Origin of the sequence: Rhodococcus sp. 05-2255-1e (genome assembly GCF_002259025.1) — a bacterium.
GTDB classification, from domain to species: Bacteria; Actinomycetota; Actinomycetes; order Mycobacteriales; family Mycobacteriaceae; genus Rhodococcoides; species Rhodococcoides fascians.
This window is the reverse complement of the sequence record NZ_NOZE01000016.1, coordinates 1-41,637: the sequence shown is the minus strand read 5'-3', so window position 1 is coordinate 41,637 and position 41,637 is coordinate 1. Positions and strand designations below refer to the sequence as shown.

General features: G+C 62.3%; 40 protein-coding genes, 1 tRNA gene and 1 pseudogene. 29 read left to right on the top strand and 13 right to left on the bottom strand.

Annotated elements, in window-relative coordinates; translation table 11 throughout:
• A pseudogene (locus CH262_RS28430) lies at positions 1-121 on the top strand (iron uptake system protein EfeO); the annotation flags it as partial.
• Positions 122-213: 92 nt separating this feature from the next.
• Here the strand turns inward: CH262_RS28430 and efeU are convergent.
• Positions 214-1,095 (bottom strand): iron uptake transporter permease EfeU, encoded by an 882-nt coding sequence (gene efeU, locus CH262_RS13955; protein ID WP_032373011.1) that lies wholly within the window; start codon positions 1,093-1,095, stop codon positions 214-216.
• 189 nt (positions 1,096-1,284) lie between these two features.
• Between efeU and CH262_RS13950 the strand changes: the two genes are divergently transcribed.
• The 7 genes from CH262_RS13950 to CH262_RS13920 all read left to right on the top strand — a co-directional run bounded on the left by CH262_RS13950 (position 1,285) and on the right by CH262_RS13920 (position 7,260).
• Positions 1,285-1,995, top strand: a complete 711-nt coding sequence (locus CH262_RS13950; RefSeq protein WP_045842124.1) for a lytic transglycosylase domain-containing protein — start codon at positions 1,285-1,287, stop codon at positions 1,993-1,995.
• Positions 1,996-2,083: 88 nt separating this feature from the next.
• Positions 2,084-3,370: a phosphopyruvate hydratase gene (gene eno / locus CH262_RS13945; protein WP_027496113.1), complete on the top strand. Its 1,287-nt coding sequence runs from the start codon at positions 2,084-2,086 to the stop codon at positions 3,368-3,370.
• Between the two features lie 259 nt (positions 3,371-3,629).
• The gene (locus tag CH262_RS13940; RefSeq protein ID WP_027496114.1) at positions 3,630-4,118 is read left to right on the top strand and encodes an FtsB family cell division protein; all 489 of its coding nucleotides are present in this window, start codon (positions 3,630-3,632) and stop codon (positions 4,116-4,118) included.
• On the top strand, positions 4,115-4,645 hold the full coding sequence (locus CH262_RS13935) for a DUF501 domain-containing protein (RefSeq protein WP_094717850.1): 531 nt from the start codon (positions 4,115-4,117) through the stop codon (positions 4,643-4,645). Before CH262_RS13940 ends, CH262_RS13935 begins: the two co-directional genes overlap by 4 nt.
• Entirely contained in the window at positions 4,642-5,586 is a 945-nt protein-coding gene (locus CH262_RS13930; protein WP_094717849.1) for a Ppx/GppA phosphatase family protein, read from the top strand. Before CH262_RS13935 ends, CH262_RS13930 begins: the two co-directional genes overlap by 4 nt.
• Before the next feature lie 116 nt (positions 5,587-5,702).
• Entirely contained in the window at positions 5,703-7,139 is a 1,437-nt protein-coding gene (locus CH262_RS13925; protein ID WP_094717848.1) for a short-chain fatty acid transporter, read from the top strand.
• A gap of 44 nt (positions 7,140-7,183) precedes the next feature.
• A tRNA-Leu gene (locus CH262_RS13920) sits at positions 7,184-7,260 on the top strand.
• A gap of 724 nt (positions 7,261-7,984) precedes the next feature.
• Here the strand turns inward: CH262_RS13920 and CH262_RS13915 are convergent.
• On the bottom strand, positions 7,985-9,202 hold the full coding sequence (locus CH262_RS13915; RefSeq protein ID WP_094717847.1) for a glycosyltransferase family 87 protein: 1,218 nt from the start codon (positions 9,200-9,202) through the stop codon (positions 7,985-7,987).
• 253 nt (positions 9,203-9,455) lie between these two features.
• On the opposite strand from CH262_RS13915, the gene CH262_RS13910 reads away from it, so the two are divergent.
• The 3 genes from CH262_RS13910 (at position 9,456) to CH262_RS13900 (ending at position 12,976) form a co-directional block, all read left to right on the top strand.
• The gene (locus CH262_RS13910) at positions 9,456-9,839 is read left to right on the top strand and encodes a MerR family transcriptional regulator (protein ID WP_094717852.1); all 384 of its coding nucleotides are present in this window, start codon (positions 9,456-9,458) and stop codon (positions 9,837-9,839) included.
• A gap of 358 nt (positions 9,840-10,197) precedes the next feature.
• Positions 10,198-11,709 (top strand): SulP family inorganic anion transporter, encoded by a 1,512-nt coding sequence (locus tag CH262_RS13905; RefSeq protein WP_094717846.1) that lies wholly within the window; start codon positions 10,198-10,200, stop codon positions 11,707-11,709.
• 76 nt (positions 11,710-11,785) lie between these two features.
• On the top strand, positions 11,786-12,976 hold the full coding sequence (locus CH262_RS13900) for an MFS transporter (RefSeq protein ID WP_094717845.1): 1,191 nt from the start codon (positions 11,786-11,788) through the stop codon (positions 12,974-12,976).
• Between the two features lie 14 nt (positions 12,977-12,990).
• Here the strand turns inward: CH262_RS13900 and CH262_RS13895 are convergent, their stop codons facing one another.
• The gene (locus CH262_RS13895) at positions 12,991-14,355 is read right to left on the bottom strand and encodes an MFS transporter (protein WP_094717844.1); all 1,365 of its coding nucleotides are present in this window, start codon (positions 14,353-14,355) and stop codon (positions 12,991-12,993) included.
• Between the two features lie 62 nt (positions 14,356-14,417).
• On the opposite strand from CH262_RS13895, the gene CH262_RS13890 reads away from it, so the two are divergent.
• The 4 genes from CH262_RS13890 to CH262_RS13875 all read left to right on the top strand — a co-directional run bounded on the left by CH262_RS13890 (position 14,418) and on the right by CH262_RS13875 (position 17,764).
• On the top strand, positions 14,418-14,975 hold the full coding sequence (locus tag CH262_RS13890) for a TetR/AcrR family transcriptional regulator (protein ID WP_094717843.1): 558 nt from the start codon (positions 14,418-14,420) through the stop codon (positions 14,973-14,975).
• A 189-nt stretch (positions 14,976-15,164) separates the two neighbouring features.
• The gene (locus tag CH262_RS13885; protein WP_094717842.1) at positions 15,165-15,422 is read left to right on the top strand and encodes a hypothetical protein; all 258 of its coding nucleotides are present in this window, start codon (positions 15,165-15,167) and stop codon (positions 15,420-15,422) included.
• A gap of 570 nt (positions 15,423-15,992) precedes the next feature.
• Positions 15,993-16,655: a hypothetical protein gene (locus CH262_RS13880; protein WP_094717841.1), complete on the top strand. Its 663-nt coding sequence runs from the start codon at positions 15,993-15,995 to the stop codon at positions 16,653-16,655.
• Complete coding sequence (locus CH262_RS13875) at positions 16,655-17,764, top strand: helix-turn-helix domain-containing protein (RefSeq protein WP_094717840.1); 1,110 nt, start codon at positions 16,655-16,657, stop codon at positions 17,762-17,764. Before CH262_RS13880 ends, CH262_RS13875 begins: the two co-directional genes overlap by 1 nt.
• Positions 17,765-17,924: 160 nt before the next feature.
• Here the strand turns inward: CH262_RS13875 and CH262_RS27585 are convergent, their stop codons facing one another.
• Positions 17,925-18,275, bottom strand: coding sequence for a hypothetical protein (locus tag CH262_RS27585; RefSeq protein ID WP_179274998.1), 351 nt, complete (start codon positions 18,273-18,275; stop codon positions 17,925-17,927).
• A gap of 950 nt (positions 18,276-19,225) precedes the next feature.
• Positions 19,226-19,378 carry a hypothetical protein gene (locus tag CH262_RS27580; protein ID WP_179275001.1) on the bottom strand — a complete coding sequence of 51 codons (153 nt, stop codon included), beginning with the start codon at positions 19,376-19,378 and terminating at the stop codon, positions 19,226-19,228.
• Positions 19,379-20,124: 746 nt separating this feature from the next.
• Between CH262_RS27580 and CH262_RS13860 the strand changes: the two genes are divergently transcribed.
• The gene (locus CH262_RS13860; RefSeq protein ID WP_179275000.1) at positions 20,125-21,579 is read left to right on the top strand and encodes a peptide MFS transporter; all 1,455 of its coding nucleotides are present in this window, start codon (positions 20,125-20,127) and stop codon (positions 21,577-21,579) included.
• A 70-nt stretch (positions 21,580-21,649) separates the two neighbouring features.
• Here the strand turns inward: CH262_RS13860 and CH262_RS13855 are convergent, their stop codons facing one another.
• The 4 genes from CH262_RS13855 to CH262_RS13840 form a co-directional block, all read right to left on the bottom strand.
• Positions 21,650-22,312, bottom strand: coding sequence for a TetR/AcrR family transcriptional regulator (locus CH262_RS13855; RefSeq protein ID WP_143547114.1), 663 nt, complete (start codon positions 22,310-22,312; stop codon positions 21,650-21,652).
• Positions 22,313-22,488: 176 nt separating this feature from the next.
• Positions 22,489-22,848 carry a cupin domain-containing protein gene (locus CH262_RS13850; RefSeq protein WP_094717836.1) on the bottom strand — a complete coding sequence of 120 codons (360 nt, stop codon included), beginning with the start codon at positions 22,846-22,848 and terminating at the stop codon, positions 22,489-22,491.
• 85 nt (positions 22,849-22,933) lie between these two features.
• The gene (locus CH262_RS13845; protein WP_094717835.1) at positions 22,934-23,596 is read right to left on the bottom strand and encodes a TetR/AcrR family transcriptional regulator; all 663 of its coding nucleotides are present in this window, start codon (positions 23,594-23,596) and stop codon (positions 22,934-22,936) included.
• Between the two features lie 52 nt (positions 23,597-23,648).
• Positions 23,649-24,911, bottom strand: a complete 1,263-nt coding sequence (locus tag CH262_RS13840) for an aspartate aminotransferase family protein (RefSeq protein WP_256988799.1) — start codon at positions 24,909-24,911, stop codon at positions 23,649-23,651.
• A 398-nt stretch (positions 24,912-25,309) separates the two neighbouring features.
• On the opposite strand from CH262_RS13840, the gene CH262_RS13835 reads away from it, so the two are divergent.
• From CH262_RS13835 to CH262_RS13800, 8 genes are all read left to right on the top strand, one after another.
• Positions 25,310-25,822 (top strand): flavin reductase family protein, encoded by a 513-nt coding sequence (locus tag CH262_RS13835; RefSeq protein ID WP_032385649.1) that lies wholly within the window; start codon positions 25,310-25,312, stop codon positions 25,820-25,822.
• Positions 25,822-26,595: a 3,4-dihydroxy-2-butanone-4-phosphate synthase gene (locus CH262_RS13830; RefSeq protein WP_094717834.1), complete on the top strand. Its 774-nt coding sequence runs from the start codon at positions 25,822-25,824 to the stop codon at positions 26,593-26,595. Before CH262_RS13835 ends, CH262_RS13830 begins: the two co-directional genes overlap by 1 nt.
• 58 nt (positions 26,596-26,653) lie before the next feature.
• Positions 26,654-27,496, top strand: a complete 843-nt coding sequence (locus tag CH262_RS13825) for a mycofactocin-coupled SDR family oxidoreductase (RefSeq protein WP_032385648.1) — start codon at positions 26,654-26,656, stop codon at positions 27,494-27,496.
• Positions 27,471-28,373 carry an alpha/beta fold hydrolase gene (locus tag CH262_RS13820; RefSeq protein WP_080731847.1) on the top strand — a complete coding sequence of 301 codons (903 nt, stop codon included), beginning with the start codon at positions 27,471-27,473 and terminating at the stop codon, positions 28,371-28,373. Before CH262_RS13825 ends, CH262_RS13820 begins: the two co-directional genes overlap by 26 nt.
• A gap of 42 nt (positions 28,374-28,415) precedes the next feature.
• Positions 28,416-29,981: a flavin-containing monooxygenase gene (locus tag CH262_RS13815; RefSeq protein WP_094717833.1), complete on the top strand. Its 1,566-nt coding sequence runs from the start codon at positions 28,416-28,418 to the stop codon at positions 29,979-29,981.
• A 7-nt stretch (positions 29,982-29,988) separates the two neighbouring features.
• Complete coding sequence (locus CH262_RS13810; protein WP_032385647.1) at positions 29,989-31,089, top strand: alcohol dehydrogenase catalytic domain-containing protein; 1,101 nt, start codon at positions 29,989-29,991, stop codon at positions 31,087-31,089.
• A 70-nt stretch (positions 31,090-31,159) separates the two neighbouring features.
• The gene (locus CH262_RS13805; RefSeq protein WP_094717832.1) at positions 31,160-32,800 is read left to right on the top strand and encodes an AMP-binding protein; all 1,641 of its coding nucleotides are present in this window, start codon (positions 31,160-31,162) and stop codon (positions 32,798-32,800) included.
• Positions 32,769-33,914: an acyl-CoA dehydrogenase family protein gene (locus CH262_RS13800; protein ID WP_032385646.1), complete on the top strand. Its 1,146-nt coding sequence runs from the start codon at positions 32,769-32,771 to the stop codon at positions 33,912-33,914. Before CH262_RS13805 ends, CH262_RS13800 begins: the two co-directional genes overlap by 32 nt.
• Positions 33,915-33,970: 56 nt before the next feature.
• On the opposite strand, the gene CH262_RS13795 is transcribed toward CH262_RS13800, so the two are convergent.
• Entirely contained in the window at positions 33,971-35,062 is a 1,092-nt protein-coding gene (locus CH262_RS13795) for an LLM class flavin-dependent oxidoreductase (protein WP_094717831.1), read from the bottom strand.
• Between the two features lie 358 nt (positions 35,063-35,420).
• Between CH262_RS13795 and CH262_RS13790 the strand changes: the two genes are divergently transcribed.
• Positions 35,421-36,059, top strand: a complete 639-nt coding sequence (locus tag CH262_RS13790) for a TetR/AcrR family transcriptional regulator (RefSeq protein ID WP_032385645.1) — start codon at positions 35,421-35,423, stop codon at positions 36,057-36,059.
• 40 nt (positions 36,060-36,099) lie between these two features.
• Here the strand turns inward: CH262_RS13790 and CH262_RS13785 are convergent, their stop codons facing one another.
• Positions 36,100-36,876: an acyl-CoA thioesterase gene (locus tag CH262_RS13785; protein WP_256988796.1), complete on the bottom strand. Its 777-nt coding sequence runs from the start codon at positions 36,874-36,876 to the stop codon at positions 36,100-36,102.
• Between the two features lie 56 nt (positions 36,877-36,932).
• Positions 36,933-37,700, bottom strand: a complete 768-nt coding sequence (locus CH262_RS13780) for an SDR family NAD(P)-dependent oxidoreductase (protein WP_032385644.1) — start codon at positions 37,698-37,700, stop codon at positions 36,933-36,935.
• Positions 37,701-37,925: 225 nt separating this feature from the next.
• Between CH262_RS13780 and CH262_RS13775 the strand changes: the two genes are divergently transcribed.
• Positions 37,926-38,771 carry an alpha/beta fold hydrolase gene (locus CH262_RS13775; RefSeq protein WP_179274999.1) on the top strand — a complete coding sequence of 282 codons (846 nt, stop codon included), beginning with the start codon at positions 37,926-37,928 and terminating at the stop codon, positions 38,769-38,771.
• Positions 38,772-38,806: 35 nt separating this feature from the next.
• On the top strand, positions 38,807-40,321 hold the full coding sequence (locus CH262_RS13770) for a flavin-containing monooxygenase (protein WP_094717828.1): 1,515 nt from the start codon (positions 38,807-38,809) through the stop codon (positions 40,319-40,321).
• Positions 40,322-40,333: 12 nt separating this feature from the next.
• Here CH262_RS13770 and mftR read toward each other — a convergent pair whose 3' ends face one another.
• Positions 40,334-40,939, bottom strand: a complete 606-nt coding sequence (gene mftR / locus CH262_RS13765) for a mycofactocin system transcriptional regulator (RefSeq protein ID WP_032385641.1) — start codon at positions 40,937-40,939, stop codon at positions 40,334-40,336.
• Between the two features lie 107 nt (positions 40,940-41,046).
• On the opposite strand from mftR, the gene mftA reads away from it, so the two are divergent.
• Both mftA and mftB read left to right on the top strand, forming a co-directional pair.
• Positions 41,047-41,160, top strand: a complete 114-nt coding sequence (gene mftA, locus CH262_RS13760; protein ID WP_069973092.1) for a mycofactocin precursor MftA — start codon at positions 41,047-41,049, stop codon at positions 41,158-41,160.
• Between the two features lie 2 nt (positions 41,161-41,162).
• A complete protein-coding gene (gene mftB / locus CH262_RS13755; protein ID WP_032385640.1) occupies positions 41,163-41,447 on the top strand; it encodes a mycofactocin biosynthesis chaperone MftB in 285 nt (94 codons plus the stop codon).
• Positions 41,448-41,637: the final 190 nt, after the last annotated feature.

The window sequence follows — 41,637 nt, the reverse complement described above, 5'->3', positions numbered from 1 at the left end:
GTCCTGCGACGTCGGTGCATCCGAGGGCACCACCGGAAACTCCACGTTCCAGATCACCAACAACGGCAGCAAGGTCACCGAGTTCTACGTCTACGGCGATATCGCCCGACGCGGCCTCGGTCGAGGACTTCTCGGTGCATCCGGCCAGGGCCATCGGTAGAACCGCGACCGCGGCCAGAGCGTAGGTGGTACGACGCATGGTGGTGGTGCCTTTCAGGAGTTCTGAAGTACAGGCTCGGGAGCCGCGGGAACGCGGACCGGGCGGAGGAAGAGGAACAACACGACGACGATGTACAGCACCCATGCGATCGCTTGGAAGACAGTGGGTTCGGGGCGGAAGTTGAAGATGCCGGCGAGCACGGTGCCGTACCAGCTCGAGGCATCGAAGTGTGCGGTGATGTCGAAGGCGACAGCGCTGCCACCGGGTAGGACTCCGCCGATCTGCAGGGCGCGGATGCCGTAGGCCAGGATTCCGGCGGCGACCACGATGAGGAAGATGCCGGTGTACTTGAAGAACACGGCAAAGTTGATGCGCACCGCGCCGAAGTACAGAAACACCGTCAGTACTGCGGCGACGACGATGCCCAGTAGAAGTCCGAGCAGTGGCCACAGGCTGCCGTTGGTGTTCTCGGCGTACCCGACCATGAGCAATGCCGTCTCGACGCCCTCACGGCCGACGGCGAAGAACGAGAGCGTCAGCACTGCAGCAGGCCCGACGGTGAGTGCTTTCTCCATGTTCGCCCGCAGCTCGCCGGAGATGTTCTTGGCGGCGGTACGCATCCACAGGACCATGGCCGTGACGATGACGACGGCGACCAGCGAGGCCGCTCCCGCGATGATCTCGGCCGTCAGCCCGGTGACGGTGGACGTGCCGTAGTGGATCACGAAGAAGATTGCCGCCACCATCGCGACGGCCAGGCCGACTCCCAGCCACACCCACTTGAGGGCGTCGCGTCGGTTCGCTTTGACGAGGAACGCCACGAGAATCATCACCACGATGCCGGTCTCGAGACCCTCGCGAAGACCGATCAGACCGCTGCCGAACATCTGGGTGGCGATCGACGGCGCAGATCCTGCGGCAGCCAGTACGGACACGGATGGTGCTCCTGTTGTGCGTCGAACATTGGTACGCCTTGCCTCGCGAAGGGTAGGCGACCCTCATGCGTGAAGGTTGACAGAAACATACACCCTGCAACCTGGTCCTTATGCACGTTGTACTGGGGTTTTATCGGTCTTTAGCTTTCTATTACCTTCCGTGTGCAGGATGGTGAGGTGATCTCACGAATCTGCGTGCTCGCCACCGCATCGGTACTCCTTGCGCTCACCGCATGTGGCAGCAGCGAGCCGAAGCGTGAGATTCCCGAGGGCATTCCGCCCGGCCCGGGCACGGAGGTGCCGATCATCGACTTCAATGCCCCCGGCCGAACGGCCGATCTGCTCATTGCCTGGGCAGAGCCGCAGACCGATGCGCTCGGTATCTCGGTGACCGCACTCGCGTCGTACGGGCACGCTGCCGCGATCATGGCCGAGACCGACGCGGACTGCGGCATCGCCTGGACGACACTGGCCGGGATCGGGTACATCGAGAGTCGGCACGGCACCTACCAGGGATCTTCCGTGCAGCCCGACGGACTCGTCGCACCGCCGATTCGTGGAATCCCACTCGACGGCGGCCCGGGCGTCGCCGAGATCCCGGACACCGACGGCGGATCGATGGACGGCGATGCAGAGTTCGATCGTGCGATGGGACCCATGCAGTTCATCCCCGAGACGTGGAAGAAATGGGGTGTCGACGCCAACGGCGACGGCATCGCAGATCCGGACAACATCGACGACGCCGCTCTGACGGCTGCGCGTTATCTCTGCGCGCGCGGCGGTGATCTGCGAACGGCGCAGGGGTGGGAGAGCGCGTTGATGGCGTACAACCTCTCGGGCCAGTATCTGCGTGACGTGCGAGATCGAGCGGCCGCGTACTCGGTAGGCACCAGGCCGTAGAAACTCCGTGCATCGCGGGCACCATGCAACAGCGGCTAGTCTTGCACCCGGCACAGTCCGCCGGTCCCCGTTACTAGGAGAAGCATTCGTGGCCATCATTGAGCAGGTCGGAGCTCGCGAGATCCTCGATTCCCGTGGCAACCCCACGGTTGAGGTCGAGGTCGCATTGGACGACGGGACGTTGACCCGTGCAGCCGTTCCCTCCGGCGCATCCACCGGTGAGCACGAGGCCGTCGAGCTTCGTGACGGCGGAGACCGCTACGGCGGCAAGGGCGTCGAGAAGGCCGTCAACGCGGTGCTCGACGAGATTGCGCCCGCGGTCATCGGCCTCGACGCCATCGAGCAGCGCACCGTCGACCAGGCCCTCCTGGACCTCGACGGCACTCCCGACAAGTCCCGCCTCGGCGCGAACTCCCTGCTGGGTGTCTCGCTCGCCGTCGCCAAGGCTGCTGCGGAGTCCACCGGACTCGAGCTCTTCCGCTACCTCGGTGGCCCGAACGCCCACATCCTGCCGGTGCCGATGATGAACATCATCAACGGTGGCGCGCACGCAGACAGTGGCGTCGACGTCCAGGAATTCATGATCGCGCCGATCGGTGCGGCCACGTTCAAGGAGTCGCTGCGCTGGGGTGCCGAGGTCTACCACGCACTCAAGGCAGTACTCAAGGCCAAGGGCCTGTCCACCGGCCTCGGCGACGAGGGCGGCTTCGCTCCCGATCTCGCCGGAACCAAGGCAGCTCTCGACCTGATCCTCGAGGCCATCGGCAAGACCGGTCTCAAGCCCGGCCAGGATGTCGCGCTCGCCCTCGACGTGGCGGCCACCGAGTTCTACACCGCGGGCACCGGCTACGCCTTCGAGCGTGAGACCAAGTCCGCCGAGCAGATGTCGGCCTTCTACGGCGAGCTCGTCGACGCTTACCCGCTGGTCTCTATCGAGGATCCGCTCGACGAGAACGACTGGGACGGCTGGGTCGCACTCACCGAATCGATCGGTGACAAGGTTCAGCTCGTCGGCGACGACCTGTTCGTCACCAACCCCGAGCGTCTCGAAGACGGCATCGTCAAGGGTGCGGCCAACGCACTGCTGGTCAAGGTCAACCAGATCGGCACGCTGACCGAGACCCTCGATGCAGTGGATCTGGCGCACCGCAACGGCTACAAGACGATGATGAGCCACCGTTCCGGCGAAACCGAGGACACCACCATCGCTGACCTGGCAGTTGCCGTCGGCAGCGGGCAGATCAAGACCGGTGCCCCCGCCCGAAGCGAGCGCGTCGCCAAGTACAACCAGTTGCTGCGAATCGAAGAAGCTCTGGGTGACGCGGCGCGTTACGCGGGCGAGCTGGCTTTCCCCCGGTTCAATTACGAGGGCTGAGTCAACCGATACGTATGCACGAAGTGGAGAGTGAATGATGGCACGACGCGGGAGGTCCGGGACCAGTCCAGGTGGACGGGATCCCCGACCCCGCGGCCGTCCTTCCTCTCCGAATCGCTCGAAGCCGACCGGGGGTGCGTCTCGCGACGAGACCGCCTCCGGCCGGCCGGCCACTCCACCGGAGCCGTCCGATCAGGCGCGCGACGCCGTGGTGGGTGGCAAAGCCGCTCCGAGGCGCGTCGGTGTTCGTAGACCCAAGATGCCCGAGCGCACGTTCTTCGGGCTGTCCACCGGACGCGCAGTCATTCTCGGTGTCGTGGTGTGCGCGTTGGCGTTGACGCTGGCCGTGCCGCTCAGGACCTACTTCTCGCAGCGCGGTGAGCTCGAGTCCGTGTTGGCCGAGCGTCAGACCCTGCAGGACGAGGTCGACGCGCTCGAGACCCAGAAGTCTCAACTCAACGAACCGTCCCGCATCGCTGCCGATGCTCGCGAGCGGCTGCGGTTCGTCATGCCGGGGGAGACGCCGTATCAGGTGCAGCTCCCCGGCGACTACTCGCCGAGCTCCAAGGATCTCGAGGTGGACAACACCCCGACCGGGCCGTGGTACACCGACCTATGGAACACCGCGGTGCAGCCGCAGGGATCGGACGAGCCGTCGGAGCCCACGTCCGCACCCATGCCCGTCGTACAGCCAGAACCCGCTCCGGCCCCGCCGGTGCCAGAACCAGAAGGGGGACCCGTCGGGTGAATTCCTCGGCAGTCTCGCAGGAAGATCTCGATGCGGTCGCATCGCAGCTCGGACGTGAACCGCGTGGCGTACTCGAAATCGCGTATCGATCTCCGGACGGCAGGCCGGGTGTGGTGAAAACTGCCCCGAAGCTTCCCGACGGCACTCCGTTTCCCACCCTGTACTACTTGACCGACCCGCGATTGACGGCGGAAGCAAGTCGGCAGGAATCGGCCGGAGTCATGCGTGAGATGACCGAACGCTTGGGGACCGACCCGGAATTGGCTGCCGCCTATTTGCGTGCACACGAGTCGTACCTGGCTGAGCGCAACGAGATCGAATCTCTCGGAACGGATTTCACCGGCGGCGGCATGCCCGACCGCGTCAAGTGCCTGCACGTGTTGATCGCGCATTCGTTGGCCAAGGGGCCAGGAGTCAATCCGCTCGGCGACGAGTCGGTGGCATTGGCAGCCGAGAACTCGTTGCGCGGCAAAGCTATTCCGGCTAATTGGCCGACCATCGAAGAACTACGTGCGGAGAAATCATGACCAGGGTTGCAGCAATCGATTGCGGCACCAACTCCATCCGCCTGCTCGTCGCAGACAACAACGGTAAGACCCTTGCTGACGTCGCTCGTGAGATGCGGGTCGTGCGCTTGGGGCAAGGCGTCGACGCGACCGGAGCCTTCGTGCCCGAGGCCATCGAGCGCACCCGTGTTGCGTTGGTGGAGTACGCGGAGATCATCCGTAAGACCGGGGCCACCGCGGTGCGCATGGTCGCCACCTCCGCCACCCGTGATGCGTCGAATCGGGAGGATTTCTTCTCGATGGTGCGTGAGGTACTCGGCAAGGTCATTCCCGGTGCCGAGGCCGAGGTGATCACCGGAGACGAAGAAGCACGGTTGTCCTTTGCCGGTGCGGTCGGTGAACTCGATTCTGCCGCAGGGCCTTTCCTGGTCGTCGATCTGGGTGGCGGTTCCACCGAGCTCGTACTGGGCGACGCGAAAGGCGTGAAAGCGGCGTTCTCGGCGAACATCGGTTGCGTGCGTCTGACCGAACGATTCCTGCATTCGGACCCTCCCACCGCAGACGAGATCAACGGTGCGCGTGAGTACGCCCGCGAGAAGTTGGCGGAGGCATTCGAGGACGTCTCGATCGGCGACGCGTCGAGCTGGGTGGGTGTGGCCGGCACGATGACGACCATCGCGGCCATCGCCAAGGAACTACCCGAGTACGACGCCGACGCAGTGCACTTGTCTCGTGTGCCCTTCTCGGAGTTGTTCGAGGTATGCGAGGACCTGATCGGCATGACTCACACGCAGCGAAGTGCGTTGGGGCCCATGCACCCCGGACGGGTCGACGTCATCGGCGGCGGAGCGATCGTGTGCAGCGTGCTGGCCGAAGAATTCGAGCGACGCGGGGCTGTCAGCTCGTTGACGGTCAGTGAGCACGACATCCTCGACGGCATCGCGATGTCGATCAAGATCTGATCTGCAATTCTGCAGACCCGTTCTGCGGCGATGTAGGTTGCATCGCTTCGTGTTTCGGTGAAGCCTGATAGGCGCTGTGGCTCACGTCACTGCTACCGACGAGGCTAGGACCACCGATGACGACACCCGCCCAGCAGGCCCCGGCCGAGAAAGGTCTGGCGCGCGTAGCGCAAGCGCTCGCCAAGGGAACCGAGAAATGGTTTCCCGACGCGTACATCTTCGCCCTCGTCGGCGTGGTGGTCGTTGCTGTTGCTGCCTTCGCCAACGGGTCGTCTCCGCAGAATGTGGTCGACGCATTCGGAAACGGTTTCTGGGACCTGACGGCCTTCACTCTGCAGATGGCAATGGTCGTTCTCACCGGCTACGTGGTGGCAACCTCTCCGCCGGTCGCCAGGTTGATCACCCGATTGGCGCAGGTGCCCAAGAGTTCCAGTAGCGCAGTCAGTTTCGTGGCGCTGCTGTCCTGCTCGGTGTCCTTCCTCAACTGGGGCCTGAGCCTGGTGTTCGCCGGTCTACTGGCCCGAGCCATCGCGCGCCGTGACGATCTGCGCACCGACTATCGGGCCCTGGGTGCTGCCGCGTTCATGGGCCTCGGCGCGGTCTGGGCGCTCGGCATGTCGTCCTCTGCTGCTCAGCTGCAAGCGACGGCCAGTTCGCTTCCGGCGACACTGCTTTCGGTCACCGGTGTACTCGACTTCGGCACCACCATCTTCACGTGGCAGTCGTTGCTGATGTGCGTCATCATCATCGTGTTGACGGTCGTCATCGCACACGTGTCTGCTCCGAAGGGTGCCGCGATCAAGACTGCCGCCGACATGGAGGTCGATCTGGACGACACCGTCGCGGAGCCGGCACCGCGCACCAGGCCGGGTGAGTGGCTCGAGTACAGCCGCATCCTTCCGCTCTTCGCCGGCGCAATGACGCTGGGATGGCTTGTTTCCCAGCTATTGACGCTGCCGGTGCTGTCAGTGGTCAGCAGTCTCAACGGCTATCTCTTGGTGTTCCTGATGCTCGGTCTCGTGCTGCACGGCACCCCGCGGCGGTTCCTCGATTCGGTCAGCAAGGCGGTCCCCGCCACTGCGGGGATCCTCGTGCAGTTCCCGCTGTACGCCGCAATGGCGGCCATGTTGACCAAAGCGGAGGGTAGAGGAGGCGTGACGATCTCCGAGCACCTCGCGAATTTCTTCACCGACATCGGTAGCGGCGGTGGATTCGCCGTGGTCATCGCGGTCTATACCGTCGTACTCGGGCTCTTCGTTCCGTCCGGCGGCGGCAAGTGGCTCGTCGAAGCGCCGTACGTCATGCAGTCTGCCACCGATGTGCAGATGAACCTCGGCTGGACCGTCCAGATCTACAACGTGGCCGAGGCGCTGCCGAACCTGATCAACCCGTTCTTCATGCTGCCCCTGCTGGCGGTTCTGGGCCTGCGAGCGCGAGATCTGATCGGATTCACGTTCCTGCAGTTCATCTTCCACTTCCCGGTGGTCCTGCTGCTCGTTTGGCTGCTCGGCATGACCTTCGACTTCGTGCCGCCGGTCATCCCGGCCCAGTAGCAGCCCGATATGATCGTCACCGCTGGAGCGCGACTCCAGCGGTGGCCCCTATAGCCCAATTGGCAGAGGCAGCGGACTTAAAATCCGTCAAGTGTCGGTTCGAGTCCGACTGGGGGCACCAGAGTCCATATGGATCCGAAATCTTAGGATAGGTCACGAGTTTCGGCGAGTGTCGTGTACTTCGGTGAACTTCAATGGTTTTGAATGGACAAGTGGCGCAGCGGATTTAAAATCCACTGACCGACCTGAGCTTGCTCGATCGCTACTCGGCTGGTTTGTGCAGCTCAGGGCAGGTCCTAGCGTTGAAATTCGACCGACTTCTGAAGTTCACTGACACGAGGCTGACACATCTCGGTACGAGCTGCGTCGCATCGTGAGCGTCGATACGTAAATGATGGGCGCAACAATGGATTGCGATGCCTGTGAGGATGCGAGCGATGGCCTCTTGGCTGAGCGGATGGCTGCACGGTCAAAGAACGGCAACTTCGGCACAACCGCCTCAATACCTTGTGTGCGGTGCACTCGCTCGCTCGAAGAATCAGGGTGGGGACAGTGGTTTTACAGTCACCGTACTGGCCGGCCCTTGGGACGCCTTGCGCGAAGAAGCGAACGATCACAACGCCACAATGATCGTTATCGGAGCGCCGCACCGCGGCTTCTTCACCCCGCGTCGACGAGGCGCTGGGCGACGGTGTCGTGGCGCAGCTGATTCCCCACGCCGAACGCTCAATCTTCACCGTCCGTTTCGGCGAGACAATCCCTATGCCGAAGGATTTGTCACCCGACCTGTTGGACCCTGGTGAGCGGTGGCGAAATCGGGCTGGGATCGCGTCAGCGTTCGCCTTTCAGGCGGCGACGACGGCTTTGGCTGCGGTCGGCACCGGGTCGGGGTGCCTGTTGCGTGCGGCGACGACTGCTGCAGCTAGTAGGACGAGCGCAGTGAGGAACTGTGCGTTGCCGGCGATATGCCGTAGTGCGAGCTCGAATGGTCCTGTTGTCGAGTCGATTCCGTCGAGGAGCTGGTGCGGAGCGATTACGAACACGGCGATGGACCCGACGAGCAACGGGCGCCAACTCCGATACTGCGGAGCTATGGCGAGGGGTATGAGCAGCACGCTGTAGACCCAATGGTGGGTCACAGCGAAGGGAGCGGCCAGCAGCGAGGCGAGTGCGACAACCGCCAGCGCGAGCATCGGTTCGCGGGATCGGGTGAACCTGCGTGCCGACCAGGCGGCAGCGCCGACGATGGCCACGGCGGCGAGCGCCCACACTGCGTCCTTGACCAGGCCATCGACTCCCAGTCGAGCAAGCACCCCGGTGAAGGCTTGGTTACGAACGAAACCGTGGCCACCGCCGCGTTCGGTGGCGAAGAACTCGGTGAGCCAGAAGTGCACCGAGGCTCCGGAAAGAAGCCAAATACCGACCGCAGCAACAGCAATCACCGTGGCGACGGCGCGAGCGATCGAGGCGTAGTCCCGTCGAACGAGAAAGAACAACCCGAACGCTGCCGGCGTGATCTTGATCGACGCCGCGACCGCTGTCGCGACGCCGCGAACTCGACGCGGCAGCACAGCGGCGCAGTCGGCGACCACGAGCGCCATCAGAATGATGTTGATCTGCCCGAACCCGAAGTTCGATCGGACGGGTTCGAGGAACAACGCGACACCGAGGGCAGCGAACGCCGCCACCGCAGGCCGCGAGACATCGAGCTTGCGTAGCACCGCAGCGAGGACCCACCACACGAGCACCACATTGACCGCCGACCACAGCAATTGCAGAGTCGTCATCTCCAGCAACGTCATCGGCGCGAACAGCACTGCGGCTATCGGCGCGTAGATGAAGCGCAGGCCGGACCGAGTGGGGAAGTCTTCGGAATACAGCGGGAACCCATTGACGTACGCGGCCCCCGCATCCTGAAAGACGGCCAGATCGATCTGGTGGTCGTTCAGAGCCTGACCGATCAGAACGGTGACGGCCACACCCGTCAGTGCCAACCCGAGTGCGAGCACCGCCGCGAGCGTGACTCGCTCACGGCGGGTGGAAGGTTCAGCGGACACACGCATGCAAGTTCTCTCCTGACAGAGCGGGGGATCGAGGCTCGATGGGGGCGATGCCGTGTCGGGTATCGGGAACGGACCACCTCCACACTCATATCTACACTAACGTAACAGTAGAGTAGTCGAGGGTCGGTCCACCACTCGTGAGCGGAGGCCGGTCACACGACTAAAGTGGCCACGCGCGCTTTTGTGCGAATCGATCGACGTCGGCGTGAGAACTCAACGGAGGGTGCGTATGTCGCGTGACGAACGAACCACCATGCAAATCGGCGAGGTCGCTCGACGAGCAGAGCTATCGGTTCGCACCGTCCGACACTACGAAGACGTCGGCCTGCTCATGCCCTCCGCGCGAACGACAGGCGGCTTCAGGCTCTACACCGAGAGCGACGTCGACCGCCTGCTCGTGATCCGCCGAATGAAGCCACTGGGCTTCACGCTCTCGGAGATGAAAGAACTACTCGACTCCCTGGACGTACTCGACGACCGGGGAGCCTCGACAACCCAGCGCGCAGCGGCCGCAGAGTTCGTCGAGCAGTGTCACGCAAAAGTCGAAGACAGCGTGCGTCGAGCTCGCCGACATCTGCGATACGCCGAAGAACTCACCGACTTGCTCGACAACCCTCACGGCATCGCGCAAGAGTAAACCCGACCGAGGTCGATAACGTTCAGTCGCAAAGGCTTCGGGGTGCGTACGCATCCTGCCGCACCGACTGGTTCGTCACCTCCACCTCGCTTGCACGCGGCGCACAGCCCGCCCGATTTGCATTGACCCTACCATTGCGTAAGAGTAGAGATCGCTGACATCGTGACAGACAGCGCGCGAACAACGCACGCGTCGCCACGACACGCGGATGCCCATCGGGTTCCGCGCACCTACCTTCCCCGGACGCAGCGATGCGTCCACCCGCTACCGCTGGCGACGCCTGCTCATGCCGACGAGTCCGTGGTGAGAACAACCGGAAACGGAGACAAATGTGTCACCAGCAGAACCCGTCTCGACGATGCCGAACGAGGTGTCCGAAAGCGAACACACCGTCATGAACGCCCTGAAATCACCGCGTCGACTGAAAACCGAAGTCCTGGCCGGCCTCGTCGTCGCCCTGGCTCTGATTCCCGAAGCCATCGCGTTCTCCATCATCGCCGGCGTCGACCCGCGAGTGGGTCTGTTCGCGTCCTTCACCATGGCCGTCTCCATCGCCTTCCTCGGCGGACGCCCCGCGATGATCTCCGCCGCCACCGGCGCGATTGCACTGGTCATCGCCCCGGTCGCGAAGCAATACGGCCTCGACTACTTCATCGCCACCGTCATCCTCGCCGGCCTCTTGCAGGTGGTCTTCGGCGTCCTCGGTGTCGCGAAACTGATGCGCTTCATCCCGCGCAGCGTCATGGTCGGCTTCGTCAACGCACTGGCAATCCTCATCTTCACCTCCCAGTTCCCGTCGCTCATTGGGGTGCCGTGGCTGGTCTACCCGCTGGTGGCGGTCGGCCTGCTGATCATGTTCCTGCTTCCCAAGATCACCTCCGTCGTTCCCGCACCCCTGGTGGCGATCGTGCTGTTGACCGTCGCCACGGTCGTATTCGCACTCAATGTCCCGAACGTCAGCGGCGAAGGCGAGCTGCCGTCGAGCCTGCCCGCACTGCTGATCCCGGACGTGCCACTGAACTTCGAGACGCTGAGCATCATCGCGCCCTACGCGATCGCCATGGCCATCGTCGGTTTGCTCGAGTCCCTGCTCACCGCGAAGCTCGTCGACGACGTCACCGACACGCACTCGAACAAGACCCGCGAGAGCTGGGGACAAGGCGCGGCCAACGTCATCACCGGCTTCTTCGGCGGCATGGGTGGTTGCGCGATGGTCGGCCAGACGATGATCAACGTCAAGGCCTCGGGTGCCCGGACACGGATCTCGACGTTCCTCGCCGGTGTGTTCCTGCTGGTCCTCGTGGTCGGTCTCGGCGATGTCGTGGCGTTGATTCCGATGGGGGCGCTCGCTGCAGTGATGATCATGGTCGCGATCGGCACGATGGATTGGCACAGCATCCAGCCGAAGACGTTGCGACGCATGCCCAAGAGTGAAACCGCGGTGATGCTGGCGACGGTCGTTGTCACTGTCGCCACCCACAACCTGGCCTACGGAGTAGTTGTCGGTGTCGTCACAGCGATGGTGCTCTTCGCCCGCCGGGTGGCGCACTTGACCACCGTCACCAAGGTGTCCGAGGAAGACACCAACAACGACGGCCTGGTCGATACCCGCGTATACCTCGTCACCGGTGAGCTGTTCTTCGCGTCGAGCAACGACCTGATCTACCAATTCGACTACATCGACGACCCGAAGAACGTCATCATCGATCTCAGCGGTGCCCACATCTGGGACGCATCCACCGTTGCGACACTCGACGCCATCACCACCAAGTACGAGGCAAAAGGCAAGCACGCCGAGATCATCGGACTGAACGCAGCGTCCGCCGAGCGGCACGTTCGATTGACCGGCCAGCTGTCCGGCGGACACTGAGCCGAACCTCGTGCGTCTTCTTCCCACCAACCGTCGGAGCGTAACCCGATCGAGCTCGCCGTGGCTGATAGTGGCCATGGCGAGCATCGCATCGATCATGACCGCACCCGGTCAGACAGCTGCTATCTCGGTGTTCACCGCCCCCCTCATCGACGAACTCGGCATCACGCGAACGGATCTATCGCTCAGCTACCTCATCGGCACACTCGCCGGCGCGTCCGCGATGCCGATGGTCGGCAGAGCCCTCGACCGGTACGGCGTCCGCGCGGTCATGACCGTTCTCGGGTTGATCTTCGGAGCCGTCCTGATCGGATTGAGCTTCGCCGCTGATGTTTTCGGACTGACGGCCGGCTTCGTCGGCATCCGCATGGTCGGCCAGGGCGCACTCGGACTCGCCGCCACCACCGCAGTCGCCGTCCACGTGACGCACCGCCGCGGGCTGGCGCTCGGCATCACCGCCGCGGCAGGATCAGCGGGAATCTCCCTGGCACCGGTGCTTCTCGAACGTCTTGTCTCGAGCCACGGTGTGGATGCCGTGTGGCGATACGAGGGAATTGCCGTGTGGCTCATCGTGGTTCCGGTAGCGCTGATCGGGCTGCGATCGGCAGGCAAAGTGAAAGCAGTGTCTGCGGACTCGCCCGGCAAGCGTGAGTCAGTTGTTTCCGTCGAACGGAACGTGTGGACCACCCGAAAAGCTCTCCGCACCCCGATGTTCTGGGCCATCGCTGCAGGTCTTGCCGCCTCCGGCATGCTCAGCACCGCCGTCAACTTTCATCAGGTGTCTCTGCTGGGTGAGCAGGGATTGAGCGCCACGGCGGCGGCCGCGAACTTCATCCCGCAGACGGTTGCCGGATTGGTAAGCACATTGGCTCTGGGAGCGTTGGCCGATTCGATGGCACCGAAGCTCGGTGTCGCGATATCGATGGCGCTGTTGTGCGCGGCCCTGGTGTCGATACCGCTGGTCGCACCAGGAGTCATGGCAATCGTGTACGAATTGATCCTGGGGTGTGCGGCGGGCTCGATGCGTGCCATCGAGGCGGCCGCATACGCGCACTACTTCGGCACCGCGCACATCGGCGGAATACGTGGGGTATCGACGATGATCGCTGTGGGATCCACCGCGTTCGGTCCACTCGCTCTGTCGGTGGGCCATGACGTGGCAGGAAGCTACACCCCCGTCGTCCTCCCATTCGCGGTGATTCCCGCGGCGGTGGCAGTGCTCGTTGCGCTCACACCGGCACCCTCGCTTCCCCCCAGGGCCGAATGATGCTGCCCCGGTTGTCATCTCACGTTCGGGCGCGGCGTGAGATCGTCTGCAGCAGGGGCTCGCATGAGCGTGATGATCGCAGCCGTTGCTGCCAATGCTGAAATCATCACTAGATACGGTGCTCGTTCGTTGTGAGAAATCGTGGTGGCTGCCGCTGCAGCGGACAGTCCGACCGCGCCGCCGAATTGTTTGGCTGTGTTCATCAGGCCCGATGCCGCTCCTGCTTGCTCTGTCGGTACTCCCGAGGTCATCACGGTAGCGAGTGGCGTATTCATCAGGCCTCCACCGATTCCGATGACAATCGAGGGACCGGCTACCGCACTCAAGAACGCACCTGTTTGCGCGTCCGCGATCCACCACACCCCCGCCGCGGCGATCAAAGCCCCGGTAGAGATCAATATGCGGGCACCGATGTGGTCGAGAAGTCGAGGCACGAGCGCAAGGTTCACCGCCATCAGCGACACCGTCAGCGGAAGGAACGCGAGACCTGTCTGGACCGGGCTGTACTGCCAGTCCTGCTGCAACCGGAACGTCAGGAAGTACCAGATACTCACCTGAAAACAGACCGCGGTCAGCGCCGTCGCCGTCGTCCCCAAGGCGATGTTCCGTCGACGCCACAGACTCGACGGGATCAACGGTGACTCACTTCGTCGGTCCAGACGCATCCAGATCGCGGCCGAGGCGACACCGATCGCGAACGCCGCCAGCACAGGACCGGAGAGCCGGCCGTCGTCGGCGAACATCGACAGCGAATACACGACCGAACCGAATGCGAACATCGATGCTGCCACCGACGACCACCTCACCCCGGTGCCGGCGAGCGGTCCTCGTGCGGCGAGCAGGCGGCGGGCGGCGACGGCGACGAACACCCCGACCGGCACATTGATCAACAGCACTGCACGCCAGGAGAACGCTTCGGTCAGTGCACCGCTGAGGATGTTGCCGACCCCGCCGCCTGCGACACTGACCGCAGTCCACAGGGCGATCGCCCGAGTCCGATCAGGGCCCTCGCGAAACGTCACGGTGAGCAACGTGAACGTGGCCGGAGACAACGCTGCAGCAGCCATGCCCTGGCCGATACGAGCAGCGACCAGCATCGGCCCGGTCACAGCCAGGCCGCCCAGGATGCTGGCGCACGTGAACGCGACCGTGCTCCACAACACGACCCGAGCCGCACCGAACGAGTCCGCCAGCCGCGCGGCCGCCAACAACGCTCCCGCGAACGCCACGCTGTACCCGGTGGCCACCCACGACGTCATTGCAGTACCCAGACCGAAGTCGTCCTGGATGGAGGGGAGTGCCACATTGACGACCGACACGTCCACCACGACGACGAGTTGAGTGATCGATGCGACCCACAGAGCACGACGCGAGCTCATCTTCCCCCTTTGATACATCCGTATAAATGATACGAATGTATCAAGGATGGAAGGTATGTGGAATGGCCACCGAGGAACGAACAACGCAGATTCTCGACGCGGTCGAACGACTGCTCGCCCGCGGAGGGCTGGATGCAGTCACCATGCGTTCCGCCGCGGCCGAAGCGGGTGTTTCGCTCCGGTTGGTGCAGTACTACGGCAACAGCAAAGACGAGCTCCTCCACGCTGCGCTCGGCCGGCTGTCCCGGCGCAGCGTGGAACGGTGGCAGCACGCCTCCGCGGGCCCGAACCCCTCGATCGAGGAGTTCCTTCTCGAAGCCCTACCGACCGACGACGCGAGCCGCTCGCTCCACCGCGTCGGGGTATCCCTCGAACTACTCTCCATCACAACCGAATCCCCAGTCGCCGATGCGTATCGCGCGCACCTCACAGCGATCCATGACCACCTCACCGATCTGTGCCACACCCGTAGCCCGGGCGTCAGCCGAGGTCGAGCGACGGATCTGGCAACGGAGTGCATGGCGTTCATGCACGGACTGGGGTCGCTGGTCATGGCCGGGCACACGACACAACAGCAAGCGCGCATCTGTATCACCGACTTCGTCGCACGCCTGAAGTAGTCAGGGGCCTGATCAGCGATCGTCGGCAGTCGCCACGTTGAGCGTCGACCGCGTCCGATGGAGCTCCGGATGTCGGCTGATCGTGACTCTCCGGTCGAGCAGTCGCGACGGTGATTGTTCATTCGTCCGAACCGAAAGGACCGTGCATGGGAATCCGGAGTTTGCGATCGACCGCTTTGTTCGACTCGCGTGACAGCGTTCTGTTCCTATTACTGCCTGAAAAAGCGTGGCAGCCGGGTCCTTGGCGGCGTCATCTTCATGCTGCTGCCGTTCTTTCATTCCGAGCGCTCGGATCGCCTCCCGAAAGCCAAAAAAGCCGGCCACGGTGAGCACGGCGGCGTCTTCGAGTCTGTGCTTGCTTCGTATAACGCCTATCTGTCTCGCTGTCTCATCGACCCAGCGCGTGAGATGGAACAGGAAAAAAATGCTTTGCTGTCGCGTTCCTGAGCAAGCATCAGGATTTGGCCAATTTTCGACAGGTTTTGGGCGATTAAGACCATCGTCACATCCGTGAGACAGGCGATGGTGTTTGTTGACACAGATGTCGGCCTCCTCTGACGCGGCACAGAAGTTTGATGTCAGCTTCAGATCGGACGCCGGGTCCACGTCGATACGGGATGAACCATCCAGGTCCGAGTGCATCCGATTGAGCGTTCGCGTTGACACGAGCGTGACACAAGTCGGTACAGATCGACATGGACTGGTGTGCACTTCCGTGTACGAAAACTGTTGTGACGCAGAAAAAAGTGGATTCATCGGAGTCCACCAGAATCCATCCTTCCGGACTTAAAATCCGTACAGTGTCGGTTCGAGTCCGACTGGGGGCACCATATTTCCGCAGGTCAGAGTCGGATTCTTTTGGTTCGGTTCGCTTCCCGACTCTCATAGGGCCGTGAAAGGGCCGTGAGGTGCGGGTTGGCGAGCGAACCGGACGCGACGGCCGCGTGCGCTGTGTCCACTTTTCTTCCCTCGATCGTGGTACGGTATTTGGACATCGCCTAGCGGAGGGTCTATCGCATGCTTCAGGTTCCAAACGTAGAACCGGGGGAGGACCCCGATCATGTGCTCGCCGTCTTCGATCTCACAGTTGCTGAGCTTCATGAGCGCGTTGTTCGCCCTGCAGTGATTGGCGCATCAAAAGTGAGCTGGCTGAGTTCTAGGGCGGCAGTTGGTAACCGGATGAACGAAGAGGTGATCGCCGGACTGCGTGCCCTGCAACTCCGTAAGAGGGGGTGGGAACTCGACAAGCTGAATGATGGCGTGTCCCGGATTGTCAATTTGAGCAGCCAGATCGCTATTGTCCCGGCGACAGGTAATGAAAAGACTGGCCAGCCGTTGGCTGGCGTCACCACGAAGAACAGGAAAGGTTCCGCGGCGTTCACCGGCGCTGCGAAGCTCGAAGCAGTTGGGTTCGAAGCTGTGGACAAGTCGGGGTTCGACTGGAAGGTCAGCCCGCCTGAGGATGATGTTCGTTGGATTCTTTGGTATCTACTGCACAGCAAGCAAGGCAACAAGGTTTACCTGGAGCTCAGTGCTCCCGGTTATCTTGATGAGCAGGGATACCCGCGAGGGTGGATGCCTCGTATTGCCATTCCGCCCTACGAAATTGTTGATCCCGAACTCGATGAGCCAGATGAGTCCGATGAGGACGACGTCGATATTCCGATTCGCAGGAAGTAATGAGTCCTGAGTTTGTCCCGTCGCGCCTTGAGTTTGCGAGGCGCAGAAGGGGTTTGCCGCGTACGAAAGTGGCGGCAGCAATCGAAGTGGCATCGAAAACGTTGCAGCGCTGGGAAAATGGCGATGGGGAACCTGGTAGAGATGCGATCGAGGGCTTGTCGAGTTTTCTGCGAGTGCTTCCTGAGTTCTTTTTCGCCCCAGAGCTTGAAGTGTTGCCCGAGCAAGCTGTGAGTTTTCGTGCTCTCAGCAAGATGACGTCTGCGGAAAGGGGAGGCGCGACCGCTGCTGGTCGTATCGGGGTCGAGTTTATGCGGTGGATAGAAGGTCAGTTCCAGCTGCCCGATGCTGATGTCCCGTCGCTAACTGGCTGGGAGCCTGAATTAGCTGCTGACAGCCTCCGTGTCCGATGGGAGTTGGGGACTGGCTCAATTCGGAAGATTCTCCCGTTGGTTGAAAAGCACGGTGTGCGCGTTTTAAGCGTTGCACCGGATTACAAAAGCGTGGATGCTTTCAGTTTTTACGACTCGGGTACGCCTTTTATGTTTTTGGACACGACGAAGACTGCCGAGAGGCTGAGGTTTGACGCAGCTCACGAGCTTGGTCACCTGGTGTTGCATGGCGAACATGAAAATCCGTTCGGGAAGGAGGCGGAACTGCAGGCGAATCGCTTTGCGAGCGCCTTTTTAATGCCTGCTGATAGCGTCTACGCAGTAGGTTTGCAGGCTGCTACCCCGAATCAGATCATTAAGGCGAAGGGGAAATGGCAGGTTGCAGCGATGGCGTTGGCACACCGCTTGAACTCTTTGGGGTTGCTGACTGAGTGGCAATATCGATCTGCTTGTGTTGACCTAAGCCAAAGGGGCTTTCGTCGTGCCGAACCGGGCTCCAAGCTCAGGGCTGAGTCATCCCAGATTCTCAGAAAGGTCATGGAACAACTTCGCAGTGAGGACATGACGGTGAAGAGGATCGGCGCACTGTTCGGCCTACCCCCAGACGAGATGTCGGGGTACCTGTTCGGCCTGGCTGTCACGGCCCAAGAAGGTGGTGGTGAGCGCGTCGGGTCAGTAGGCGGGGAACGCCATCTGAAGGCAGTTCCATCGATCGACTAGCCGGACCTCTTGCTGAAAAGCGGCACGACGTTCGACTGCTCGGCGTTGGGTGTCATCGGGACGGCGGTTGGCTCGGGCAGGTGTTGCCCGCGCCGCCGTCTTCCTCAGGGATCCAGCCGCCGTACGTGTCGAGGGTGAGAGTAAAGGTGCTGTGTCCCAGTCACTTTGATACCTGCATGAAGTGCGTACCGGCCATCAGCTGCATCGTGGCGAATGTGTGCCTGAGGTCGTGGAGCCGTACTCCGCGAGTGGCCGGGGTGTCGCCGTCTGCCGGGGCGCTGGCGGGTAGGCCGACGGCCACCAAAGCCGGTCGGAAGATCGTGTCGTAGAACGCGCCCATCGCCAACGGCTGCGACCAGTCCAGAGGTACTGCGTAGCGTTTGCCTGCTGCCCGGTATCCACCGCCGTTCTTCCGCGACGGCCACAGGGGTGCGGTGGGCTCGTTTGCTCTCGGGTGGTGTTCCGCGAGGTAAGCCCGCATCCGTTCCGCGAGCCAGGTCGGCAGCGGCACCGTGCGTCGCGACTTCCGGGACTTGGGCGTGCTCGATACCCACTGCCCGTTCTTTCGGTCCTTGGTCCGGCGTACCTGGATCGGGCATCGCACGGTGGGGGAGCCGTCGGCTCTGGCGGGCCGGTCGTGAAAGCCAGGTCTCCGACCTCCAGCCCCGCGTTCTCGGCGGCGCGAATGCCGCTGTAGGCGAGGAAGTCCACCATCAGCGCGTAGATCGGGTACGCCGGTAGCCCGTCCACCTCACCCGCGACTGCGTTGGAGACTGCGGAAACCTGAGCGGCAGTGAGCGGGTGGTGCTCGATGCGGTCGTGGTCTCCGCTGGATCGCTTCCCGGCGAAGTCCACTCGGTCGGCTGGGTTCGACGAGATTGCGTCGTGCCGGATGGCGTACTTCAGCACTCGTCCGAACGTCGACCAGGCGTGCTTGATGGTCGCGGGGGTTAGTCGGTTGTTCAGCACACCGTCTGCGCCTTGCCTGGATTGCTGCCGAACCAGGGCTGCCAGAAACTATTCGCACTGTCTCGCCGTGATGGTCGCGACGGCCTGACCGCCGAACCTGTCGAGCACATACCGATGGAGCAGCTTCCGGTAGTCGTTAAGCGTGCGCTCTTGAGTTGACCGCGTGCAACCTTGACCTCCATCGACTCCAGCCATGCCGCCGCATAGTGGCCGAAGGGTTGGTCGCCTGCCTTGCGTATCTCCGACGCGGATTGCGCAGTGGTCCTGTGCCTTTGGGCCATCAGTTCGTCGCATCGCTCCTGCGCAGCTTCCTTGGAACCGAACGTCTTTTTGAGGTGGACCTGCTTCTTCTGGCCGTCGGGTCGAGACGAGCTGACGGGATCGGTCTACCCGTCTCGTCGCGTGCTGGTTCCTGCCATCGAACCTGGTAGCTCGGGACCGGCTTGCTGTTCTTGGTGGGACTGGTCTCGATCGTGCGTACGTAGGCCATTGCTACTTCTTTCCGGTTCCGAAGATCGCGTCGAGCACGATGAAGGCGATGGGTAGGACGACGTTGACGGTCAGGGCGAAGGTGTCCATGTCAGGCCACGCCCTCTCGCTGGAGTGGACGGCGGATCGTGCTGTGGTGCCACTGGAGGCCGTCACCTGGGGCAGGACTCCGACACTGTCGAAATTCGACCGGTTGACCACGCTCGAAGGTATGCCGCGGAAGGGCCCGGGGGATAAGTCATTGAGGTCGCTTTCGAGGGACGCCACGTCCGACGAGACAGTTCGCAGCTGAACTGTTCTGGGGATGATATCGGTGGGGGAGACGTGGTCGGCGGTGATGTCGTCCCCGAGGCCCAGCAGCAGGTACGGGGAACTCTGCCGAGGACGTTCTTGTCGGATCCTGCCTCAGCAAGAGGCGATGACCGAAGGGCGGCGACGCCGGGTTCGACGCGGTCGGTGCCGCTGACGCAGACTGAGTGTTGCCAACGTCACACGCGCCATCTATATTAATGATCGTTCAGACATAAGTTTTACTCCGGCGTCACAAACCGGTGCCAAACTTGATTCAGCGGAGAGACAGAGAGACCGCTGAAGGATGGCTGAACGGAGGTTGTCGAACGTCGGTCGAGATCCGATCGAGGCTCACACCCCTTCGTGCTTGTCGTCGACCGAAGTGCCCGAATCGTGCGCAGTGCAAGCGATTCGGTCGATTGGAATCTGTGAAGCGTTGCCAGAACATCCGACCCGTTGGGTAAGTTCGTACCCAATGGCGTCTGCCAACATGGCCGCAGCTGCCTCAATCTCGGCTGTCGGTATGAACTCAGGAGTCAGGCATGACACAACCATCCGAATCCGTGGTCCCGAGTGACTCGGAGTCCGCACCGAATCCCTCAGGAGGTTCGGTGACCACGGCAAAGCGCCCTGGTGTGATCCTGGGTCACCCCGAGAGGTTCTGGAACCTCGCCTTCACCGACCTATGGGAGCGCTTCAGCTTCTACAGCCTGCAGGCGCTGCTCGCGTACTACCTGATCGGCAGTCTCGACGAGGGTGGACTCGCTCTCAGCGCGGCGGTGGTGACCAGCGTCGTCGGTGCCTACGGAGCGCTCGCCCAGCTGTCCATGATCGTCGGGTCCTGGATGGCGGACCGAGTCTTCGCCCCGAAGAAGCTGGTCCTGTTCGGAGCCCTCATCATCGCCGGCGGTCACATCGCGCTGGGTGTGCTGCCCGACTTCCTCGGGCTGTTCATCGGTCTCGGTCTGGTCATCGTCGGTACGGGTGCCTTCAAGACGAACCTGAGTCGAATACTCGGAGCGCTGTACGACGCCAATCCTGAGATGGAGGTCCGGCGCGACTCCGGGTTCACCATCTACTTGGCGGCGACCAACACGGGCGCAGTTCTCGGCCCGTTCCTCGCCGGTCTGTTCCAGACCGAGTGGGGCTTCCACGCCGGTTTCGCAGTAGCAGCCGTCGGAATGTTCTTGGGCGTAGCGCAATACGCGGTGGTGTACAAGAAGCTGCCCGTGGCAACAGGACAAGTAGTCAACCCTCTGCAGCGCGCAGAACGTGGCCGCGTCTCCGCGATTGTCGCGCTGTTCGCTGCGATTGCCACCGGCCTGTACTTCATCGGCGCGTTCGACGGCGAAACTCTTTCCACCACTGTGGGTCTGACAGTGCTCGCGGTCATCGGTGTCTACTACGCGGTCATGTTTCGGTCGACGGTGGTCACCGCCACCGAAAAGGTTCGACTCCGTGGTTTGCTGCCGATCAGCATTGCCGGTCTCGCGTTCTGGGGCTTCAGTTTTCAGGTCTTCACCGTCATCCCGTTGTTCGTCACCGAGCATGTGAACTTGGAACTTGCAGGCTGGCGGGTTCCGGAGTTGTGGTTCGCCTCCGTCATCGCAATCGGATCCATCACGGTCAGTTTCGGAGCATCGGTGTTGTGGAACCGTCTGGGGGACCGTCAACCTGCGTCGATGACCAAGATCATCATCGCGTTCTTCGTCACCGTGGCGGGCTTCGTCGGTACCGGCCTTGCGGCAACCGCGTTCACGCAGGTGCCGGCGTTGATCATGCTGATCTGCATGTTCACGGTCGGCGGTGCCGAAGCCTTCTTCGGGCCCCTGATCTTCTCGCTCGGTTCCAAGGCGATGCCCAAGGCTTTCAAAGCCCAGGGCTTGGCTGTCATGGTGTTGTCTATCGGCGGCGGCTCGGTCATCGCTGGACTGTGGGGCAAGGCGTATCTCGCCATGAGTCCCTCGAGCTACTTCTTCCTGCTGGCAGGGGTAGCGACTGCGATCGGCCTGGTTCTTGCAGCCGCCAGTCCGGCGATCACCAGGGCCATCACCAAGTTCGACTAGACAGGCTTCTCGGCGCGAGAGCCGGTGGTGCACCGATCGCTTCGGTGCGGCACCGGCTCTTCCGTTGATGTCAGTCGGCAGCGACGATCAAAGGCTCCAACTGCACAACGAGCCGTTCGTGAACGCGATCCCAGATCGTGTCCGTGGCGAAGCCACGCACCGGTGTTCGATCCACTTCGTGCAAAAAGATTCCGTGACAATTCTGCGCAACCAGTCGTGCGTCGACGGAGCCTGTCAGTGCTCCGGACTGCTGGCCCTCTCGAAGAATGTCGGTCGTGAGGCGAATCAACCGGTCGCCCTGCTCGACGCTTCGGTTGCCGAAACGGCTACCTTCCTCGAAGCCCTCACGTAGGTAGATGGCCGCATTGACCGGGTCCTCCCGGTAGAAATCCGACCGGACTCGGTATATCGAATACACCCTCCGGCAAAAGGCGTTCCCGTCAGCCGCTCCGGATCGGCTTGCGCGCCAGACGTGGTCGTCGTGCTCGATGCGCTCGAGCAACCGTTCCATCCTGTCGGCATAGATCAGTAACAGCAGTTCCTTCTTGCTGGACACGTAACGAAACAAGGTCGCTTCACCGACCTGCGCCCGCTCGGCGATTTGCTTGGTCGTCACCGCCTCGAACGCGGATTCCCGAAACAGTTGCTCGGCGGCTTCCTTGATGCGGCTCATCTTGAGCTGCTTCGCGCGTACACGAAGACCGACGGGACGCTCGGGCAGGGGATCGTTCACGAGCACCGTCACTGCCTTTCGTCGAGGACATCCTCGACCCTACCTCTGCCCAAACGCAACGAATCGGGTGTGGATTCGCCATCGCGTGAACGACGATTCCACACCCGATCGATACGTGGCTCGAAAGCTGTTGCACTACAGCCGCCGTGATGGATCTCGGGCTCAGTGGCTCCAGGTCATGCCGACGGGGTTCCGTGCACGACGAAGACCTTTCGCAAGGTTTCGTGAACGGTGATGCTGGCAGGGTCACCGCGATGCATCACGCAGATGCTGCCCGGAACGAGCTCATGGGTTGTGTTTCGGTTCGTGAACGTGATCGTCGCACGGCCGGCGATCACCACGAATGTCTCGTCTCGATCGAAACCATCGATGGTGCCCTCGGTCATTTCCCAGACGCCGTGCACGACGCTACCGTCGGGTGAGGTCCAGAAACGATTGGCCGCGACTGTCGGTGTCCCGGCCTTTATACGGTCTGCATTGTCGACCGAGTACTTTGTCAACTTCTGGTCGATCGTCTGCTCGACGAATCCGTTCATCGGTTCCTCCTGCCGCTCAGCGGCACTCGTAGGGTGGGTAGGTGGGTGTGCCTTCTGACGAATCTGGGACGGGTCGGTCTGCTGCTCACGGACGCGCGGCCGTCGATTCGGAGTGGCGTTCGAGTCCGAGCATCCCTAGCGTCATTGTCCAACAATAGGATTGGACATCGACCGTGCTCGAATCCGTTACGGCCTTCCACCGATGGGCTCGATCGCACAAGTCGAGCAGCGCGCTGGTGCATACCGGCGTCGGGGGTAGGGCCTCCGGGCATTCTGCCCGCAGATCGTCGATGATGCTCATGACGAATCGTCGGTATCCGAGCATGAGGCTTTCGATGTCCTCGCGGTGACGGTCGTCGAGAAGCTCTCCTGCGGTCACCGATTCGAGCAAACTGTCCGCTTCGCGCACGGGATTCTCTTCGGTGAGCTGCCACGCGGTGTGGGCTTTCACGAGATTCTCTAGTCGGCTCAGTGGTTCGGCCCGAGGATCATCCGAGCCCTCCACGAAGGTGTAGAACCGGCGGAGTCCGTCTGCAAGGGCCGACGCCAGGACCAGTTCTTTCGACGCGAAGTGGTTGTAGATCGACGCGGGTTTGATTCCGGCTGTCTCCGCGAGCTCCTTCATGCTGACGGCGTGGAAACCACGAGCGCCGAAGAGCGTGATTGCGACGCGCAGAAGTTCGGAGCGAGTGCGTATTCCCCGTGCCATCCGGCCGTCGACAGTCTGCGGTTCGGGCGTTTCCGTCATCGGTCTCCTCGGGCGATGGAACCGAAGCACTGTATGCGAATAGCGGTGACGCTCAACCGACGTGAACGTCGAGCGATCGAGTCGCCATCTGCAGCGCCGCGACGGTTCGTTCGATGTCGTCGGCGGTATGGGCGGTGGAGACGAACATCTTGCCGGACGGAAGGGCAACCACGCCGTTGCGCAGCAATTCGCCGGTCAGTCCGGGCCACAGCTTCTCGGTTCCGGGAGGTGCCTGTTCCACGATCTGAACGAGGGAGCCGATGCGGCGCGTTGTGATCGGCAGGTCCGACTCGTCGAACACGCCTCGAATACCGGCCTCCATCCGAGCGGCCATTGCGTCGAGACGGTCGAATTGCCCGTCCTCGCGCAGCACGGTCAGAGTTGCCTGAACTGCCGCCAAGCTGACCGGGTTTCCGTTGTAGGTGCCTGCGTGGACCGCACCTTTGCCCACGAGGTCGATGATCGAGGCGCGGCCGACAACCGCACTCTGAGAGAAGCCGCCCGCTATGGCTTTGCCGAAAACCGACAGGTCGGGTCGGACGCCGTAGCGTTCGGCCACACCGCCCAAGGCAATTCTGAAGCCGGCAATGACCTCGTCGAATACCAGTACGACGTCGTGCGCGTCGCACAGGCTCCGAAGGGTTTCGAGAAACCCTGGATCCGGCGCGATGACGCCCGCATTGCTCATGATGGGGTCGATGAGAACTGCTGCTATGCCGCGCTCTTTCGATTCGCCCAGCACTGCTCGAACCGCGTCGACGTCGTTGAAGGGAAGGAGAATCAGGTCGGTCACAGAATTCGGATTCTGCCCGAGCGAGTTCAAAGTGGCGTCCTCGCCGCCGTCGTGGTCCCGAACGCTGGCGAAGACCGAATCGTGCCAACCGTGATAGCTGTGCACGAATTTCACGACAGTGTTTCGCCCGGTGGCCGCTCGCGCCAGCCGAAGGGCGATCTGCACGGCTTCTGTTCCGGTGTTGCTCCACAGCAAGCGCTCGGCGTGGGGAACAGCATCGAGGACGGATTCGGCTGCCTCGTATTCGAGGCGGTGGCCCATTCCGACCATCTGCATTTTCGCCACTACCTCGGTCACGGCGGACACGACGGAGGGATGGCTGTGGCCGAGGATGAGCGGACCCCAGCCCATGACGTAATCGACGAACTCATTGCCGCTGACATCCCATACCCGCGAACCGGCACCGCGCTCGACGAAAAGCGGATGTGGGCGCATCGCACTACGCAGGCCGGAACTCACTCCGCTCCCGACGCTCTGACGGCACCGTTCGTAGGCCTCGTGTGACGCCTCGAGATCGAGCATGAGTTCCCTTTCGGTGGCGGGCGGCGCAGGCGTGAGGCCGATGCGGACTCGCGCTGCCGGAGCGAGGCAGAATCGAGCTGGATCGGGCTCGTTCTCGCTATGTACAGGAAGGATAGAAAGTATCCGAACGTTCATTCGTAGAGTATCAGGCAGTGCCGGTCAAGCCAATGTTCTCCGAGATTCGACGCTGGATCGGCAGTGTTGTTCCATCTATTGCCCCGGTCACATCCGGTTGCTACAGTGCAAATATAAACGATGACTCGTTCATATTTATGTTTCTCACCGAAGCAGCGGGCTCAATCCCGTGCCGGCTCCGGGTTCCCGCCTCCGGGTTCCCTGGCCGGTCCGCCACAGGTGGAACGAGCGAAGAAGATCCGACGAAGGGTTGGGTGGCTTGCATGCCGATCGATCAGCGCGTGTTCCGAGACGCTCTCGGACACTTCCCCACCGGAGTCACCGTGGTGACTGCCTCCACACCGACTGGTCCCGTCGGGATGACTCTTCAGTCGTTCATGTCCCTGTCGTTGGATCCGCCGCTCGTTCTCCTTGCGGCGGACAGGAAATCGACGACGTGGCCGCGAGTGGCCGAGAACGAGAAGCTCGTCATCAACATCCTTGCCGAACACCAGGGCGAGATCGCTCGCCAGTTCGCTCGCAGTGGAACGGACAAGTTCGCAGGAGTCGGCCTGCAGGGGTCGGTCTCGACGCAGCATCCGGTACTCGAGGATGCTGTCGCGTGGTTCGACTGCGAGATCGTCGAAACACACGAAGGCGGCGACCATGTGATCGCCGTTTGCCTCGTCACCGATTTCGCAGTGCCGGGCCCAGAGGCCGATCTCACCGACCCGCTCATTTTCCACCGGTCGAGATTCCCCACCCTGGCTCCCCGGCCGACGGTCTCAGCCGAGTGATGACCGCCGGCTCCGAGGGCTCCGTCGTGCATGCCGACGCCGACGAATTCATACACCGGCATCCGGTGGATCACCGGGGGACGCTGTTGGTTCGCGCGCTCACACGCGGACGCCCGGTGATGCTCCAGGTCCGAACCGGAACCGAGTCCATCGGCTACCTCGTCGCCGCGGCCGAACAGCTCGACACCGCCACGGCCGCGTTCCTCATCGGTCATACGGATGGATTCATCTGCGTGGCGATGGAGAGCGACGAGCTCGATCGGCTTCACCTACCGCCGATGGCAACGTTCAACGAAGCCGCCGACGGTGCCAACTACACGATCACGGTCGACGCCGTAGAGGGTGTCGGAACCGGCATTTCGGCGCACGACCGGGCGTGCACCATCCGGGCACTCGCCGCTGCCGACACGGCACCTGGGAACCTGACGCGACCCGGACACGTGCTGCCGGTCCGAGTCGGCTGTGCGAGTGTCGAACACTGGGGCGCTGCGGACGCCGCGGTTGCCATGACGCGTCTGGCCGGGCTCAGGCATGCTGCCGCATACGCCCCGATTCTGAACGACCGAGGTGACATTGCCGACCACAGGCAATTGGCGGCGATGGCGGAGCAGTTCGACTTGCTGTGGATTGCAGGAGAGTCTCTGAGGTCGGATGCTGTCGAGCTCGGCGATTCGGGCCCGCACACCCTCGACACGCGAGGCGGACGGTTCCAAGCCTACGAATACTGGTCGCCGGTCGACCGAGCCACCAGGGTCGCCTTCTCTCTCCAGTAGAGCGAGGTCGACCACTATCGAAAGTCCGGTCCCAGGACCCGAGAACAGAGGAATTGTCATGCAGCGCTTCAAGGATCACGTAGTCTTCATCACCGGTGCCGCCCGCGGCCAGGGTCGTAGCCACGCTGTTCGGTTCGCCGAAGAGGGTGCGAACATCATTGCGGTCGACAGCTGTTCACAGATCAGCGGTGCAACGTACGCCATGGCAACGAGAGACGACCTGGACGAGACCGTGCGACTGGTCGAGGCAACCGGAGCGCGAATCGTCGCAGCGGTCGCCGACGTTCGATCGCAGGAACAACTCGACGAAGCGTGCGCACTCGGCGTCCGCGAGTTCGGCCGAATCGATGTGGTGGTTGCCAACGCAGGCGTGTTCACCAAGTCCAAGAATTCCTGGGAGATGACCGAGGACGAGTGGAACTCCACGATCGACATCGATCTCAGTGGGGTCTGGCGGACGTGCAAATCTGCGATACCCACGATGATCTCGGGTGCACGCGGTGGCTCGATCATCATCACGGCGTCATCGAACGGTTACCGAGGCGAAGCGGGCCACCCGTCCTACAACGCTGCCAAGTTGGGATTGGTCGGTCTGATGCGCACTCTCGCAGCCGAACTCGGTGACTACAACATTCGGGTGAACACTATTCACCCGACCGTGGTCAAGACTCCGCTGATGTGGAACGACATGATGATCGACACGTTCATTCCCGGCGAGACCACCGCGACCACCGATCCCGAGACCTGGTGGAAGGGCATGGAAGGCATGCACATGCTTCCGATCGGTGCCATCGAACCCACCGAGATCAGCGACGTCGTTCTGTTCCTTGCTTCTTCGGGCGGAAAGTACATCACCGCGAGCGAGGTTCCGATCGATGCCGGATACATCCGCAAGAACTGACGAACTCGATCAAGGGGAAACGCTCGTGGTATCCGCCGGCATTGCAACAGAATTCCGTACCCGTCAGCTGTCGGTGGGTGCGGCCGAAGTCACGTTCTACGACTCCGTCGAATCGAACGGCGATCGTCCGACGATCGTCCTGGTGCACGGCACCGGAGGCAGCACAGCTGCTCACTACTCGTTCCTGTTCCCCATGCTCGCGGCGGACCAGCGTGTGGTGTCGGTGGATCTGAGCCCAACAGGATCGGACACCTTGGAGTTGTCGAGCCTGGTCGCACAGATCGCTGCGGTGATTCGTGAGGTCGACGCACCCGCCCTGACGTTGGCGGGCTACTCGCTCGGCGCGGTCGCAGCCGCTGCTACGGCCGCCGCGCATCCCGATCTGGTCGACAATCTGGTGCTGATCGCTGGATGGATGAGGACCGACAAACAGCAACTGCTGCGCAACGACGTATGGGCCCACCTGCGGCGCACTGACCAGACTGCCGCTCAACAGTTTTCGGTGTTCACCGCCTACAGCGGAGCATTTCTCGCGCTGCGCACCGCCGACGAGGTCCGAGCCATGGCGGATGCGGTCACATTCGACGAGTTCAAGGACCAGCAAATGGACCTGAACCGTCGAATCGACATCACCGACACTGTGTCCGACATCGACGCCAAGACCTTGGTCGTGGGCTGCCGAGACGACTTCATGGTCCCGTCGAGGCATTCGCGCTCGTTGTTCGGGGCCATCGTGAATGCGTCCTATGTCGAGATCGGTGCCGGCCACGCCGTGGTACGGGAGCGGCCCGCTGAACTGGTGCATTGGATTTCGACGTTCAATGCGTACCCCGAACGGTTCCCCGCGGGTTCGATCCTGCCGAGTATCAGGCCCTGACAAGAACACTCAGTCCCCACCAGCCCTGCAGGAGTTACGAGAATGCACAGTCCATCGTCGGCCGACGTCGAGCGAACCTCTGCCGCACGTCCTTCCGAAGAGGTCGATGTCGTCATCGTCGGAGCGGGTTTCGCCGGAATCGGAATGGCGGTTCAGCTGAAGCGTCGTACCGACTCCACATTCGTCATCCTCGAGCGTGAGGGTGACGTGGGTGGGTCCTGGCGCGACAACATCTATCCGGGGGTGGCCTGCGACGTTCCCTCGCACCTGTATTCGTACTCGTTCCGCACGAACCCGGAGTGGTCGCGTCAGTACTCGCCCGGCGGCGAGATCTGGGACTACATTCGGCGCGTCGCCCAGGACGAGGGGCTCGTTCCCCACTCGAGATTCGGTGCCGAGATGCTCGACGCTCGATGGGACGATACGACCGAGAAGTGGACCGTCACAACGCCGACGGGCGAGTACGTCGGCAGGCACCTCATTCTTGCGACCGGGCATCTGACCGACCCGAAGTTGCCCGAGCTGCCCGGTATCGACACTTTCGCCGGTGACATCGTCCATTCGGCTCGTTGGGATTCGAGTATCGAATGGAACGACAAGCGCGTCGGCGTCGTGGGATCCGGGGCGTCGGCAGTGCAGATCGTGCCCGAGCTCGCCGAGATGGCGGCGGAGTTGGTCGTCTTCCAACGCACCCCCGCCTATGTGATTCCGCGACGCGACCGCACCTTCACGGACGCGGAGAAGGGCCTGTTCAGACGCGATCCCGGTGCAATCGACGATCTGCGTCAGACGATCTTCTGGGGCGGTGACTATCAGTTCGCCGCGAGACGGATGGTGCCGCAGTACATCGAGGAGGCGCAGCGGATTGCGTTGGGACATCTTGAATCGCAGGTGTCCGACAGCGTGTTGCGGAAGCATCTGACGCCCGATTACGCCATCGGCTGCAAACGAATTCTGAAGTCCGACGACTTCTATCCTGCTCTGCAGAAAGAGAACGTCACGCTCGAACCGTCGGCTCTCGGTGCATTCGTCGACGGGCTTCCCACCAGCGCAACCGGCAAGAGCTACGATCTCGATGTTCTCGTCTTCGCGACGGGCTTCGAGACCTGGGACCTCCCGTCCTCCCATCGTGTTTTCGGCCGGGGTGGCCGTTCGCTGGGGGATCAGTGGTCGACGGGCATGCAGGCTTTCAATTCCGTTGCGGTACACAATTTCCCGAATATGTTCCTGCTCAACGGGCCCGCAACCAGCCTGGGGCACAATTCGATCATCTACATGATCGAGACCCAGGTGGACTACGTACTCGGAGCGCTCGAATGGTTGCGTGAGAACCACCGGGCAGTCATCGAGGTGAGTGCAGACGACGAGCAGGAGTACGCAGATCGATTGCACGACAAAGCGATGCGTACCACCCTTCTCAGTGGAGGCTGCAGCAGTTGGTACGTCGACCCACGGAACGGTCGGTCGACGTTGGCGTGGCCGGACTTCGCTCACACCTTCCGAGACCATTGCTCGATCTTCGATCCGGCTCCCTACCTGGCCTCGAAGGTGGCAGATTCGGACGCCGATCACGCACTTGTAGGTTCCGCGTACCAATCGAAAGAGTGAACCGGTCATGAAAATTCGTGGTGCCGTACTGGAACAGATCGGACGCGAAGCGCCCTACGCAGTGACGCGACCGTTGACCGTCAGCACACTGGAATTGGCCGACCCCGGCGCGGGTGAGCTGCTGATACGCATAGAGGCCGCTGGTCTGTGCCATTCGGACCTGTCGGTGATCGACGGAAACCGTCCGCGTCCGGTGCCCATGCTGCTCGGACACGAAGCTGCGGGCATCGTCGAGGCAGTGGGAGCGGGTGTCACCGACGTCGCCGTAGGAACGCGCGTGGTCATGACCTTTCTTCCGCGATGCGGCGAGTGCGTTGCGTGCCGGACCGACGGTCGAATGCCCTGCACTCCAGGCTCCGTCGCGAACAACGACGGCGTCCTGTTGAACGGCGGGAACCGGCTCCGCCGCGACGGTGTGGACGTGGCACACCATCTCGGTGTCTCCGGATTCGCGAATTATGCTGTTGTCGACCGCCGTTCGGTGGTCCCCGTCGGAGACGACGTGCCTCCTGCCGTCGCGGCTGTTCTCGGCTGTGCGGTCCTCACCGGCGGCGGAGCGCTGTTGAACGCTGCACCGCCGCGCCAGGGGCAGTCCGTCATGGTCGTCGGATTGGGGGGAGTGGGAATGGCCGCCCTCCTCGTCGCGGTCTCGTTGGGTCGGGGGCCGGTCATCGGCGTCGACGCCGTGCAGGACAAGCTCGATATCGCCACCCGTTTGGGTGCGACCGAGGTGTACACCCCTGCGACACTCGGAGGCCGTCGAGCGGACATCGTGGTGGAGGCGGTCGGCAGCGCTGCGGTGTTCGAGTCGGCAGTGGCCGCGACGGCACCGGGCGGTACCACCGTCACAGTGGGATTGCCGAGACCTGATGCACGGTCGTCGATTTCACCGCTCGGGTTGGTCGCAGAAGCTCGAACGATCATCGGTAGCTACCTCGGCTCGGCAGTTCCTGCTCGGGACATACCGCGCTACCTGGAGCTGTGGCGTGCCGGGCGGCTACCCGTCGAAGAGCTCATCTCCGCGACGATCAGCCTCGATCGCATCAACGAAGGTATGGACGCGTTGGCTTCCGGTAAGGGGCTTCGCCAGGTCATCGAGTTCCCCTGACCTCATGGCATCGAATCTTCCGCGTATCGCGTGCTGGTTCGACGCCGCTCACCACCGCTAGGAGATTGGCTTGATCTACAAAAGTCCCCTTCCTGATGTCGACATCCCGAATTCGACTGTGTTCGAGTACGTGTTCGGATCGATCGACGCGTCCGATATGGACCGGGATGCGTTGATCGACGGTGAGACGGGCAAGGCAATCGGCTACCGTGCCCTGGTCTCGAGGATCGAAGCGGTCGCGGGGGCACTGGCCTCTCGGGGGGTGGCACCGGGGGATGTGGTGGCCGTACACGCGCCCAACTCGCCGGAATTCGCTGTGGTTCTGCATGCGATTCTTCTGGCCGGAGCCACCGCCACACCGGTCAACGTCCTGTACACGGCGGAGGATGTAGCCAAACAGTTGGCAGCATCCGGTGCCAGCTACCTCTTCACCGCGTCGAACCACAGCGCCGTGGCTCTCGAAGCTGCACTGCGCTGCGGTATTTCGGGCGAACGTACGTTTGCCATCGGGCAGATGGACGGCCACCTGGGGGTCGACGATCTGGTCGCCCTGGACGAGCCGGCTCCGGCACTGTCGGTGAACCCGAGAACACACCCGGCCGTGCTCCCATTCTCGTCGGGGACCACGGGAACCCCCAAAGGCGTGGTACTGACTCACCGAAATCTGGTCGCCAACATCGCCCAGTCGATGCCTCATTACGGTTTGGCCTCCAACGATGTCGTCCTCGGACTGTTGCCCTTCTTTCACGTCTACGGTTTGACGGTCCTGCTCAACGTGTCCCTGAAGACTCGTGCGCGCGTGGTGACGATCGCCCGGTTCGACCTCGAGAATTTGTTGACGGCCTGTGTGACCCACAGACTGACGTACTTGTTCATCGCCCCACCTGTCGCTGTCCTGCTGGCGAAGCATCCGAGTGTGGACAAGTACGATCTGTCGTCGGTGCGGGTCGTCCTGTCGGGAGCAGCAGCACTGGACGAGACGCTCGGCCGACGAGTTGCCGATCGGCTCGATGCCCGAGTGCTCCAGGGCTACGGTATGAGCGAGCTCAGCCCTACCAGCCACGTCATTCCCTTCGCCAGAACGGATTTGGCGTTGAGTTCGGTGGGGTTGCCGATCTCCAACACCGAGAACAGATTGGTCGACGTCTCTACCGGCGACGACATAGCCATTCCCGACCACGGGATGAGCGCACCGGGTGAGCTACTGGTACGTGGTCCGAACGTGATGCAGGGATATCTGAACAATCCGGCAGCCACAGCCGAGACGATCGATTCCGACGGCTTCCTCCACACCGGGGACATCGCCGCGTACGACGCGCACGGTGCCGTCCACATCGTGGACCGGCTCAAGGAACTGATCAAATACAAGGGATACCAAGTGCCGCCCGCCGAGTTGGAGGCCGTGATTCTGGCTCACCCGGGCGTTGCAGACGTGGCGGTAGTCGGGGCCTCGAACAGCGAGGGTGAGGAAGTTCCCAAAGCTTTCGTTGTGGCGCAACCAGATTGGACGCCGAACGAGGACGTCATCATCGATTACGTCGCCGAGAGAGTGTCACCGCACAAGAAGGTGAGGTCGGTGCAATTCATCGACATCATTCCGAAGTCGGCGTCCGGAAAGATCCTCCGTCGGGAGCTTCGTACCGACGATCGCAATCGCAACCAACAGGAAAGACGACACAGTGAAGCGGCCGATCTACACCGACGACCATGAACAATTCCGCGGCGCAGTGCGCGAGTACATCCGGCGACATGTCCTGCCGCACGTCGAATCTCACGCGGAGAACAAGCTGATTCCCCGTGAGGTGTGGATCGAAGCAGGCCGCCAGGGCATTCTCGGGTTGGAAATACCCGAGTCGTTCGGCGGCGGCGAGGCCGGTGACTACCGGTTCAACGCAGTGGCGATGGAGGAATTGGCCGCTGTCAACATGGGGCTGGCGTCGAGCTTCGGTATTCACTTCGACATAGTTGCCCCGTACGTCGTCGACCTTGCCTCCGACGCGCAAAAAGAGCGGTGGCTGCCCAAGATGGCGTCCGGGGAGGCGGTGGCGGCCATTGCCATGACCGAACCATCTGCTGGGTCCGATTTGGCCAATCTGAAGACAACTGCGGTTCGTGATGGGTCCGATTGGGTCCTGACCGGCTCCAAGACTTTCATCACCAACGGCTACACCGCAGATGTCGTTGTCGTCGCAGCCCGCACGGAACAGACCCGGGGCGCTCGCGGCATCAGTCTGTTCTTGGTCGACGCGTCTCTTCCAGGCTTCGAGAGGGGACGGAAGTTGGACAAGGTCGGTCAACCCGAAGCAGACACAGCCGAGCTGTTCTTCGACGGAGTTCGCATGCCCGATGATGCAATGCTCGGTGAGCCTGGTACCGGGTTCGTATCGATGATGGAGCGATTGCCGCAGGAGCGGATCGGAGGCGCTGCAACCAATTTGGCGCATGCGAAGCAGATTCTGCTCGAGACCATCGAGTACGCGAAGGATCGTACGGCGTTCGGGCGCAGCATCGGTGGGTTCCAGCACAACAAGTTCTTGCTCGCCGAGCTCGTGACCAAGGTCGAGGTCGCTCAGGCCTACGTGGACGCATGTGTGGTCGAGCATTCCGATACGGGGCTCAGTGCAGTGGACGCGGCCAAGGCCAAGTGGTGGTGTGCGCAGGTGCAGAACGACGTCCTCGATCATTGCGTTCAGCTGCACGGCGGGTACGGCTACATGCGTGAATATCGGGTGGCACGAGCGTGGATGGATGCGCGAGTGACGAAGATCTGGGCGGGGTCCAACGAGATCATGAAAGAAATCATCGGTCGGGATCTGGGGCTCTGAACATACGACTGTGGCCCCGAACTCCACGGAGTTCGGGGCCACAGTTGTGTGCGCTGCTATTCGTCTTCGTCGACCGTCAGATGTGACACCATCGGCGCAACTTTGGTGCCGATCAATTCCAGGCTGCGACGGTAGGGCTCGGGATTGTTCTTGTAGTCTTCTCCGCCCGCGATCAGAGCGCCGAAGCCGCCGACCTCGTCGAACAGGTGGGAGATCTTTCCTGCGACGGTCTCGGGGGAGCCGACGAAGAACAGATTCTTGGCCAGCCACTCGACGGTGATGTCCTCGTCCGCGACAGCTCCGTCGGTCAGCAGCGAACCGAGGCCGAGCCGGCGGAAGGTCGGGAGGTTGTGCTCGGTCCACAGTTTGGCGGAGGGTCCCCGCATGTACTGGTCGAGAGCCTGTTCGTCCGAGTCGGCCACGAAGGTGCTGCGGACGACTCGCCACTTGTTCCGTGACGGGGTGTGGCCGGCGGCAGTCGCGGCCTCTGCGTACGCGGCCCAATGCGCCTTGAGTGTCGTCGTCGACACAAGCTGGCTCACCGGCTCGAAGTTCCGTCGGCCGCACTCGGTCAGAGTGGGTGAGGACGCCTGCATTCCGGTCATCAACATCGGCGGCGCATCCTGGTACGGGCGCAGATGGGGGCCGTGAATCGACGAGCTGTACGCCGGAAGGTCGACCGAGAAGAACTCTCCCTCGTACTTCTGCGGACCCTTGTTGGCCCAGATGATCTCGATGATGTCGAGTGCTTCGGCCATCATCTTGGGGTTGTTCTTCTTCGTGCCGAACAAGGCCGCATCACTCGGGTACGCGCCCGGAGCGACGCCGGCGATGTAGCGACCTTCGGTCATGTGGTCGAGCCACATCATGCGGAAAGCAAGTGCGATCGGGTTGTGATAGGGAAGCAGGTGTCCGAGTGCTCCGAGCTTGACCTTGGAGGTCAACTGCGACGCTGCGGCGATCATCAGATCCGGAGCCGGTGACGGTTCTGCCCCCAAGGTGTAATGCTCGGCGAAGAACACTTCGTCGAGCCCGTACTCGTCTGCCCACTTGGTCACCTGAAGGTCCCAGTCGATGACCTGCGTGGCGGTCTCGTTCCCCGAGGCGTAGTTGAGGGCGTAGGGGATGTTGATCAATGAAAACTTCACGGCTCGAAGCCTTTCGCTCGGCGACAGAATTGAGAATTACGACGTTCTGGTACGGCAGGTTCGACTACCCCGAGACCGATGTTTCGGCAACCGGCGTCGGAGCGATGCGCACGATCGAGGGGTCTCAAACGTATAGTATACGAATGTTCGTTCAGAAGGTATGGAAACGCTGCCGCTCGTTACCTTCGTGATGACATTCGTCGTTGCACGCAGTGCGATAAACCATTGAGTACGAAGGGAAGCGGCCGTGCGTGTCGGCCCCGCGCTGAGCAGCGCGTGGTAATCTGCAGCTCAGCTCGCTGTAAGTACGAACGACCATTCGTATTTCGACTGTTGGACCTGGAGAACCGGAGCAATCGTGTCGGATGTGCTGGACGTGTCGGACGGGCGTTTGGCACGTGGCAATCGAACTCGCGAACAACTGCTCGAATCGGCTCTGAAGCTGTTCGGCGAGCGGGGGTTCTACGCAACCACCATGAAGGATCTTGCCAAGGATGCGGGAGTATCGCCGCCTGCGGTCTACAACCATTTCGACTCCAAGGAAAGCGTGCTCTTCGCCGCGTTGATCTGGGGCTTGCAGCGGTTCAAGACGTTCGTGATCGATGTGGACGACACCGAACTCGCTTCTCTGGAGCGGCTCGAAGGTGTCGTCAAGCGGCACACTCGCAATCAGATCATGTTCTCGGGTCGTGCCAGGTTCGTCGATCGTCTCTTGGATGCGGTCTCGGCCGGCGAATTGCTCGATCCGCCGCGCCGAGATGCCATCACTCGTATGCGGGTGGCGTATCAGCAGCTGGTGGACGGCCTCATCGCTGACGTGACGCAGAATTCCTCGCGGAGCATGCCGCCCGTACATGTGTGCCGGGCAGCGATTTTGAACCTCTGCGACCGATCTCCACAATGGGTTCAATCGGGCAAGAATGTGGTCAGTACCGAAGACGTGGAAGAAGATGTCTGGTTCCTTGTGCGCGGAATGCTCGGTGTGGAAAGAGCCTGACGCCGTACTTGCCCCGAGTCGCACCGTCGGTGCACGGCTGTCACTGTCGTCGGTACCGGTGTAACCCCTCCTGTGCTACTTCAGCGATCAACCGCCCGGCGCGGTCGAACAACCGCCCCTTCGACAACGCCCGGCCGCCCTCCGCCGACGACGACGACATATCGTGCAGGATCCAGTCGTCGGCTCGAAAATCTCGGAGGAACCACATGCTGTGGTCCAGTGATGCCGACTGTAGTTCTCGCCCCGAATTCACGAGCCAAGGGATGTCGAGCAGATCCATGTCGGCGAGGTACGCCAACGCACAGTCGTGAACGACCGGATCGTCCGGTAACGGCCGACGGTGACGAATCCAGAACTGCTGTTCAGCTGAAGGTTTCACGGCAGCCGAGGGGCGAGGCACCGCGATCCGGTCCCATACGCCGGACCATTCCGCCAGGTCGACCGAATCCGATGCCGCCTCGATCTCGTCCGGTCGAGGCACCGAGGGCATGGGCGACTGGTACGAGTCGCCGTCGTCTCCGCGGTGGAACGACGCCATCATGACGAAGATGGCCTGCCCGTTCTGGGTTGCACGGACCGAGCGCGTGCAGAACGTGCCGCCGTCTCGGGTGTTCTCGACGCTGAATTCGGTTGCCGTAGCGCCACCGGGGCGAAGGAAGTACGAGTGCAGAGAGTGCACACGATAGGAAGCGTCCACAGTCAGCGCGGCCGCCATCAGGGCTCGAGCCACCACCTGCCCGCCGAAAACAAGTGGCAACTCCGTGGGAATCGGGCCGGATCGATAGAGGCCGTCCCTCTCACGTTCGAGATGGAGCACGTCGCTGAACTGTATCGGCGAGTTCACAGTTGGCCTGGGTCTGCGCTTGTCGAGGGTCAGGCGAGTTTTCCGCCGTCGACGGGAATGACGGCTCCCGTTGTGTACGAAGACATGTCGGACGCCAGGTACAGGACCGTCTCCGACACCTCCTCCGGCGGCGCGACCCGGGGAATCGGTAGTGCCGCGACGTGTGCGTCGAAGTCGAAATCCGGATTCTCGTCGAACTGCTTTATCTCGTCGGCCAACATCTGCGTTCCGACGATGCCGGGTGCGACGGCGTTGACCCGGATGTTCGAGTAGCAGTAGGTGAGGGCTGCTGACTTGGTGAGACCGATGACGGCGAATTTGCTTGCGACATAAGCGGCATACCCGTACGTTCCCGTGACACCGTAGATGGATGCAGTGTTGATGATGCTGCCGCCGCCGGCGCGCTGCATCGCGGGTACGGCGGCACGCATGCCGAGGAACACTCCTGTCTGGTTCGTCGCGATGACCGAAGCCCACTCGTCCTCGGAGCAATCGGCGATAGGCGCAATCGCGCAGATGCCGGCATTGTTCGCCAGCACGTTCAGTGCGCCGAACTCCGACTCGGCGAGCGCAACGGCACGGTCCCAGTCGGCCGACACACGGACGTCCAGGTGGGTGTAGACCGCGGACCCACCGGCCGTGCGGATTTCCTGGGCCACGCCTTCTCCGAGCTCGTCCAGAATGTCGCTGACCACGATCGATGCACCCTCGGCGGCGAGGCGGCGCGCATGCGCGGCTCCCTGTCCGCGCGCGGATCCGGAGATGAGTGCGGTCTTGCCCTCCAGTAGTCCAGTCATCTGATCGCCTTCCAATCGAAATCGAGGTGACGTGCTCGTTCACCTCGAATCAATATATACGACCAGTTGTTCATATTTCAGGTGAAGGCTGATAGCGTGACCGTCAATACCAATTGAGAGTGGACTATCAACCGATAATGCGCTCTCGATCAGACGGGGCAGCCAACCAGCGTGTGTGGTGCCCCAAGGCTCATTCGACTACTCCATCACGATCGAGGGAGATACGTGAGTACCCCATATCCGGAACGAACCGCAGGCGTAATCGAAGTGGGCGGAGTCGATGTAGCGTTCAGCGACACCGGTGGTGAAGGGACCCCGATCGTTCTGCTACACAGTACGGGCGGAAACGCCGCTGTCGACTTCTCTCATCTCTCGCCGATGTTGGCAGCGAGGCATCGCGTGATCGGCCTCGATTTCGCGGTGGCTTCCGATAACCACGAGCCGACCGTCGTCCAACTGTGCAGGCAAGTGCTCGCCGTTATCGACGCGTGCAGCGCGGACCGGCCGGTCGATGTGGTGGGGTATTCGCTCGGGGCTGTCGTTGCTGCCGCTCTGGCAGCCGACCATCCGACACGGATCGAACACGTGATCCTGGTTGCGGGGTGGGTGAAGACGACACGTCACCAGCGTGCTCTGACTGCTTCGTGTCGTGTGGCGAGCGCGGCCGAGCCCGGTGCGCGAAACGAACTGACACTGTTCACGCAGTTCAGTCCGGCCTACCTGGCGGCAAGGACGCATTCCGAACTCGAGGCCCTCGGCTCCGCTCGGCCCATACCCGAACCAGAACTGGCACGGCGGTGGAACGTCGCCGACGAGGTCGATCTGTCCGAGACCGTCGTACGGGTATCCGCTCCCACGCTCGTGATCGGGTGTACCCGCGATCTCTTCGCACCGCGCGAGCATGCGGAATGCCTGTTCGGAGCGATCGAGGACAGCCGGCTCGCGTTCGTGGACAGCGGGCACGCAGTACTCACCGAGAGGCCGGCCGAAGTGTTCGGCCTCGTCGACGCATTCGTATCGGGACGGATGACCGTGCCGGCCGGAACGATCGTCCCCACCACCGACGTGTGAGACACGGTCCACACGAACAGAGAAGGAAGAAGAGCATGACAGCACCGGTTCGACACCTCTCCGATGCCGCCTCGGCACCGCAGACGGAAGCCGTCGACATCATCGTGATCGGGAGCGGCTTTGCAGGCATCGGCATGGCCACGCGGCTGCGGCGAAACGGGGAGACGTCGTTTCTGGTCTTGGAGCGAGCCCTCGGCGTCGGTGGCACGTGGCGCGACAACCACTATCCAGGCGCAGAATGCGATGTGCCCTCGCACCTGTATTCGTTCTCGTTTCGTCGGAACCCGCGGTGGAGCAAAGTGTTCGCCGCGCAGCCGGAGATCCTCGAGTATCTCGAGGAGACCGTTCGGGACGAGGGACTGACCGACCATCTGCGATTCGGCGCGGAGCTCCTCGGTGCAACATGGGACGAGGACTCCGCCCGGTGGACGGTAGAAACGCCGCGAGGCAACTACACCTGCAGGATCTTGATCGCTGCCGCGGGACACTTGTCGGATGTGAAGTGGCCCGACATCGCCGGCCTCGATACGTTCACCGGGGAACGGTTCCACTCCGCGGATTGGAAACATGATGTATCGCTGGCGGACAAGCGAGTAGGAGTCGTCGGATCGGGCGCGTCTGCGATTCAGATCGTTCCTCGACTGGCCGGCGAGGCCCAGCACCTGACGGTGTTCCAACGCAGCGCTCCGTACGTGACCCCGCGTCATGATCGCCACTACACCGAGGCCGAGAAGCGGACGTTCTCCCGGCTGCCGGCGAGAATCGATTCTCTTCGCGCAGAGTTCTTCTGGGCGAACGAATCTCGCTTCGTCGAGCGGCAGGCGGTCCCGGAGCTGCTGGAGCGCGTATCGAACAGCGCTCTGAGTCACCTGCGTGCGCAGGTGGACGATCCGGTTCTGCGGGCCCAGTTGACCCCCGACTACCAGATCGGCTGCAAGAGAATCCTGAAGTCCAACGACTACTACCCGGCCCTGTGCCGTGACAACGTGGACCTTGCGACCGGCGGGCTGGTGAGTGTCGAGGGAAATGTGGCGGTATCGGGCGATGGAGGTCGGCACGAACTCGACGTTCTCGTCGCGGCGACGGGCTTCGAGGCGAGTGATCTGCCCATCACGTACAGGATTCGGGGCCGGGGTGGACGCTCGCTCGCGGACCAGTGGGCCACCGGCATGCAGGCATATGCCACGACCACGGTGAACGGGTTTCCCAACCTGTTCGTGATGAACGGTCCCAACTCCGGCCTCGGACACAACTCGGTCGTCTACATCATCGAATCCCAGATCGAGTACATCGTGGGCGCGTTGGAATACATGGGCAGTGCGGGCGTCACTCGTCTGGCCGTGTCGAAAGAGGCAGAGGAGCTATACGCATCTGATCTCGACAGGCGCAGTGTCGGGACGGTGTGGGTCAGCGGTGGTTGCCAGAACTGGTACGTCGACCCACGTAACGGGAGGTTGACCACGCTGTGGCCGGACTTCGCGCACACGTTTCGTGAGCAGAACTCGAGCTTCGATCCCTCTCCGTATCTACCGGATCCGAGTGTTGTGTGATTCGGCTTTCGATCAGGCCGGACGTGGGAGACCCGAGTGCAGGGCGACGGTGCCCGCGGTCAGAAGGGCTGCGAGATCCGAGTTCTCGTCCTCGAGCCACTGCTCGTAGGCCGCGATTGCTATACCGAGAAGGATCCACCCTGTGGTGCGTGGGAGGTGGTCGGTCGGCTCGGTCCGGGTCCTGGTGGCGACGTAATCCGCGATGACTGCTCGCCATCCCTCGTACATGACCATCGAGTAGCTCTGCAGCGCAGGCGTCCCCAATATCAGCGACATCCGTTGCCGATGCACCGATGTCTCCTCCGGTGGAAACGTATTGAACTGCACCAGGGCGGATCGAAGTCCCTCGGCCAGTTCGATATCTGCGGGCAGGCCGGACAGGTGGGCTCTCAGTGCATCGAGTTGGGCGTCGAAGTCGCCCCAGGGCACGGCATTCTTGGAGGGGAAGTAACGGAAGAACGTCCGGCGTGCAATGCCGGCGGCCTCGGCGATGTCGTCGATGCTGGTCTCGTCGAAGCCCTTCGAGGCGAACAATTCAATGCCCAGGTCGCTCAACTCACCCCTCGTCGTGGAGGGGCGTCGACCCATCCGGTGCGAGGGTTTCCCGCCTGCTGTCATCTTTTTTGCTCCGAACTCTGCATTGATGCACCGAGTGCCATTAGTATGTTGATCTACGTCACTGCTCGCTCCGAGTGTGGCCTATCAACTACCTGTGGAGGAATTCGATGTCGAAGAAGAGTGAGAACGCTGTGGTCGGTACGTCGGTTGTCGAGTCCGATCTGGTGGAGGAGTCGTTGGTGGAGGAAGTCTCGATCGACGGTATGTGCGGCGTGTACTGATCATGACTACTGCTGTGCAGAACACGCTCGATCTGGACGTGCGGTGGGTGTTGCATCCGCAGGTGGCGTTGCGTCCCGAGTCGTTCGGGGCGCTGCTCTACCACTTCGGGACCCGCAAGCTGTCGTTTCTGAAGAACCGCACGATCGTGGCGATCATCGAGTCCCTTCCCGACCACCGGGATATGCGGTCGGCGATCGCGGCCGCAGGAATCGACGAGTCCGCTTCGGCTCCCTACGTCAAAGCCTTTGCAGTGCTGGCTGACTCGAAGATGATCGTCGCCGCCTGACGTGCTGTTCGGTCCATGTTCGGGCCAACCGTTTCACGGTCCGTCGCAGCCCCGACGGATCTCCCTCTGATTGTACGAATGAGGTCCCTTCATGACTTCCACCCTCGAAAGACCAGCTCCGGTAGGGAGATTGGTCGATCAGTTCGAGCTCGGTCTCGATGCTCCGATTTGTTTGACGTGGGAGTTGACC

What these genes read in the sequence shown, in the direction of transcription:
- CH262_RS13895 (WP_094717844.1), bottom strand. Translation starts at nt 14,355, where the DNA reads ATGAGCTCGCGTCGTGCTCTGTGGGTCGCATCGATCACTCAACTCGTC.
- CH262_RS13905 (WP_094717846.1), top strand. Translation starts at nt 10,198, where the DNA reads ATGCCGAACGAGGTGTCCGAAAGCGAACACACCGTCATGAACGCCCTG.
- mftB (WP_032385640.1), top strand. Translation starts at nt 41,163, where the DNA reads ATGACTACTGCTGTGCAGAACACGCTCGATCTGGACGTGCGGTGGGTG.
- CH262_RS13820 (WP_080731847.1), top strand. Translation starts at nt 27,471, where the DNA reads ATGCCGGATACATCCGCAAGAACTGACGAACTCGATCAAGGGGAAACG.
- CH262_RS13840 (WP_256988799.1), bottom strand. Translation starts at nt 24,911, where the DNA reads ATGCTCGATCTCGAGGCGTCACACGAGGCCTACGAACGGTGCCGTCAG.
- CH262_RS13815 (WP_094717833.1), top strand. Translation starts at nt 28,416, where the DNA reads ATGCACAGTCCATCGTCGGCCGACGTCGAGCGAACCTCTGCCGCACGT.
- CH262_RS13890 (WP_094717843.1), top strand. Translation starts at nt 14,418, where the DNA reads ATGGCCACCGAGGAACGAACAACGCAGATTCTCGACGCGGTCGAACGA.
- CH262_RS13930 (WP_094717849.1), top strand. Translation starts at nt 4,642, where the DNA reads ATGACCAGGGTTGCAGCAATCGATTGCGGCACCAACTCCATCCGCCTG.
- CH262_RS13830 (WP_094717834.1), top strand. Translation starts at nt 25,822, where the DNA reads ATGACCGCCGGCTCCGAGGGCTCCGTCGTGCATGCCGACGCCGACGAA.
- CH262_RS13780 (WP_032385644.1), bottom strand. Translation starts at nt 37,700, where the DNA reads ATGACTGGACTACTGGAGGGCAAGACCGCACTCATCTCCGGATCCGCG.
- CH262_RS13850 (WP_094717836.1), bottom strand. Translation starts at nt 22,848, where the DNA reads ATGAACGGATTCGTCGAGCAGACGATCGACCAGAAGTTGACAAAGTAC.
- CH262_RS13940 (WP_027496114.1), top strand. Translation starts at nt 3,630, where the DNA reads ATGCCCGAGCGCACGTTCTTCGGGCTGTCCACCGGACGCGCAGTCATT.
- CH262_RS13900 (WP_094717845.1), top strand. Translation starts at nt 11,786, where the DNA reads ATGGCGAGCATCGCATCGATCATGACCGCACCCGGTCAGACAGCTGCT.
- CH262_RS13835 (WP_032385649.1), top strand. Translation starts at nt 25,310, where the DNA reads ATGCCGATCGATCAGCGCGTGTTCCGAGACGCTCTCGGACACTTCCCC.
- CH262_RS13845 (WP_094717835.1), bottom strand. Translation starts at nt 23,596, where the DNA reads ATGACGGAAACGCCCGAACCGCAGACTGTCGACGGCCGGATGGCACGG.
- CH262_RS13825 (WP_032385648.1), top strand. Translation starts at nt 26,654, where the DNA reads ATGCAGCGCTTCAAGGATCACGTAGTCTTCATCACCGGTGCCGCCCGC.
- CH262_RS13925 (WP_094717848.1), top strand. Translation starts at nt 5,703, where the DNA reads ATGACGACACCCGCCCAGCAGGCCCCGGCCGAGAAAGGTCTGGCGCGC.
- CH262_RS13910 (WP_094717852.1), top strand. Translation starts at nt 9,456, where the DNA reads ATGCAAATCGGCGAGGTCGCTCGACGAGCAGAGCTATCGGTTCGCACC.
- mftR (WP_032385641.1), bottom strand. Translation starts at nt 40,939, where the DNA reads ATGACAGCAGGCGGGAAACCCTCGCACCGGATGGGTCGACGCCCCTCC.
- CH262_RS13875 (WP_094717840.1), top strand. Translation starts at nt 16,655, where the DNA reads ATGAGTCCTGAGTTTGTCCCGTCGCGCCTTGAGTTTGCGAGGCGCAGA.
- CH262_RS13880 (WP_094717841.1), top strand. Translation starts at nt 15,993, where the DNA reads ATGCTTCAGGTTCCAAACGTAGAACCGGGGGAGGACCCCGATCATGTG.
- mftA (WP_069973092.1), top strand. Translation starts at nt 41,047, where the DNA reads ATGTCGAAGAAGAGTGAGAACGCTGTGGTCGGTACGTCGGTTGTCGAG.
- CH262_RS13770 (WP_094717828.1), top strand. Translation starts at nt 38,807, where the DNA reads ATGACAGCACCGGTTCGACACCTCTCCGATGCCGCCTCGGCACCGCAG.
- CH262_RS13915 (WP_094717847.1), bottom strand. Translation starts at nt 9,202, where the DNA reads ATGCGTGTGTCCGCTGAACCTTCCACCCGCCGTGAGCGAGTCACGCTC.
- CH262_RS13810 (WP_032385647.1), top strand. Translation starts at nt 29,989, where the DNA reads ATGAAAATTCGTGGTGCCGTACTGGAACAGATCGGACGCGAAGCGCCC.